The 57,671-nt window shown below is 59.4% G+C and carries 41 protein-coding genes and 1 pseudogene (1 of these 42 running past the window's edge); 26 read left to right on the forward strand and 16 right to left on the reverse strand.

Translation table 11 applies throughout. From position 1 onward, the window contains the following. Window positions 1-96: 96 nt before the first annotated feature. A pseudogene (locus M2447_RS11520) lies at window positions 97-900 on the forward strand (sulfatase-like hydrolase/transferase); the annotation flags it as partial. A gap of 46 nt (window positions 901-946) precedes the next feature. Here the strand turns inward: M2447_RS11520 and ispH are convergent. The 3 genes from ispH to M2447_RS11535 all read right to left on the reverse strand — a co-directional run bounded on the left by ispH (window position 947) and on the right by M2447_RS11535 (window position 9,661). Beyond that, on the reverse strand, window positions 947-2,674 hold the full coding sequence (gene ispH / locus M2447_RS11525; protein ID WP_277558722.1) for a 4-hydroxy-3-methylbut-2-enyl diphosphate reductase: 1,728 nt from the start codon (window positions 2,672-2,674) through the stop codon (window positions 947-949). Between the two features lie 59 nt (window positions 2,675-2,733). After that, entirely contained in the window at window positions 2,734-8,640 is a 5,907-nt protein-coding gene (locus tag M2447_RS11530; protein WP_277558723.1) for a translocation/assembly module TamB domain-containing protein, read from the reverse strand. A 121-nt stretch (window positions 8,641-8,761) separates the two neighbouring features. Further along, window positions 8,762-9,661: a LysR family transcriptional regulator gene (locus M2447_RS11535; protein WP_277558724.1), complete on the reverse strand. Its 900-nt coding sequence runs from the start codon at window positions 9,659-9,661 to the stop codon at window positions 8,762-8,764. 138 nt (window positions 9,662-9,799) lie between these two features. On the opposite strand from M2447_RS11535, the gene M2447_RS11540 reads away from it, so the two are divergent. From M2447_RS11540 to M2447_RS11590, 11 genes are all read left to right on the forward strand, one after another. Beyond that, window positions 9,800-9,988, forward strand: coding sequence for a hypothetical protein (locus tag M2447_RS11540; protein WP_108825402.1), 189 nt, complete (start codon window positions 9,800-9,802; stop codon window positions 9,986-9,988). A gap of 410 nt (window positions 9,989-10,398) precedes the next feature. Continuing rightward, complete coding sequence (locus M2447_RS11545; RefSeq protein ID WP_277558725.1) at window positions 10,399-11,400, forward strand: DUF6528 family protein; 1,002 nt, start codon at window positions 10,399-10,401, stop codon at window positions 11,398-11,400. Between the two features lie 420 nt (window positions 11,401-11,820). Next, complete coding sequence (locus tag M2447_RS11550; protein WP_277558726.1) at window positions 11,821-13,173, forward strand: hypothetical protein; 1,353 nt, start codon at window positions 11,821-11,823, stop codon at window positions 13,171-13,173. Continuing rightward, the gene (locus tag M2447_RS11555; RefSeq protein WP_277558727.1) at window positions 13,148-13,540 is read left to right on the forward strand and encodes a hypothetical protein; all 393 of its coding nucleotides are present in this window, start codon (window positions 13,148-13,150) and stop codon (window positions 13,538-13,540) included. Before M2447_RS11550 ends, M2447_RS11555 begins: the two co-directional genes overlap by 26 nt. Window positions 13,541-13,952: 412 nt before the next feature. Beyond that, window positions 13,953-14,819, forward strand: a complete 867-nt coding sequence (locus M2447_RS11560) for a hypothetical protein (RefSeq protein ID WP_277558728.1) — start codon at window positions 13,953-13,955, stop codon at window positions 14,817-14,819. A gap of 31 nt (window positions 14,820-14,850) precedes the next feature. Continuing rightward, the gene (locus tag M2447_RS11565) at window positions 14,851-15,231 is read left to right on the forward strand and encodes a hypothetical protein (RefSeq protein ID WP_277558729.1); all 381 of its coding nucleotides are present in this window, start codon (window positions 14,851-14,853) and stop codon (window positions 15,229-15,231) included. Window positions 15,232-15,430: 199 nt separating this feature from the next. Continuing rightward, window positions 15,431-15,805 carry a hypothetical protein gene (locus M2447_RS11570; protein ID WP_277558731.1) on the forward strand — a complete coding sequence of 125 codons (375 nt, stop codon included), beginning with the start codon at window positions 15,431-15,433 and terminating at the stop codon, window positions 15,803-15,805. A gap of 6 nt (window positions 15,806-15,811) precedes the next feature. Beyond that, entirely contained in the window at window positions 15,812-16,243 is a 432-nt protein-coding gene (locus M2447_RS11575) for a hypothetical protein (protein WP_277558732.1), read from the forward strand. Between the two features lie 293 nt (window positions 16,244-16,536). Then, a complete protein-coding gene (locus M2447_RS11580) occupies window positions 16,537-18,135 on the forward strand; it encodes a hypothetical protein (protein WP_277558733.1) in 1,599 nt (532 codons plus the stop codon). Further along, entirely contained in the window at window positions 18,132-18,851 is a 720-nt protein-coding gene (locus tag M2447_RS11585) for a hypothetical protein (protein WP_277558734.1), read from the forward strand. The genes M2447_RS11580 and M2447_RS11585 overlap by 4 nt, the downstream gene beginning before the upstream one ends. A gap of 383 nt (window positions 18,852-19,234) precedes the next feature. Continuing rightward, on the forward strand, window positions 19,235-20,080 hold the full coding sequence (locus tag M2447_RS11590; RefSeq protein ID WP_277558736.1) for a hypothetical protein: 846 nt from the start codon (window positions 19,235-19,237) through the stop codon (window positions 20,078-20,080). 454 nt (window positions 20,081-20,534) lie between these two features. Here M2447_RS11590 and M2447_RS11595 read toward each other — a convergent pair whose 3' ends face one another. The 5 genes from M2447_RS11595 to M2447_RS11615 all read right to left on the reverse strand — a co-directional run bounded on the left by M2447_RS11595 (window position 20,535) and on the right by M2447_RS11615 (window position 30,952). Continuing rightward, entirely contained in the window at window positions 20,535-21,563 is a 1,029-nt protein-coding gene (locus M2447_RS11595; RefSeq protein ID WP_277558737.1) for a uroporphyrinogen decarboxylase family protein, read from the reverse strand. A 145-nt stretch (window positions 21,564-21,708) separates the two neighbouring features. Then, window positions 21,709-25,806 carry a glycosyl hydrolase gene (locus M2447_RS11600; protein ID WP_277558738.1) on the reverse strand — a complete coding sequence of 1,366 codons (4,098 nt, stop codon included), beginning with the start codon at window positions 25,804-25,806 and terminating at the stop codon, window positions 21,709-21,711. A gap of 274 nt (window positions 25,807-26,080) precedes the next feature. Continuing rightward, window positions 26,081-29,170: a glycosyl hydrolase gene (locus M2447_RS11605; RefSeq protein ID WP_277558739.1), complete on the reverse strand. Its 3,090-nt coding sequence runs from the start codon at window positions 29,168-29,170 to the stop codon at window positions 26,081-26,083. Between the two features lie 54 nt (window positions 29,171-29,224). Then, entirely contained in the window at window positions 29,225-30,079 is an 855-nt protein-coding gene (hemC, locus tag M2447_RS11610; protein ID WP_277558740.1) for a hydroxymethylbilane synthase, read from the reverse strand. A 93-nt stretch (window positions 30,080-30,172) separates the two neighbouring features. Next, window positions 30,173-30,952, reverse strand: coding sequence for a superoxide dismutase (locus M2447_RS11615; RefSeq protein WP_277558741.1), 780 nt, complete (start codon window positions 30,950-30,952; stop codon window positions 30,173-30,175). A gap of 113 nt (window positions 30,953-31,065) precedes the next feature. Between M2447_RS11615 and M2447_RS11620 the strand changes: the two genes are divergently transcribed. Then, a complete protein-coding gene (locus M2447_RS11620; RefSeq protein ID WP_277558742.1) occupies window positions 31,066-31,755 on the forward strand; it encodes a GDSL-type esterase/lipase family protein in 690 nt (229 codons plus the stop codon). Between the two features lie 81 nt (window positions 31,756-31,836). On the opposite strand, the gene M2447_RS11625 is transcribed toward M2447_RS11620, so the two are convergent. From M2447_RS11625 to M2447_RS11640, 4 genes are all read right to left on the reverse strand, one after another. Beyond that, the gene (locus tag M2447_RS11625) at window positions 31,837-32,343 is read right to left on the reverse strand and encodes an STAS domain-containing protein (protein WP_277558743.1); all 507 of its coding nucleotides are present in this window, start codon (window positions 32,341-32,343) and stop codon (window positions 31,837-31,839) included. Between the two features lie 137 nt (window positions 32,344-32,480). After that, window positions 32,481-35,273 carry an aconitate hydratase AcnA gene (gene acnA, locus M2447_RS11630; protein WP_277558744.1) on the reverse strand — a complete coding sequence of 931 codons (2,793 nt, stop codon included), beginning with the start codon at window positions 35,271-35,273 and terminating at the stop codon, window positions 32,481-32,483. A 205-nt stretch (window positions 35,274-35,478) separates the two neighbouring features. Next, window positions 35,479-37,677: a hypothetical protein gene (locus tag M2447_RS11635; protein WP_277558746.1), complete on the reverse strand. Its 2,199-nt coding sequence runs from the start codon at window positions 37,675-37,677 to the stop codon at window positions 35,479-35,481. 834 nt (window positions 37,678-38,511) lie between these two features. Continuing rightward, window positions 38,512-38,988 carry a redoxin domain-containing protein gene (locus tag M2447_RS11640; protein ID WP_277558747.1) on the reverse strand — a complete coding sequence of 159 codons (477 nt, stop codon included), beginning with the start codon at window positions 38,986-38,988 and terminating at the stop codon, window positions 38,512-38,514. A 271-nt stretch (window positions 38,989-39,259) separates the two neighbouring features. Here M2447_RS11640 and M2447_RS11645 point away from each other — a divergent pair, with 271 nt between their 5' ends. After that, complete coding sequence (locus M2447_RS11645) at window positions 39,260-40,303, forward strand: hypothetical protein (RefSeq protein ID WP_277509751.1); 1,044 nt, start codon at window positions 39,260-39,262, stop codon at window positions 40,301-40,303. A 129-nt stretch (window positions 40,304-40,432) separates the two neighbouring features. After that, on the forward strand, window positions 40,433-41,446 hold the full coding sequence (locus M2447_RS11650; protein WP_277558748.1) for an adenosine deaminase: 1,014 nt from the start codon (window positions 40,433-40,435) through the stop codon (window positions 41,444-41,446). Between the two features lie 233 nt (window positions 41,447-41,679). Here the strand turns inward: M2447_RS11650 and sppA are convergent, their stop codons facing one another. Beyond that, a complete protein-coding gene (sppA, locus tag M2447_RS11655) occupies window positions 41,680-43,560 on the reverse strand; it encodes a signal peptide peptidase SppA (protein WP_277558749.1) in 1,881 nt (626 codons plus the stop codon). A gap of 256 nt (window positions 43,561-43,816) precedes the next feature. Continuing rightward, window positions 43,817-44,260, reverse strand: coding sequence for a MarR family transcriptional regulator (locus tag M2447_RS11660; protein ID WP_277509748.1), 444 nt, complete (start codon window positions 44,258-44,260; stop codon window positions 43,817-43,819). 221 nt (window positions 44,261-44,481) lie between these two features. On the opposite strand from M2447_RS11660, the gene M2447_RS11665 reads away from it, so the two are divergent. The 3 genes from M2447_RS11665 (at window position 44,482) to M2447_RS11675 (ending at window position 47,343) form a co-directional block, all read left to right on the forward strand. Next, window positions 44,482-45,165, forward strand: coding sequence for a porin family protein (locus M2447_RS11665; protein WP_277509747.1), 684 nt, complete (start codon window positions 44,482-44,484; stop codon window positions 45,163-45,165). A gap of 157 nt (window positions 45,166-45,322) precedes the next feature. Next, the gene (recA, locus tag M2447_RS11670; RefSeq protein WP_277558750.1) at window positions 45,323-46,417 is read left to right on the forward strand and encodes a recombinase RecA; all 1,095 of its coding nucleotides are present in this window, start codon (window positions 45,323-45,325) and stop codon (window positions 46,415-46,417) included. A 92-nt stretch (window positions 46,418-46,509) separates the two neighbouring features. Further along, window positions 46,510-47,343, forward strand: coding sequence for a tetratricopeptide repeat protein (locus tag M2447_RS11675; protein ID WP_277558751.1), 834 nt, complete (start codon window positions 46,510-46,512; stop codon window positions 47,341-47,343). A 199-nt stretch (window positions 47,344-47,542) separates the two neighbouring features. Here M2447_RS11675 and M2447_RS11680 read toward each other — a convergent pair whose 3' ends face one another. Both M2447_RS11680 and M2447_RS11685 read right to left on the reverse strand, forming a co-directional pair. Then, the gene (locus tag M2447_RS11680; protein ID WP_277558752.1) at window positions 47,543-49,042 is read right to left on the reverse strand and encodes a flotillin family protein; all 1,500 of its coding nucleotides are present in this window, start codon (window positions 49,040-49,042) and stop codon (window positions 47,543-47,545) included. Window positions 49,043-49,093: 51 nt separating this feature from the next. Further along, the gene (locus M2447_RS11685; RefSeq protein WP_277509742.1) at window positions 49,094-49,678 is read right to left on the reverse strand and encodes a hypothetical protein; all 585 of its coding nucleotides are present in this window, start codon (window positions 49,676-49,678) and stop codon (window positions 49,094-49,096) included. A gap of 530 nt (window positions 49,679-50,208) precedes the next feature. Here M2447_RS11685 and M2447_RS11690 point away from each other — a divergent pair. The 8 genes from M2447_RS11690 to pheS all read left to right on the forward strand — a co-directional run. Beyond that, window positions 50,209-52,119, forward strand: coding sequence for an amidophosphoribosyltransferase (locus M2447_RS11690; protein ID WP_277558753.1), 1,911 nt, complete (start codon window positions 50,209-50,211; stop codon window positions 52,117-52,119). A gap of 142 nt (window positions 52,120-52,261) precedes the next feature. Next, on the forward strand, window positions 52,262-53,368 hold the full coding sequence (locus M2447_RS11695) for an AIR synthase-related protein (protein ID WP_277558754.1): 1,107 nt from the start codon (window positions 52,262-52,264) through the stop codon (window positions 53,366-53,368). 24 nt (window positions 53,369-53,392) lie between these two features. Next, complete coding sequence (locus tag M2447_RS11700; RefSeq protein WP_277558756.1) at window positions 53,393-54,028, forward strand: Maf family protein; 636 nt, start codon at window positions 53,393-53,395, stop codon at window positions 54,026-54,028. A gap of 42 nt (window positions 54,029-54,070) precedes the next feature. Further along, complete coding sequence (locus M2447_RS11705; RefSeq protein WP_277558757.1) at window positions 54,071-55,261, forward strand: hypothetical protein; 1,191 nt, start codon at window positions 54,071-54,073, stop codon at window positions 55,259-55,261. After that, window positions 55,258-56,148 carry an RNA pseudouridine synthase gene (locus tag M2447_RS11710; RefSeq protein WP_277558758.1) on the forward strand — a complete coding sequence of 297 codons (891 nt, stop codon included), beginning with the start codon at window positions 55,258-55,260 and terminating at the stop codon, window positions 56,146-56,148. The genes M2447_RS11705 and M2447_RS11710 overlap by 4 nt, the downstream gene beginning before the upstream one ends. A gap of 100 nt (window positions 56,149-56,248) precedes the next feature. Then, the gene (gene rpmI / locus M2447_RS11715; RefSeq protein WP_108823718.1) at window positions 56,249-56,440 is read left to right on the forward strand and encodes a 50S ribosomal protein L35; all 192 of its coding nucleotides are present in this window, start codon (window positions 56,249-56,251) and stop codon (window positions 56,438-56,440) included. Window positions 56,441-56,542: 102 nt separating this feature from the next. After that, window positions 56,543-56,929, forward strand: a complete 387-nt coding sequence (gene rplT / locus M2447_RS11720; protein ID WP_108823719.1) for a 50S ribosomal protein L20 — start codon at window positions 56,543-56,545, stop codon at window positions 56,927-56,929. 266 nt (window positions 56,930-57,195) lie between these two features. Continuing rightward, window positions 57,196-57,671: the 5' portion of a phenylalanine--tRNA ligase subunit alpha gene (gene pheS / locus M2447_RS11725; protein ID WP_108823720.1), read on the forward strand. 568 nt of this gene lie beyond the right edge of the window; only the first 476 of its 1,044 coding nucleotides appear in the window; it begins with the start codon at window positions 57,196-57,198; its stop codon lies beyond the right edge, outside the window.

A 57,671-nucleotide genomic window follows, 5' to 3' on the forward strand; every position in this document is an offset into this window, starting at 1 on the left:
GGTCTGTGATCGTGTTTTTGGAGCTGTTATGATGTCAACCTATGGTCAACTACCCCCTGTTTTCATAAGGGGCGGGGTTGGTCTCCGAAGCCGTTCTTTCTTTATTACACACCCACCGAGCCGCACGTCAGCCTGATGCCCGAAAAGGAATACCTCGACCGCTATCCGGAAAACTGGGACGCCGACGCCTATCGCGGTGAAAACGGCTACACGCCGCAAACACGCCCGCGCGCCGCCTACGCCGCCATGATCACGGGGCTCGACGCCTACGTCGGCAAAATCATGGCGAAACTCGACGAGCTCGGCATCGCGGACAACACGCTCATCATTTTCACCAGCGACAACGGCACCACGCTGCCCGGGCGCAACTCGAAACGCTGGAACACCGGCGGCGTTGACGCCGACTTCTTCAACTCCACCGCCGGCCTGCGCGGTTTCAAGGGCTCCGTTTACGAAGGCGGCATTCGCATCCCCTGCGTCATGCGCTGGCCGGGGAAAATCCCCGCCGGTGCCACCACGGATTTTCCGACCTATTTCCCCGACTACGCCCCGACGCTTTGCGCCGCCGCCGACATCGAAAAGCCCGCCCGCGGCGACGGCGTCAACTTCCTCCCCGTCATGCTGGACAAGGGTGTCCGCCCCGAGCGAAACCCGATGGTCTGGGTGTTTCCCGAATACGGCGGACAAGCCGCCGTCCGCGTCGGCGAATACAAAGTGCTGCGCAGAAACCTGAACAAAAAACAACCCGGCGACTGGGAGGTTTACAACCTCGCCAACGACATCGGTGAAAAAGAAAACCTGGCCTCCACCCGCGCCAACCTGGTCAAAAAAGCCGTCGAGATTTTCAAAAAGGAAAAACGCCCCAACGCCATCTTTCCCGTAAACATCCCGGGAGTTTAACCGGCGCGGCGACAAAGACGTTTCTCACGGAAATCGCGCGCCATGATTACGCAGGTTTGTCATGGCGCTCCAAATCGCCAAGGACGGCATCAATGGGGCGGATGGTTTGGGCGGGGAGGAGTGAGTTTATTTTTGCAACGACTTGTTGGATGATGCCGTCGGGGCAGGAGGCTCCGCCGGTGATAAGAATGCGAAGCGGTTGCCCCGGCGCGGAGGGACGCGGGAGGGTTTTGATCTCGGTATTGTCGAAGGGGGCGACGGTGACGCGCGGGCCGTGGGCGGGGAAATGGTAATGCTCGATGGCGTCGAGCGAGCGGATGTTGCGCTCGCTTTGGATGAAAAAGGCGCGCGGGCCGAGCGTTTGCTCGCAGAGACGGTAAAGCTGGTAGGTGTTGGAGGAGTTTTTGCCGCCAATGACAATGGCGGCGTCGAGCGGCTCCGCGAGGGCGCGGCTGAGCGCGTCCTGATTGACTTGCGTGGCGTAGCAGAGGGTGTCGCGCTTGGCGTTGCCCCCGACGCGGGCGGCGGCTTCGACGGAGCCGTATTTGGCCGCGTAGGCGGAGCGGAGGTGCTCTATAATCGCAAGCGTTTCGTTCATCAGGAGCGTGGTTTGGTTGACCACGGCGACTCGCTGGAGGTCGCGGGTGATGTCGAAGCCCGGCGTGTGCTTGCCGTCAAAGGTGGCGGCAAATTTTTCGCGGGCGGCGGCGAGCACGGACGAATCGCCCGAGTCGCTTTGGATGATGTCGGTGAGGATGCGGGCCTCGGCGAGGTTGCGCACAATAAGCGCGGGGGCGTGGCGGCGGGCGTTGGAGAAAGTGGCCTTGGTTTCCTCGTGCTCGTGCTTGCCGTGGATGATGATGGTGAAACCCTCGCGTCCGAAGGCGCGCGCCGCCTTCCAGACTTTTTCCACGAGCATGCAAGTGGCGTCGTATTGGAGGACGGGGATGCCCTTGCGCACGAGTCGCCGCTTGTCGTCGTCGGTTGCGCCGAAGGCGGGAATGATGACGATGTCGTCAGGTGTTAAAACATCCCAAAGCTGGCGTCCGTCGCCGGTGCCGATCGGCTGGCCTTTGTCGGTTTGGAGATAGCGGAGGCCGCGGCGGCGGAGGTCTTCGTTGACGTAGGGATTGTGGATAAGCTCGGAAAGCATGAAGACGCGGCGGCCGGGATTTTCGGCGAGCGTTTCGTAAGCGCGCTCGATGGCGTTTTTCACGCCGAGACAAAATCCGAAGTGACTGGGAATGAGGTAGCGGACGGCGCCAAAGTCGAGGGGGACGGGAGCGGAGGCGGTGCGTTCGTTGGCGCGCGAGAGGGCCTTGATGGCGGAGCAGAGTTGCGATTGGTAGAGAGCGCGGGCGTTGTCGTCCAATTGATAGATGCGACTGTTGCGCTCCTTGTCGGGGCGGAATTTGTAGATAAAATCATTCTCGCCGAGGTGCAGGTAGGGGATGGCGATGAGGTGCGGGTCGAGTTGCGCAAGGACACCGGCGAGGACTGGGTCGGGGGCGTCGGGCGCGGATTGCAACGAGTCGATGGAGGCAAAATGGATATCACGATCGACGGGTTCGCCTGTGACTTGCGCGAGGTGAACGTGCAGGCCGTCGCCGGTGGTGAATGCGGCGCGGGGGCCGGTGTGCGCTTGGAAAACGGCCTCAAGGCGGGCGAGGGTTTCGGGAAGATCGCCGCCGGTGAAGGCGAGTTGCGCGGAGGCGCCCGCGCGCCGGATGGCGAGCTGGTTGTTGGTGTTGAATGCGAGGATTGCGGTTGGCACGGGAGGGAGGGAAAGGCTGAAGGACTGAAGGGCTGAAGGACTGAAAAGGATGCAAGAGGTTAGAACGGGATGCCTATTGAGAAGTGGAGGGTGCCGCCGGGGTCGTCGGTGCGCGGGTTCAGGTTGCGGCCGTATTCGAGACGGAGGGGGCCGAGAATTGTGTGATAACGGAATCCCACGCCCGCGCTGTTCAACCATTCGTTGCCGGGATAGTCGGCAAGGTTCGCGCTGGCTCCGAGCAGGTCGTAGAAGATCACAAAGTTCAGGTTGCCGATCAGCGCCTGTTCGAGCTCCAGATTGATTATCGTGTAAACTTTCGCGCCGAGAAAAGCGCCGTTGGCATCGCGCGGGGCGGCTTCGCCATCCTGGTAACCGCGGATGGTGTTTTCGCCGCCGGGATAAAAAAGTTTGTTGATGGGCAGCGGCGTGTCGCGATTGCCGAAGGGCGAGATGAGGCCCTGCGAAATGCCGGCGTGAATCCAGCGGGTTCGCCCCCAGGAAGTGTGATAATTGAAACCCGCGCGATAACGGTGATAGTCGGTGCGCCCGCCGAGGTAGTGGCTGGCAAACTCGCCCTGCAGATACCAATTGTATCCTCTTTTTGGAGACAGGGGATTGTCGCGCCGGTCGCGCGCGATGCTGAGGTTGATGGTGGCGGCAATGGTGCGGGCGGTTTTTCCGGCCTCGGGCGAAAGGGAGTCGCGGGTGTTGTTGAGCGACTCATAGGTGTAACCGCTGCTCACCTCGTAACCGCGCCTGGGCCAGGCGCGGCGGAGCGTGACGGTGCCGCCGTATTCGATGCGCTTGAATGCGGCCTCCTCGCGGCGCAGGCCGAAGGCGCTCACGGAGCCGTTGACGTTGCGGGCGAAGAGGTCCGGCACGCTGAAGGTGAGATCGCCGTTGGTGCTTTTGGATGACTGGATGACCTGAAGGCGCGTCTGGTCGGCGATGCCGAGCGTGTTGAGGCGGCGTATTTCAAAACCGCCGCGCAACTGCTCGTAACTGCCCCAGCCGAGGAGGAGCGAGAGATTGGTGCCCGGGCTTTCGGTGAGGGTGAAAGTGAGGTCGCGTTCGGCGGAACCATCGTGCGCATAACCGGCCTCGATGCCGCGGAAGGCGCCAAGGCGGCTGATGCGGAAGCGCGCGGCTTCGATGGCGAGCGGGTTGAGGAGATCGCCGGGGAGGAGGCGAATGCGGCGGCTGATGAGCGAGGGGCGCGTGTGGCGGTTGCCCTCGATTTTGACAATGCCGAGCCGCACCTGCGGGCCGGGTGTGATGTCAACACGAACGGCGACAGGCGTGACGGTCCGCGCATCGTCGGCCCGGGGCGCCGTTGAATCGGGCGCAGCGGGTGTGGCGATTGCAATTTGCGCGATGATATCGGGGTAGCCTTTGCGATAAAAATACTGGCGGATTTGCTCGGCGATGTCCTGCTGCGTCCATTGCGACCAGGGTTTTGAAACAAAATCGCGGCGAAGCTTGGCGAGCAGGGTTTCGAGCGCGATATCGTTGGTTTCAACCGCGGTGACTTGGACGGTTTCGGGGAAACGGGCGTCGAGCGAATTGATTTCCCACAAGGGGCCTTCGTTGATGTTGATTTGCGCGGCGACACGGCCGGTGTCGTCGTCGATGCGCAGGTCGGCGACGGTGACAAGCGCGCCGGCATATCCCCGTTGCTTCAGGGTTTCCTCCAGGGCGGCGGCGGCGCTGCTGATTGCGGCGGGCGCATAAGGGATGGTTTTGTCGCCGAAGAGGCTTGTGTCGGGAAGGAAGAACTGGCGCGCGTCGTCGTCGGCGATGGTGGACGGGCCTGTGTGCGTGAAGATGACCTCGTTGAGCTTGTAGCGTTTGCCGGTTTCGATTTTGAAGCGGGCCGAGATTGCGGAAAGTTCGCGGGGCAGGTCGAGTTCGAGGGTTTCGTTTGTGGTAAAGGTGAGCGGCGCGCCGGGCGGCGCCGGAATGGCCGTGATCGTAAGCTTGGGGTGCATGTAACCCTTTTCGACAAGTTGCGAGATGAGAAGGAACGCGGCGTCCTCGACCTCGTTGGCGGTGAGCGCGGGGCCGTGGGTTTTGTCGAGCGAAAGCGTTCGCTGGAGCATGCGTTTGCTGGTGAGGTTTGCCCAGAAACCGCGCCCGCGAACTTTGATTTTTGGAGGGGAACTTTTTTCGGCTTCCGCGTTTTTTTCACTTGGCTTGGGCGGGGCGGCGGGGCCGCGGATTTTGCTGCGGTAGGCGAGCCAGCGCATGCCGAGGTTATAGGCGTCGAACTCGTCGTATTCGCCAACGGCGGTCCAGCGCTCGTCGAGCTTGTATTCGACGGTGTAGGTTTCGCGGCCCTGGCGTGTGAGTTTTTCGCCGCTGATGAGCGTGAGGCGGCTTTCGTCGGGCGAGAGGCCGAAGATGTCGTTGATGAGTCCCTGCCCGAGATAGGTGCCAAAGCTGAGCGCGCGCTGCTGGTCGCTGTAATTGATTTCGTTGTTCGGAGCCTCGCCGGCCATGACCATGAGGAGGATTTGCTCGGAGGTGAGCGCGGGGCTGGAGGTGAAGGTGAGGCGCGGGTTTTCGGCTGTGCCGCGGACTTCCATGCGCAAGTCGTAGCCGAGGGTGCGCGAGGCGGCGGTGAACTCGATGCGCGGCATGTGCGGGGCCGCCTGGGTGAGGCGAACGCGCCCGGATTGCGCGGTGAAGGTGGCGAAGGGCAGGAGCACTTTGCCGCTGTCGATGGTGGCGTCGCCGACGAGCCGCGGGTCGCCGAGCGTGCCGTCGAGCTTGAACGCGGCGGAGAGCCGCCCGGCGAACACGGTGGTGTTGATGCGCAAAAAACCGGGGCCGCGCACGTCGACGTCGAGACGCCACTTGTCGAGCGGGGGCGTTTCGATGGCGAAGAACGGAGGACGGCTTTCCGGCCCGCTGGCGGGGCGGGTTGACCAGAAGGCGCGCATGTCGGCGAGGAAGAGGCTTTCGCGAAGCCGAAGCGAGCCTTGTATGACCGGAACGGAGCCGGCGGGTGTGTCCGAATTCTTGATACGCAGGTCGATGTCGCCGCGAACGAGCAGCCCGGGTTCGCGGGCGAAGGGAACATTGGACGCCTTGAGCACGAGGTCGGGCTGGATGGCGGCCACGGTGTTGTCGGGGAAAACAACGCTGCCCGTGAGCGTGGCGGGCTGGTTGCCGATGAGGGCGGTGGCGGTGGCGATTTCGAAACGGCGGCCCGTGAGTCGCGCGTCCGCGTTGATGGCATTGACAACGCCGAGCGGCGCAAGCGGCCGAAGCGCGGCGTCGTGAAGCTGGAGACGGCCTTCGAGCGGTTTGCCGGGGGCGAGGTTGAGCGAAAGTTCGAGGCGTCCGCGGGGGGCGAGGATGGAATTGCTGTATTCGGCAAAAGCGGAAAGGTCGGCGTTGGTGTCCAGGCGCAGGGTCTCGACTTCCGGCGAGAGATTTTTATCGAGGGTAAAACGCGCGGCGGCGGTGACGGGTTGCCCGGCGAGGAGCAGGGAAAATTGCTCAAGGTTGATCGTGGAGCCGTCGGTGTTGAGTTTTGTGGCGAGGCCGGTGATTTCCGGAAGCGGCGGGAGAGCGGGAAGCTTGGCGAAGCGCTTGGGCCAGCGGGTTTGGTCGAAGCTGAGGCGCGCGATGGTGATGTCGGCATGGGCGTCGGGTTTCCTCAGCGTGCCCTCGACGCGGGCGCTGATGCGCGGTGATTCGAGCGTGATGCCGGTGGCCTCGGCGAGATTATGCCAGAAAGGGCTGTCGGGCTGGGTGTGGGCGCTGAGCGCGAGCGGGGCGCTTTTGTCCATGCGAAACAGGGTTTCGCCGACGGGACTAACGGTGATCGGGATGGTGCCTGAAACGTGGGCGACAAGGGAACGACTCGCGGTTTCGCTGACGGTGAGGCGGTCGATGCCCAGGCCTTTGGGGGTAAGACTGGCGGCGACATTGATGAGCGCGGAGTCTGGCAGTCCGGGCGTTTCACGCGCGGCGGCGGGAAGCGTTTGCGCGTAGTCGAAACGGGCGTCGAGCGTGACGGACGCGGAGAGCGCGGCATCGGGATCGGGCAGCGAGGCGTTGATTTCGGCGGAGGCAACATGCCAGGGAAGCGGCCCGGTGTCGACGAGGTCGGAAAAGAGCGCGGAGTCGATGTTGGCGGCGGTGAAGGAAAGCGAGATGGCGCGCGCGACGGCGGCCTGCAGCGATAACTTGGACACACCATCGGGCGAGGCGAACGAAAGGGGCTCGAGCGTGAAGGAGCCGTCGTCCGCGCGGCTGAAGGTGGCGGGGGCGAGAAGCGAGAGGAGGCTGGTGTTGTTTTTGCGGATGGAGGCCGAGGCGAGCGTGACGCTTTGCGCGGAGACGCCGGTGGCGGCGAGGATGAGCTCGGTCCCGGCGGCATTGAGAGTGAGGTTGATCGCGTCGGCGGCGAGGTCCCGCCCTCGCCAACTGGCGGTGATGTTGACGGGATTCTCGAGCACGGAAGCGCGCGCGTTTTGGATTTCGATGGAGCCGCGATGCTCGGGCGCGGTTGCGGGTCCCTCGGCGGAAACGGTGAGCGTGATGCCATCAAAAGCGACTCCGGCGGGCAGGAAACGGGCGACGGCCGCAGGCAGAACGCGGGCGGAGAGCGTGGTTTTGGAAAGCGTGCGCGCAGTGATGTCGTATTGGCCGGAGGCGTTGAGTTGCGAGCCGTCGGGAAGCGCGAGGTCGAGGGCGTTCAGGCGGGTGAGGTGATCGTCCTGGGTGAGGTTGATCGCGAGTCGGTCGACGGCGATTCCGGCGAGCTGGATGTTTTCCGCCTGGAGGCGGGCGTCGGCGTGGAGTTTGTCGAAGCGCGTGGAATCGAGCGCGACTTCGCCGGTGACGCGACCTTGCGCGGCAAACCAGGGTTGTTGCGCGAGATCGGCGTCGAGCGTGAAACGGGATTGCGGCGAGAGGAGGCGAAGATCGCGCGTGATGGAAACGGGCGCGGAGAGTTTTGCGGCGATGCCGGGGATCGCAATGTCGAGCACGGTGATGTCGATTTGTTCGGGCGTGCCTTGGGCGTGGAAGGCGATGTCGAGGGGCGGGGCGGATTCCTCTGGCGCGGCTTCGGCATGAGCGGCGATGTCGGCGGTGAGGCGGGTGTCGCGATATTCGATGCGCGCCGAGCCGGTCGCGGTTGTGTAGGGCGCGGGAAAATTGACGCGGGCGAGCTGCCCGGCGGTGAGCGAAAGTGACGGGGCGTCGAGCAACGCCTCGGAGGGAAGCCAGCCGGCGGGATCGAAACGGGCGGTGAGCGCGGCGGTTTGGTCGAGGAGCTTGATGGTTGCGGCGAGGTTCTCGCCGGCAAGCGTGGCGTCGATGGTATTGGCGTGCTTGCCGGGGTCGGTGTGCGCGAGGTGCAGCGCAAGCATGCCGGTCGCGTTTTCCAATGTGATGGATGCGGCGGCGGTGTGATTGCGGTAGCGCGCGGAGACGATTTCGAGGAGTGATTTATTTTTGTCCGAACGCCAGTTGATTGAATCGATTTCGAGAGGCGCGCCGGCGATCTCGATCCGACCTTGGTTGAGCCGCAACTCGGGCAGCCACGGGGTGAGTTGCGACAGGATGGAATCAACCGTGCCTAACACGGGCCGGAGACCTCGTGGCGATGATGCGGGCGCGGCATCATCGGCGCGGGCGGGCGTGTTTTTTATTGTGACACGGCAGTCGTCGATTGTGACGGGGCCGGGTTGCGAAAAAGCGCGGTGCCAAAGAAGCAGCCAGGGCGTGTCGAGTTCGACACGGGTGGCGGAAATGTCGGCGGCCGGCGTGGCGACCATCAAATCGGAAAGCACGAGGCGCGAGTAGCCGTTGGTATCGGCGGCGGCGAAGGTGACGCCGTTTCGCTTGAGCAGCGGGCGTGACACCGGCGCAATCCACCACGGCGATGCGAGCACACCGATGATCAGTGCGGCAAGGAGGACGAGAAATATGCGGCGTAGGCGGCGCATGGATTGCTATACATTGGATGAAGGCGCGCAGGCGCGCGGGCAATATCAAGTTGAGCGCGACCCCGCATGCGTCCGGCGCGCGCATGCCGGACACCGCCCGCGTTTCACCGCGAACAAAAACTCACGCGCCATCGGTGGCGAGTGGCTTGATGCTCTCACGGAGGGTTTCGATAAAGAGCGAGGCGCCGCGGCTTTGGTAGCGTTGAGGGTGGCGGATAAGGGCAATTTCACGGGTCGGGGCGCGTCCGCTGAGATCGCGGTAAACGATGCGTGAGTCGTCCCCGGAAACACGCGAAAGCTGCGGAAGGATGGAAATGCCCAGCCCCATGGCGACAAAGGATTTCACCGTGGCGATTTGCGAGCAGCGATAGCCGATCATGGGTTCGAAATCGTGCGCGCCGCAGAAGCCCTGAATCTTGGCGGCAAGGGCGCTCGAATGTCCGAGAAGCGCGAAGGTTTCGTTGCGAAGGTCGTCGCCCGAGACGGTCGGTTGCGTCGCGAGGGGATGCGTTTTCGAGACGGCGAGGAGGAGTGGCTCGGTGAAAAGCGCCTCGACGGCGATTCGGGTGTCGGTGACGGGCATGGAGACAAGCGCCATGTCGAGATCGCCTTCGAGCACGGATTTGACAAGAGCGGGGCGAAAATCCTCGCGGGCGTGGATGATGAGATCGGGGTGCTTTTGGAGCGCCTGCCCGATGATGGCAGTCATGAGATGAGGCATGACGGTGGGAATCGCGCCGACAGTTATGCGCCGTTCGAGCGTGGGGGCGTCCTTAATTTCGCGCGTGGCAGCCTCGACCTCGTGCAGGACACGCCGGGCGCGTCCGATAAAAAGCTCGCCGCTTTCAGTGAGCACGGCCTTGCGCCCGAGACGGTGAAAGAGTTTATGACCAAGCTCCGACTCAAGATTTATAATTTGCTGACTCAATGAAGGTTGAGAAACATTGCAGCGCTCGGCCGCACGGGTAAAATTGCCCGTTTCAGCGACCGCGACGAAATAGCGTAGTTGGTGGATTTCCATAAAGTTACGTCAAATTGATAGTTTTAAACTATCGTTGCAATAAAATCTAAATATTTCCCCTATTGCACCCTTATGGTAATTTAATGGCATCTCCATTCCGTCTCGGAGTGGACTAACACTAAACAGAAAGTAACCAACATGAAAAACAACCGCTCAATCTTCGCAGCTCTCATAGTTGCCGTATTGATCGCCCTGGCGATCCTTGTGGCTCCGGTGAGCGCCACCGTGAAGTTAACCGGCATCTTGGGTTACGGGGTCGTTTTGTCGCTCATCACCATGGGCTTCATCGAATACGGCCACGGAACCAGGCACAATGCCTCCCGTTAAGCGTTTGTTTTCTTAGATAGAACCCATGAGGCTCGGATGAAAAGTCCGGGCCTCTTTAATTTTAATCACGCCAAACACGAAATCGTGCGAACATGGCGTTTAAAAGCTCCCCACCCCGCCGGCACCGATCCGTAAATTGCAGGAAGCGCATGGAGCGCATGCGGTTTGCCTCGCGTTCGCACACCGAGTTCATTGTATGCATTTTCATGCCGCAAGCTTTCACAAAAACGTCACGCCGCGCCCCTTCCTCAAAACCATTCCGTGCCGCGCGCCGGGGCGCCTGTTGCGCGGCGACTTTGATTCTCCCCGCGCTTTTAATTTGCGCCATTTCCGCAGCCCCCTCCCCCGCCCCAACATCCGCAACCAACAAGCCGAATGCCGCGCGCGACCATCAGAAAATAACATCCGGCATGGATTGCATCGCCATCAGCAACACCGCCGAAAAATCAGTGGAGATCCATAATTACAACGACACGACATGGGACGCGTCCACCCGGCTGTGGCAGTTCAAACCCGTGCCCGAACTGGGCTTTTCCCCCGACGCCATCAAGGCGATGGGAGCCGGCGTGGGCGACCTGAAACTTCGCAACACAACGGGATTCCCCGGCAAGGCGGCGTCGGCCTGCGCCGTGCAGGGCGGACGCTGGCTCGCCGTGGTGGCACATGAGCCCGCGGGCAATCACGTAAAAGGGCAGAAACTATGGGAGAAAATTTATCCGCCGGCGGAAGACCCCAACAATCACGCCGTGGAACTCCTCCCCAACGGCAACCTCGCCGTCGCGGGAACGGGGCAACGCCGCCCCGGCAAGGGCAACTGGGTGCGAATATACAACACCTCCAACCCCGCCGTGACGGATGATTATGCCGAGGCGCCGCTTTACGCCGCGCACGCCCTTCTTTGGGATCCGGCTTACAACATCCTGTGGGCGGGCGGCACGATTCATATCGAGGGCAAGGAATGGCACGGCATCTTTGCCTATATTATTGGCGGAACGAGGGAGCGTCCGACAATCACCGAGGATGTGTCCAAAAGAAGCATCAGGCCGCGCGGAGCGTCTCCAAACGGACTCAAATGGCCGCACGACCTCTCCCCGGATTTTGATGATATTAATAAACTATGGTATGCTGATCATTCCGGAGTATATGTTTATAACAAAACAGAAAAAACATTCACGCCGGCCCCCGGGGACGCGCGACGATTCGACGGGGTTAATATTAAATCGGCCGGGAAGCTGCCGGGGAAGAACGGAAAAATTATTGTCACCGAGTCATCCAACAAACCGGGCCCGTGCCGTTACACAACAAACACGGTTTCCTTCTACGACCCGGCCACGGGCGATTTGTCATTCACACGCACCACCCCCGCCTGCACAATATACAGGGCGAGAATATGGTCCCCACGCTACCAGTAAACGCGACTCGCGCGATGTAAGGTGAACCATCCAAGCCAACAACCATGGCAAACAACGTCCCAGCTTCGGCTAAAACGCGATGAGCAGCTTTTGTTCGCTCCGCTCGGGGCTGTTTCGCCGCGACGCACGACGCCATCTCCGCACTGCCCCGCTCCGCTCCCCCAGGGCAAACACTCCTTCCGTTCACGGCCTAGTTCATCCAAAATGCCCCGATCAGACTTGCGATAGGGATGCAACTGCCCATGCTATGCAAAAAAAACTCGCACACCAACCCATCGCGCGCGCACCTCGACAACCCCACATCGCGGTCAATTTTGCTTTTCCTATGTCTACAACGGCACCCAACCCGTCGCCGAAATTGACGCGACCACGCGCCGGCTGCTGCGCACCTTCGCTTGGGGCGCTACCGGCGAACTGCTCATGATCCACGACCGCACAATCCCCGCCAGCACGCAAACTTACCTGCCCGTGCGCGACGCCTCAGGCAGCGTCACGGCCTTGGTGCGCGACGATGGCAACAGCACTACAATCGTCGCCGTTTACGAATACGACCCCAACGGCAACCTTCTGCGCGCGCAGGGCGAGTATGCGAAGAAAAACCCCTTTACCTTTGGCGGCGGTTGGATGGATTGGGAGACGGGCCTGGTTGGCGCCGGCTCGGTGTATTATTCCGCGCGGCTGGGACGCTATATAAATTCCGGACCTTCCGGTGCCGGCGATGGCATCAGCGCCTGCTTTGGCGTCGATCCATCCATCAGTTATCACCACACGCGCCAATACGCCCGCCCGTCCTCGCGACGCAACACCTCCACGCCGAGCTGGCAGTCGGTCAATCCCGCCGAGCTGGCGGCCTACGAGGCGGCGTGGACCGCCTATGAAACAGCGCGGGTAGCCTATGAGCAAGCCGCGGAGGCGGAGAGCATGGCACTGGACGGTGAACGAAGCCATAATCCCGATTGCGAGTCGCCCGAGGATAATACGGCCGATGAGTTCATCGCGGATGAGCATGACTATCATCAAAATGCCGTTTTTGACTCCAGGGACCACGGCTTGAGCGATGCCTATTTGATAGGCACGGACCACCGCGAAGGCGGCGCTTATATTGAATATTACAGCGACGGAAGCATGCTGGTGACAAACACCCTTGGCAGCACCCTCTTGATCGAAAATGACGGCACTGCCACACTAAATTTTAGCGATGCCCAACTGGAGATTATGCAAGCCCCAATCAGCGCACCGGATGTTTGCTTTAGAGAAGATGGAGGCATTGAGGGTGGTGGTGCATTACTTGCTGGGCCGCTTGTTCCGGGAGCGCTTTCTAGTAGCAGCACAGCAAAGTCTAAATCAGGAACTGCAGAAGTTTATATATGGGATTATAGAGGAAAAAAAGTAGCTTATGGTCATGCATCAATGAAGCTTGACGATGGGACTTATATTAGTTTCTGGCCGCAAGCTACAGGACGAGACCGGTCCAAAATATCGAGCCGCCTTTATACAGTGGCAGAAATTCAAAATCAAACATATGCTGATGACGTTAGACTAAAAGACGGACGTGCCCCTGACCATATTATAAATGTAACCAATCTCGACACTGATAATATTCGTAATTTTTGGATCACATGGCAGGACGATAAAAATTGGTCTACAATTCGCTATAATTGCGCAGCTACAATTTATAATTGTCTTCATGCAGGCGGAAAACCCCGGGAATTTGAATTCATTTGGCCCCCCGCAGATGTTAAAAATTATGCAAACAAATACAAAGACAAATAAGATTGCCATGTCGCTTGGCATAACAATCATGCTAAGCATATGCGTTGTTAACGCAAAACCTGACTGTAAAAATTATCCTATGAACAACAGGCCGCAATACTCTGAATCCGAAATTAAATCCTTAATCAAGTTGGGTGATAATATCGGTTATGTTATGAGTAAACTTGGAAAACCAGATCAAGATAACTTAATGGCCAGAAAGGAAGGTAAATCAGTGGGAGGACGGAGGCTTATGTATATTTACAATCAGGTGAATAATAAAATATTTAACGAAAATAAAGACACATACTTGCGTTTATGGTTCAATACAGATGGTATACTTGAAGAGATTAATTATCATCACGAGCCGAAGAAGGGGGCAGGTTGAGTTTTGTTGATTTTTGAATACGCCTCCTTACGCAACGCGAACGAACGCCATTGGTCGGCAAGCTCACGCGAAACGCAAGTCGCACGATTACCTGTTACGAACTTTTTTGGCGTCGTAAAGAGTGAACCCACGAGACAACCATTAGCAGTCGATGTGCCAGAATTCTTCCAGCCTTATGCCAATTATAGAAAACGCGATGGACAGCTTCGCGGCTACAACCCCTTTTACTTGGAAACTTCAAAGTCAAAACTCGCCTACTCAAACTAAACATTCCAGCAACTTGCCCGCCTCGTGCTGCTTGTCCCTGCTAACCATTCATACTCCCATCAACGGTCTGTTTCACCCGGATTGGTTTCGATCAAAATCGGTAGGAATGCGACTGCCCATGCTATGTGACTAACCCAGCCAGATCTTGTCGAAAGCATCCATCCGTCAACCGCTGATCATCAGCTTCACCTACGATTACGCCAACCGCCGCGTCGGCAAACGCGTGCAGGAAAAGACTGGCGGCCAGTGGCGGGAACGCTACCATCATCTCTATGTCTACAACGGCTCCCAACCCGTCGCCGAAATTGACGCCAGCACGCGCCGGGTGCTGCGCACCTTCGCTTGGGGCGCTACCGGCGAACTGCTCATGATCCACGACCGCACCAACACCGCCAGCCCGCAAACTTACCTGCCCGTGCGCGACGCCTCGGGCAGCGTCACGGCCTTGGTGCGCGACGATGGCAACAGCACTACAATCGTCGCCGTTTACGAATACGACCCCAACGGCAACCTTCTGCGCGCGCAGGGCGAGTATGCGAAAAACAATCCCTTCACCTTTGGCGGTGGCTGGATGGATTGGGAGACGGGCCTGATAAATGGCGGCCCGGTGTATTACGCACCGCGCCTGGGGCGCATGATAAACACAGCCCCCTCCGGCTCCGGCGACGGCATGGTGGCCTGCTACGGAGTCGCCCCCACTTACGACAGGCGGCCCGAGCGCCAGTATGCGCGGGCTCCCGCGAGGCGCATAAGCGCGGAATACCTTGTCGCGGCGGCGGAATACAAGCTCGCCCTGGCCGCGCAGCAGAAGGCGCTCGCCGAGCACGAGGCCGCCACCATCGCGCGTGACGGATACCTCAGCCTTTATCCCGACGACGAGCCGCCCGAGGAGAACTTGGCCAGCGAATTTATCGCGAATGACGACTTTTCCTATGGAAACCTCTATATTGAGGATCCGGAGTTGGATTATTGGAACTACTACTTCAACGGGGACAATAGCGACAAATCTTGATACTCTTATGCACACTTTTCTCAAAGTTTTAATGTCTTACACCCTGTTCATGTTAGTTTTCACCGGTTGCGTTTCTTGTGAGACAACGTCGAATCATGGCATTATGATACATGCAAAAATAGAAATATTGACCATTAAAAAACAACATTGGGTTGACAACCTTGGACCCAAAATTCTCGCGCGCGGTGACTATCTTGTCCAAGTGCGTTTCTTGGGACCGGAACGCTATCAAGGAGAGGTTGCTGATATTCCACTTGTGAATCTTTCGGATATGGTTTCGGCCGATAATATTCAGCTTCAAGCTGGTGATATCGTGGAGTTCGACACATCTGAAAAAATGCTCACAGGTGCCGCAAAGCCCTATGTCTTTACTAATTTTAAAAATGTAAAAAAAGTAACTAAGAAGAGGTAACGATCGGCATGATCCGGAGAGTTAGGTGGCAGATAATTCGGGGTAATAGGTTACACTTTTTGCTCCAATCAGTGGAGCGGATCTATTCTCCACATCAGGAACATTAGACAATTCCGCACTCGATGGGAAACTTGCTCAAACTGATTTTAAGGACACACTAGAATTAATAAAGAAGACAGCGCCAAAATTTTATGAATATATGAAGACAAAATATAAACTTGAAGCTTACGGAAACCAAACTGACCCAAAAATGAAAAATATTTCTGCTCATACCGACGACAAAACAATATATTTCAACATGAATTTCACGGTGGCATACCTTAATTCTGCCGGAACCCTCGTGCAATTTTTAGCACTCACGATACTTCATGAGGCCACCCATATCGGATACGTATCACTTGACCAGCCATCGGGTTACATGAATGAGGAATCCGTGCCTTACTGGGTAGCAGATTGGGCGATCAGAAATAATATCCCAGAAACCGACTCTGGGTATCGAGATATTAGTGGCTCAAGGCCCGACTTTAAGCAGATATATAATGATGTTATTCGAAATGGTTCTTATAAATTTTAAAATGATATGCGTGTGTATTTTTTAAATCATTTTTTTGCCATCACTCTGATTATTTTGGCGTCGACAGTGACCGCTTGTGTTAACGCATCAAAAGCAGTAAAATATACGCGAATTAACGCGACCGTTGAATCTATTTCGAAAGAAGTATGGTTAACTACGTTGCCGGGCGATAATGGTGGCTACGATATGAGTATCGAAGTTAATAGTCCTATGCAGCTTCGAGGAGTAAAATTTAACGTGTTTGTTCCCAGAAAATATGAACGTAGGTTTGAGAAAAAAAAGATTAATTCAGGGGACACGATCAGTTTCGATGTTCCGGATTGGATATTTAACAATTACGGTATGCCACTTTGGTTTTACGAAATGCGTAATATAAAAAGCGAACCATCCAAGCCAACCATAGCAAACGACGTGCCAGCTTCGGCTAAAACGCAATGAGCAGCTTTTGTTCACTCCGCCCACCCGCTCGCTCCGTTCGAAGCTGTTTCACCACGCTGCACGACGCCAGCTTCGCACTTCGTGCTCCGTCGGCTACAAGCCCTCATACTTGGAAACTTCAAAGTCAAAACTCGCCTACTCAAACTAAACATTCCAGCAACTTGCCCGCCTCGTGCTGCTTGTCCCTGCTAACCATTCATACTCCCATCAACGGTCTGTTTCACCCGGATTGGTTTCGATCAAAATCGGTAGGAATGCAACTGCCCATGCTATGTGACTAACCCAGCCAGATCTTGTCGAAAGCATCCATCCGTCAACCCCTGATCATCACCTTCACCTACGATTACGCCAACCGCCGCGTCGGCAAACGCGTGCAGGAAAAGGCTGGCGGCCAGTGGCTGGAACGCTACCATCACCTCTATGTCTACAACGGCACCCAACCCGTCGCCGAAATTGACGCCAGCACGCGCCGGGTGCTGCGCACCTTCGCTTGGGGCGCTACCGGCGAACTGCTCATGATCCACGACCGCACAATCCCCGCCAGCCCGCAAACCTACTTGCCCGTGCGCGACGCCTCGGGCAGCGTCACGGCCTTGGTGCGCGACGATGGCAACAGCACTGCAATCGTCGCCGTTTACGAATACGACCCCAACGGCAACCTTCTGCGCGCGCAGGGCGAGTATGCGAAGAAAAACCCCTTCACCTTTGGCGGCGGCTGGATGGACTGGGAAACGGGCCTGGTTAGCGCCGGCTCGGTGTATTATTCCGCGCGGCTGGGACGCTATATAAATTCCGGACCTTCCGGTGCCGGCGATGGCATCAGCGCCTGCTTTGGCGTCGATCCATCCATCAGTTATCACCACACGCGCCAATACGCCCGCCCGTCCTCGCGACGCAGCATCTCCACGCCGAGCTGGCAGTCGGTCAATCCCGCCGAACTGGCGGCCTACGAGGCGGCGTGGACCGCCTATGAAACGGCACGGGTGGCCTATGAGCAGGCCGCTGAGGCGGAGAGCATGGCTCTGGACGGTGAACGAAGCCATAATCCCGATTGCGAGTCGCCCGAGGATAATACGGCCGATGAGTTCATCGCGGATGAGCATGACTATCATCAAAATGCCGTTTTTGACTCCAGGGACCACGGCTTGAGCGATGCCTATTTGATAGGCACGGACCACCGCGAAGGCGGCGCTTATATTGAATATTACAGCGACGGAAGCATGCTAGTGACAAACACCCTTGGCAGCACCCTCTTGATCGAAAATGACGGCACTGCCACACTAAACTTCAGCGCTGCCCAACTGGAGATTATGCAAGCCCCAGTCAGTGGATACTTGGGTGGATCAACGGAAGCTCCGAACACAACAACAGCTTCTCAATCCACTGTCCACAAAACACGAAGTTTTAAAAATGACATATTTGAGCGTTATGAAAAAGGAAAACACAAAGGACAGTTGAAATTTGTGCATACAGCCAATGGGTCTGAGCGCACTCAAGATGGAAAAAAAATTGAATACCAAGTAGGGTATTTGACGACTATGGATGGCGTTCAAGTAACAGCATATAAAAATAAAAATGGGGGTGTTGCCTGGGAGACCAATTGCCATGGTTATTCCGTAGCCGACGGCATGTTTTGGATTGCGCCTGCAGACATGACGCACTTGCTCAATAATACCAATTTGTTGGCAAAAGTCACAGGAGATCCCTCAGCAGGCGACATTGCTGTTTATTTGCGTAATAACGAAGCTATCCATTCTGCAAGATATGTCGGTGACAAGGGAATCTCTTACGCGGACGGAAATAGGATTTTCGAAAATAAAACGAGAATTAATGTCTCTAAAAACATGCTCTATCATGGTATTACACCAGTATACTACAGGAGGAAACAATGAAAGTGCAAATATGCAAATCTGTTTGTTTTATATTTTTTATATTATTACTATCAAGCTCAATGTATTCTAATGACGTATCCATCACAATAGAGGTTGCCTCAGATCCGTTGCGTTATCGAATTAAGATTAAATCTAACGCAAAGAAACCTATTGAGTTTGATGAATCCGCATTTAATCCGCCCAGATGGGGTATAGCTCCATATGGAACGACGATAGTAATTCGGGACGGCAGCGACAAATACATTTATTTGGGGGAGAACGGAGAGTATTCATCCATTAGCGTAGGCTATGAACTGTTTGGAAAGCCGTCTGATGAGTGGCGTTTATTAAATCCTAATCAAATATGGGAGAGTGAATGGCTTTCTATCTTGGATGTTACATATGATATTAAAAGTGTCGTGACCGAAAAAGATCCAAAAAAATGGAAAGATTTTAAAATCCTCTTCAGAATTAGGATAAATAAAAAAAGTCCAATGCTAGTAAGGGGAGATTCCGATTGGATATCAACTGATAAGATCAGCCTAGAGGAAGTTATGAACCCCGAATCAAAAACGATATTCCAGCTTCGAGAAGAGCGGAAAAAGCAGGAGCCAAAAAAAAGTGAGCCATCCAAACCAACCATAGCAAACGACGTAAGTGAACCAACGAGCCAACCAAAAGCATTAGATGTGCCAACTGGATCGTCAGCGCATGCTATTTCTAAAAAAACGCGATAGGCAGCTTTTGTTCACTCCGCCCACCCGCTCGCTCCGTTCGAAGCTGTTTCACCACGCTGCACGACGCCATCTCCGCACTTCGTGCTCCGTCGGCTACAACCCCTCATACTTGCCCCCTGAGACCAAACTCGCCTACATCAAACTGAACACCCCAATGACTTGCCCGCACGTGCCACTTGTCCCGGGCAAACACTACTTCCATTCACGGCCTATTTCACCCAAAAGGTCCCGATCAGACTTGCGATAGGGATGCAACTGCCCATGCTATGTAAAGAACACTCGCGCACCAACCCATCGCGCTCATCCCAGCAATCCCATGCCACAACGAAATGAGAATATCAATGTTCAGATTTCTTTGTTCTTTGTTTTTTCTATTATTAAGCATGAACTCAGTGCATTCCAAAGGTGTGATTATCTCAATAGACGTAACTCCTGATCCACTGTATTATCGAATTAAACTTGAATCCAACTCAGAGAAACCTATCGAGTTCAATGAATCAACATTTAGTCCGCCCAGATGGGGAATAGCCCCATATGGAGCACGAATAATAATTCGAGATAGAAATGATAAATATGTCTATTTGGGAAAAGGCGGAGACTTTTCATCCAATGATTCGGGATTTGAGCTTTTTGGGCGACCACCTGACAAATGGCGTTTATTGAAGCCCAAGCAAACTTGGATAAGCGAATGGTTTTCTCTGTTAGATGTCACATATGGCTTTGCTGCATCCGCAGCCGAGAAAGACCCGAATAAATGGAAGGACTTTAAGATATTATTTTGGATTGAGATAAACAAAAACAACCCAGAGGTATTGGTGGGAGATTCCGGCTGGGTAACAACCAATAAGTGCAGTTTGGTGGAAGTTATGCGAGACGAGAAGAAGTCGAGATTCCAAATACGTGTCGAAAGGGGGTTGGCAGGTTATGACTGGGATGATAGGCTTCGCGCGCGGGAGGAAGCCGAGCAAAAGCAAGCTAATCAAGAAGCGGCATGCTCATGCGGTCTGATTGCAAAATTAAATAGAGAGATGGTGGGCGTCCACATTGTGGCAGATGGTTGTCTTTGTGAAAAAGAAGGCAACCATTGTCCTTGCTTAGAAGAAGAAAAGGAGATGCAGAAAAAGACCGAGCAAACCGAAGTGAGCAGCCGGGGAGAAGGAAAAGCAAAAAAGCATTGCCCTTGTGGCCCAAAGGTTGAACCACCTAAGCAAGAGACACGGTGGCCGTGAAAGAGAGGCCTAAAAAGTGAACCAACGAGCCAACCAAAAGCATTAGATGTGCCAACTGGATCGTCAGCGCATGCTTTTTTCTAAAAAAATGCGATCGACAGCTTTTGTTCATTCCGTTCATCCGCTCGCTCCGCTCGGAGCTGTTTCGCTGCGCTGCACGACGCCAGCTTCGCACTTCGTGCTTCGTCGGCCCCCCCTCATACTTGTCCCCTGAGACCAAACTCGCCTACATCAAACTAAAGTGAGCCTCGCCGCCCAAGGGCACCCGCCGCGACCGCCACTCCCCTGCCCTGTCAACCCCGCGTGCGTGCCCGTCTTTGTGCTTATCCACAGATGCCACAGATATGCGCAGATAAATCCCTAGATCCGGCGGTTTGCGCATCTGTGTTCATCTGTGTCATCTGTGGATAAATAGCTCTGAGAATTCAATGCGCACACGCTTCAGCGAATATCTTCACCCGCCCGCCACGCCGGGCTGCGTGTATTCTTGTAGCAGGCGCAGGTATAGATGGTATTCTTGCAGGGAAACTCCGGGCGGAGTCTGGTGGTCCACACTCGGAATGAAACCGCCTCGGCGCATGAGGGGCAGCAGGCGCTCGAATTCGCGCCTCATCGCCGCCTCGCCCTGGTTCATGACGAGTTTGTTGTAATGACCAATCATCAATAAATCGGGATAAGCCTCGCGCAGCGCCAACCCATCGACGCCGGCCTGGTATTCCAACGGCAACACGCCGTCCACGCCAACCGATTGCAGCCACGGGACGAGTTTTGTGACATCGCCGTCGGTGTCCACAATGGCGAATGCGTCGAGTTCCTTCACGCGCTCCATCAGCCGGCGATAATAGGGGGCCATGAACTCGTCGAATATCGCGCGCGAAATCATGGGACCGTTGTTATAGGACATGTCCTCGGCGATGGTCAGGAACACGGGCACGCAAACGCGCGAGATTCGTTCGAGCAGGTCGAGATTGTATGCAAGCAAATCCTCGCTGATTTTGTGCACCAGTTCCGGCTGGTCGATGTAGGCATACATGAACTGCTCGAATCCCATGAGCGTGCGCGTGAACCAGAAAAATCCCTCGAGCGTGATCCACACCACCAGTTTTCCGTCCTTCTGCCGCAACGCCCACGGGGTCATGCCGGCGATGGCCTCCTCATGCCTCGGATAAATCTTCGGGCGCAGCGCAAGATAATCGTCCATTCCGGCAACGACTCCCTCCACATGGTGCTGCACCGCCTCGATTGTGGACTCGGTCGTGCTGAACCAAAATTGCTTATAGGGATCGAGTCCGAAATGGCATGAGATATCGAACACATCATTCAGGGCGGCGGGCAAACCCTCGCCATGCCAGCGCGCGATGGTTTTGTCCCACCACATCGCCCATTCCCAACGGGGCATGCGATCCACGGGCTGGAAACGCATGACCGCGCGAAAACGCTCAACATGGTTCATCGCGGGTTTTGTCGGGGACGTTTGGTTCATGGGAATATTGGAGCTTTTGCCGTTTTTGGTAGGGCGGTTTCGCCGAAACCGCCGTGTTTGTCATTCGAAAATTCTCGGCGCGCTCGGCGAGCGCGCCCTACCCAGTGCGATTACAGTTTCATTTAATAATTTTGAATAACAATCCCTACTCGCACTTGAGCTTCACAACCGGGCGGATGGCGACGGGGCCGAGCAGGCCGGAGGGCGGGAGCGGGGAATTTTTGTCGTAGTGCCGCCATGTCGTGAAGGCGATGCGTCCCGTCGGGCTGGACTCGCCGCGCAGGAACCAATCGGGATACGCCTTCAATCCGTAGCCGCGCCGGCGCGGCACGCGCACCCATTCGCGGTCGGCGGGCAGTTGCTCGTCGCCGATCAGGCGGTTCACCCAGGTGTTGGTGACCGCGATTTCGAGCGTGTTGTCGCCGTCGCGCAACGCATCGGTGATATCCACGCGGAAGGGCGGCTTCCAGAGCGTGCCGAGGTCGCGTCCGTTGAGCTTCACTTGCGCAATCGCCTGCACGTCGCCCAGGTCCAGCCAGAGGCGGCGGCCCTCGGCGCGCATTCCGGCGGCGAGGGTGAAGGTTTTTGCGTAGGCGGCCGTGCCCGAGAAATATTTCACGCCGGGCGTTTTGTGCTCGCTCAACGACATGAGCGCGGGCAACTCCACCGAGTGCGGCGCGCCCAATCCTTCAGGGAAGCGCAACTGCCACGGGCCGGCGATTTCCTGCGGCGCCGGCATCGGTCCGGTTTCGACCTCGATGGCGCGGCCTTTCGCGCGCTTTATTTTGTAGCGCCCCGGCTCACTGGTCCACACGACGGGGCCGTCCGCTTCCATCGAAACGCTCAACAGCGGCGCGGGTTCGTTTGCGCATGTTGTTTTTTGGGCGGACTTCGCCACGGTTGCGACGGCGGGTTCCTTCGGCGTCGAGCGCATCAGCTCGCGAATCTCCGCCTCGCCCAGCGCGCGATCGAATAACTGCAGCGGCGAGTGCTCCCCGCGAAACGTCGCGGCGCGCGCGTCCGAGGGCACGTCCGTCGCGCCGCGCGGCGTGAACAGCGAGCGCAGGCCCGTGTGCGCGTGGCTGCCGTTTATATACAAGTTGGGACGTCCGTCCTTGTAGACAACCGCCACATGCGTCCAGTTGTTCAGCGAGATTTCATAGACGAGCGTCGCCACAAAATGGAACGAACTGTGCTCAATCACGCAGACGACGTTTTTGCCGATGGCCAGGCCGGTGCCCGCGGCGGCCGGGTCCTGGTAAAACTCCACGCCCTGCGGCGCGTAGAGAATGTCGTTGCGCGCGATGTTCAGCGACGAGGTGCCCGCGAAATCCTCGACCGGCACGGTCATGTTGGCGGCGGGCTTCACCCAAACGGCGTAGCTGAAATCGCCGCCGACTCCCTTCGGCGCGGCGTCGGCGGATGCGCAGGAATCCTTCCGCGCGTCGGTGCCGATCAAGACATCCTGCCCGCGCGACACCTCGGTGATTCGCCTCGGGTTCGCCTGCTGGTTTTTTGGGAAAACAACAAACACCGACTCGCGCGCCTCCAGCCTGAGCGGCACGCTCGTGCGCGCGCCGGCGGTTTCATAAACGGGCGCGTCCGCGATCACGCCCTGCTCGGGCCGCCAGAGCTGGGGCTTGCGATTCTTCATGCGAAACACCGCGCGGATGTCGGCGGGCGCGGCCTCCAGGTTTGCCACGAAATAGATGTCCTCCGCCGCCGTCTCGCGGTGAATAAAATGCACGCGCGGTTCGTTTTGCGCCGCCGTTTTTTCGGCGGTGACACAAGCGGATTGGTAAGCGAAATCCGGCGCGTCGCCCGCCTTTGCCAGCACCTCCGCGAGCGGACGTCCGCGAACGATGCGGCCCTTGCCGAACGAGCGCTCCTTGACGCGCACGCCGTCGCAATTTCCCCACAACTCGGCGGCGAGTTTGCGCACCTCGTCGTCGCACGCCGGGTAGTTGGCGAGACTCGGCGAGCGCAGCGGCGGTTCGCCGAGCACCGTCGCGCCTGCGCGCACGAGGTCGCGAATCTTGCGCAGAAGCTCGGGCGACATCAGGCGTTGTTGCGGCATCACGAGCACGCGGTAGCTCACGCCGTCGGGCAGCACGAGGCGCCCGTCCTTCACCGACATGCGCGTGAGCACGACCTCGCCCGAGCACAGATCGTAATCGTAACCCTTCGGCGGCGCCGGTTGCACCTCCTTGCGAAGCGGCGGATTTTTGATGCCCTCCTCGTCCTGCAAATAACAAATGTCCGCGACAAACCTTCCCTGCCGCAACATGTGCTGGCAGCGCGCCAGGTATTCGTGCCACGGGCGGCTCTGCTCCCACCACGTCGCCGTGCGCTCGTATTCCCAGCCCCACGGCCCCATCGTCATGCCGGGCTTGGCGCGCGCGTCCGTCCACGGCTGCAACGAATAACGGTGCACGATAAAATGATTGATGCCCGCGCAAAACGCCGCGTCGCCGACCGCCTTCGCCACATAGGGATGCACGCGATGCTTGCTCTGCAAATCCGTCGCCGTGAACGCCTCCGCCGCGATGATGTTTCGCCCGTAAATGTGACCGGCGGACGCCATCGTCTTCACACTCGGATGCAGGTTTTCGGGGTCGGGATTGATCCAGAATTCGCCGATCGGCAAATCCGCGCGGCCGGTGTAAGTCAGCGGGTCGAAAGGCCCGTTGCGATAACCCTCGAGCGAAAAAATCCGCCCGTGCTTGCGCGCGAGGGCGGTCATGCGCCCCGCGTAGTTTTCGTTCAGCATGTCCGAAATCGTGCGGCGCACATCCCACAAAAACCGCTCGCTCACGCCCGCGTCGCCGATCACGCGTCCCGTGAGGACGGGCATCCACGGCAGCGGATCGTAACCGCGCAGCCGCTTGAACTCGTCGCGAAAACGCCCCGTCCAGTTCTGGTAGCCGACCTCCCAGCTATCGACATGAAAGCCGGTGAACGTGCCCGCGTTCACACCCGCCGCCTCGGACTCCTTGATGAGCCTGCCCAAAAAACCGTCGAAATGCCGGTCGAGCGCGTCGGCGCTGAGCTTGTCAACCTCCAGCCCGCGCGCGTCGGAGGGCGCGGGATAATTCTTCTTGCCCGTCGATGTGTGGCCGAAGCGCATGACCGTCCACTCGCCCGCGGGCGCGTCCCACTGCAAGCGCCCGTCGCGCATCTTTTCCGTGAGATCGAGTATTTGGTTTTTGGATACAGTCATGCCGGCGCTCGCGTTCGCGGCGACCTCCGGCGACGCGGCGAGCCCGAGGCCGGACTTGCGCGCGTAATCCTCGATGCGGAAAACCGACGCCAGCGTGATCTCATTCACGCGCAAGCCGTCCAGCGAAGCGTCGTTGCCGCCCAGCACCACGCGGAAAAACTTCGCCCTCACCGGCGCGAACGCCTTCGTGGAATTGGCCTGCATGCGCGCGATCTCGCGAAACACGCGCCCGTCGTCGGACGCCTGCAACTCGCACAAAACGCGCCCCTTCGACCCGGCGCGCTCCCCAAAAGTAACCGCGACATCAAGCAGGCACGCCTCGTAAGGCTCGGCGAACTCGAACTGCACGCTCGGCGATTCGCTCCGGTTTTGCGGACGCGCCAGAAGCGCGCTCGTGCCCTGGTCGCCGTCGATGAGCAGGGAAAGATTTTCGGCGGCGGACGTTGTCGCGTTTGTTGTGATCGTCGGCTTGGCGTCGCGCAGCGAGCGCATTTCCGCCTCCGGCGTGGGAAACGCCAGCACGGCGATGTCGCGATAAAAACCCTCGTTGGTTTGCGGCTGTTTCAGCACGGCGTCGAACTTGGCCGGCCCCGACACGCGGCGCTCCGTCCACACGACCTTTTGCATGGAGTCCTCCGGCTTGTTCCAGGGGCCGCCCGAGCCGGTCCAGCCGGGATCGTTGTTCATGATGAGCTTCAGGCCGAGCCGCTGCATTTCGCTTGTGGCGAAGACAAACATCTCGCGCCACTCCGCCGTCACGATCCGCACAGGCCCCTTGGGCACGCCCTGATCAACCTCCATGATGATCACGCCGCCGACACCCGCGCGTTTCATCGCCTCAAGGTCGGCGGTGATGCCCTCGCGCGTGATGTTTCCGTCCGACCAAAACCAATAGACCCAGGGCCGAGCGTCGTCGGGCGGCGCGACAAAATCGCGCTCAAGCGTTGAAGTCGCGGGAACCGCGGCGCGAATCAAAGTCGCGGCAAACACACAAAGGGCAAGTATGATGGTGGCTGGTTTCATGGCATGGAAGACGGTGCTTGGTTTCGTTGCATGGATATCCGGGCGTGGCGGAAGAACGGGGAATTTGGTTTATGGAAAAGCCTCGCGAGTCTATCGCAACGCAGCTCGCAAGGGAATCCTTCCTATGATGTTTTACATACAAAAAATGCCCAATGTTGTGGGCAGGCAAGATGTCATTCCAGCCGTTTTGATTTCACGTAAAATAGATGCGAGGAATACAGGATATGCCCAACGGCGACGCGCGCAAACGCGCGAGTGCCTTGCAAATGTTGTGTCAGGTTCCGAGCACCAGCTTCACCGGGCCCAGCAGGCCGGACGGGAGCAGCGGCATTTTTTTCGGATCAACGGGGATGTTGGTGTAGGTGATGCGTTTTTCCTCGGGCAGCATCGCGTCGCCGACGAGGCGGTTGCGCCATTGGTTGACCACTTCGATCTCCAGCGTGTTCGCGCCGTCCTTGATCACGTCGGTCACATCAACACGCCACGGCGATGTCCACACGGTGCCGAAATCATGGCCGTTGAGTTTCACGCCGGCGATGTCGCGAACCGTGCCGAGGTCGATGAAAACGCGCGCGTCCTTGTCGAGGGAGCCTTTTTTATAATCGAAGCGTTTTGTATAAAACGCGGAGCCGGAATAATACTTGATGCCCGGCTCGGAGCGCTTCGTCCAATCCTCGAGCGCGGCAAACTCCACCTTCGCGGGGCCGCCCCACGCGGGGTCGAACGTCACCGTCCACGCGCCGGTCAGCTCGGCGGCGTCGGCGTATTGCAGGGAGTTTTTCGCGCGGGCTTTTTTGGCGAGGCGGGAGGGCGACGCGGGGAACACGACGAAGAACGATTGGAAGGGCGCGAAGTCGAGCGACACAATCGTGCGCCCGCGCTCCTCGCGGTGCGCAGCGGCGCGCATGGCGCCGTCAACCGCGTTCCAGATTTCCGGCGCGCGTCCGGTCACGCGGAAGCCGCATTCCTGCGTTTGCGCGAGGGGCGAGAGGTTTGCGACGAGGTAGATTTCCGCGCCGTTTTTGCCGGGGACGCTGCGGTGGATGAAGTCCATTCCCGTGCGGCTCGCGTGCGCGACGCCGGTGGATTTGTCGGCGGCGGCGATGTTTTCGGAGCAGGAAAAATCGGGGCCGATGCCGTCCTTCGCAAGAATCTCGCGCAGCGTCACGCCCTGGAAAACGCGGCCGCGGCCGTATTTGTTCGAGGTGCGGGTTTTTCCGTCGCAATCGCCCCAGACTTCGCGCGCGAGTTTTTTCACGGCGTCGTCGCACTTGGGATAATTTTTCATGCCCGGATCTTTTTCCGGACGCGGCCCGGTGATCGTCGCGCCCGCCTTCACGAGCGCCTTTATTTTTTCCATCACCTCGACGGGCATGCGGTCGGTTTCGGGAAGCGCGAGCACGCGGTAGCTCATGCCGTCGGGCAGCGTGAGGCGTCCGTCCCTCGCCACCGAGAGGCGCGTGAGCAGCACCTCGGCGTTGCACACGTCGTAGTCGAAACCAAAGCCGAGCGAAGGATCGATGCGCTTGGGCGGAACGATGTTCGGCGCCCAGTCGCCGTTGTAATACAGCACGTCGGCGACAAACAATCCCTGGCGCAGCAGGTGCTGGCTTCGCCCGATGTATTTCAGGAACGCGCCGGCGTGGTGCCACCAGGTCACGTTTGGGTTGAAGTGCGTGCCCGCGTAGTATTCGTAGCCCGGTTTTCCGAGCGTGGACTTGGTGGCGGTCGTTGTGTGAATCGAGAAATGGTTGATGCCCTCGCAGAACGCGCGGTCGGCCTGCTGCTTGAGGTTGCCCGGATAATCCTGCCAGTGGCGCATCGTCGTGAACGATTCCGCCGACGCCGTTTTTTTGCCGTAAATGTGCGCGGCGGACGCGACCATTTTGGTGACCTTGTTCTGGCCTTCCTCAAGGCGCGAGGTTCCGTAGCGGAGCTTGGGATCGAGGCCGCCGGGCTCGTCGTGACGCGTGCCCATCCAGAACTCGCCCATCGGGCGATCCGCGCGGCCAAGGTTCTTGAGAGTGTCCATGCACATCGTGCCGGAGCGGCTCGGCCCCGCCGACTCGTGCTGCGCCTCCATGCCAAGCTCGTGACACTTTTTGCCGAAGTAGGCGTAATGCCTGTCGGCCATGCAATCGGCGACGGTCTTCCGGTAGTCGTGCAGGAAGCGGTCGGAGATTTCCGCGCTGCCGACAATGAATCCGTTCATCACCGGCGTATAGGGACGCGGATCGTAACCGCGCCGCGCCTCGAACTCTTTCAAAATATCCTCGGTCCAGTTCGGAAAACCGTCCTCGAAACTGTCGCTGCAAAAATATTTCAGCGTGTTGCGTCCGTTGACTTTTCCACCCTCCAAAAACTTCTTGCCGATGTTCTCAAACTGAATGTCCACCGGCTTGCTCGAGAGCCAGTCAACCGAAAGGCCGTCGGCCTCGGGCGGCGCGATCATGAGCCGCGAGCCGGTCATGCGATGCCCCGTGCGCACGATCACCCAGCGACCGGCGGGAACGTCCCACCGCAGGCGTCCGTCGGCGGAAACCTTTGATGTCAAATCAACGACATTCTCCGGCGCGACCGGCTTGTCCGAGGGAAGCGACGGCCACGCACCGAGCGTCGGGCCGACCACGTCGCGCGCGGGCGCGTGGTTGCTCGCGTCGCGGCGGTTTGTTTTTGCGGGGAGAAACTCAAGCCGTTCCTTGTCGCTGAAACGCGCCGCGTCGCCCGCGTCGTCGCGAAACGCCACCACGCACGTGTCACGGTAATCGAGCTTTTCGAGCGGCAGGTCGATGTAGGCCTTGTAGCCGGGCGGATTAAAAACCTTGTCGTAACCGTCGCGGCCGCCCGGAAGCGGGAGCGCGCCGTCGAACTTCAACGGACCCTCGACAACATGCCGCGATTGCAAAAACCAGCGGCCCGAATAACGCGGCTCGATCCACGGCCCGCCCATGCACCAGCCGCCGCTCATGTTCACGCCGAACTCGATGCCGAGCCGGTCGGCCTCGCGCACGGCGTGCTTGTATAATTCCATCCACTCGCCGGACAAAAATGCCGCGCCCTTGAGCCGTCGGTTTGCCGGGCCGAGGTTGGTGGAGTTCACGAACAGCACCGTGCCGATTCCCTTCGCGGCGAACTCCTCGAGGTCGTGCGTGATGCCCGCCTTGTCCACCTGCCCGTCGATCCACCACCAGTAGCCGCCCGGGCGCGACGAGTCGGGGATGTTCACAAATTCCTCCGCGAGTGATCCGGCGCCGGACGCGCGCGCGCCCTTGCGGTCTGCCACTTTCGCGAGCAAGCCTGAATGGGGCGCGACCAGCGCGACCCCGGCCAGTGAACTGAGTTTAATAAAGTCTCTGCGTTTCATAATGGTATCGTGTTTGAGGGTTATGTTTTGGGATTTGGTTTTGTTTGAGTTCGACTAAAGATTAAGTCCCAAGCGTGCCAGCACGCGGCGGGCGGTTTCGTCGGGATTGTTGAAGTCCACAGGCGCAAGAGGAAAATTGTGCGAGCCGGTCTGCTCGTCGAAAAACCACAGCGTGTCGCGCGCGGCATGGGCGCCGAGCGCGGTGTGACACCCGCCGCCAAGCGCGGATTGGAAGGCGCGCTCGAGGGCGATGTGTCGCGCGGTTTCCGCGTCAAAATGCGGGGCGTATTTCGCGGCGTCGGCGGCGCGGCATTGCACGCCAATCGCGGCCTGGCCGACGGCGGGAACCATTGTCTCAAAACCAAGCGCGTGAAACTCCACGCCGGGCCAGTTGCCGATGCGCAGGCGCGCGAGCCCGGCGGCGGCAAGGATGGTCGCGTCGGCCTCGCCATCGGCGATTTTGCGCAGGCGCGTGTCCACGTTGCCGCGAATCTGGGTGAATTGCGCGTCGGGAAAAAGTTTCGCGATTTGCAGTCGCCGGCGCGGGCTGCCGGTGGCGATTGTTTTCGGCGTGGTGACGCCGGCGCGGAGCACAAGCACATCGCCCGGATCGGCACGCGGGAGATACCCCGCGATGGCCAGCCCCTCGGGCATGTCACCGGGAAGGTCCTTTGTGGAATGCACCGCGATATCGGCGTCGCCATTAAAAAGCGCGTGCTCGAGCTCCTTTGTGAAGAGGCCCTTGCCGCCGCGTTCCTCGAGCGACCATTCGACACGCTGATCGCCGGTCGTCACAACCTTGAGAAGCCCGACCTCCACGCCAAGACAGGCGCGCAAACGAGCCGCGACCAATTCGGCTTGGGCAAGCGCAAGGGGACTTTTTCGGGTGGCGAGGGTGAGTTTTTTCAAAACAACGGCCTCTTAAATGGATCGCGACGCAAACTGCCAAGTCTGCTTTTTGTAAAACAGGCGATTTGGGGCGGGCAATCTTGAGGCCGTCACCTACGGGCGGCCCGCGGCATAAAATTCGCCGCAGCGCGACCAGTTGACGACATTCCAAAATGCGGCGATGTAGTCGGCGCGGCGGTTCTGGTATTTCAAATAATACGCGTGCTCCCACACATCGAGGCCGAGCACGGGAACATCCCCGGAAAGAAGCGGCGAGTCCTGATTCGCGGATGTGGTGATCGCGAGCCTGCCCGCCTCGCGCGACACGACGAGCCACGCCCAGCCGCTGCCGAAACGCTTCATGGCGGCGTCGGCAAATTGCGCTTTGAATGCGTCGAGGCTGCCAAAGGTGCTTTCAATGGCGGAGCGCAGCGCGGTTTCGCCGGACGCCGGCGCGGAGTCTTTTGTCCGCGGCGCAAGTATCCGCCAGAAAAATGCGTGGTTGGCGTGACCGCCGACATTGTTGCGCAACGCGGTGCGAAGCGGTTCGTCGATGGCATTGCCGTTGATACGCGAAAGCAGCTCCGCGATGTCGAGCTTTTGAAGCGCGGGGTGCGAGGCGAGCGCGTTGTTGGCGTTGGTGACGTAGGCCTGATGGTGTTTGCCGTGATGAATCTCCATCGTGCGCGCGTCGATGTGCGGCTCGAGCGCCGCGCAATCAAAACCGAGCGGCGGAAGCGCGAAAGGATAAGTGACGCCGGATTTGGGGGCGGACGACCCCGAGGGCGTTGCGCCAAGTTCGGGCGAGAAAAGATTGAGGCCGAGCAGCGAGGCGGACACACCGAGTGTCTTAATCGCGGAGCGACGGGTGATTTGAGAGGGTTTTGTGTTCATGAATTCAAAGTCCGCCCTGTCATGCGCGCGCGCAACCCTTCCGCGTCGAAAGTTCGTCGAAATTGGGTATTTTCAAAGGCGATTAACAACAATAATGACTTTCCCCGAATCTTATGAAAACACTCCCAAAAAAATCATTCCTGATTGTCGCCCTGTTTTTAACTCTCGCCCATGCGATCTCGCCGGCCGCCGTCAACCCAAGGCACGAACGCTGGAAAAAGGACATCGCCGCATTCGAGAAACAAGACCGCGAAAACCCGCCCGTGCAAGGCGGCGTGCTGTTCCTCGGCAGCTCGAGCATCCGGTTATGGAAAACGCTCGCCGAGGATTTTCCCGGCGTGCCCGTGCGCAACCGCGGATTCGGCGGCTCGCGAGTCGCAAACTGCACGTATTATTTTGACAAGCTCGTGATGCCGGCGAAGCCGCGCTTGATTGTCTTTTTCAGCGGCGGCAACGACATCAACGCCTGGGAAACGGCGGAGGAGGTGGCATCGGACTTCCGCGCGTTTTGCGCGGAGCTGCACAAGAAGCTGCCCGAAACCAAGTTGATTTACATTTCGATCCCCATCACCGAGAGCCGCGTGATGCAGCGTTCCACAATCGCGCTGGCAAACACCTACCTCTCCGTGTTCTGCCACTCTGATCCGAGACTGACGTTTCTCAACATGAACGACCACATCCTCACGCCCGAGGGCAACGTGCGCCCGGAATATTACCTCGCCGACAAGCTTCACATGAACGAGGCCGGCTACGCCCTTTGGGCCAGGGTGCTGCGCCCGATGGTGACCGCCGCGCTCAAGTAAATATCCGGAGTCAAGACACGCCCAAGGGCGTGCCGTATTTTCAGCGCCGGGGAAAACACACACCGGCGCGTTTTTGCGCGCCTATTTTTGCTCGACGCGGTTTTTCAGGAACGCGACCACATCCTGAAACTTCGAGCGGTTGCCCTCGTCGGCGGCGAGAAGGTTTTCGTGCGCTTCGAGCGCGAGCCTGGCGTGATCGAGTTCCGTCATCGCCCTGGCCGAAAGCGGTGTGTTTGGCGCGCCGAAGTTCATCGGAAAATCGCCGCACTCCACCGTGGCCAAATGCTGCAAACCGAGGTTGCGCGCGAGTTCGAGATTGCGCTTGCCCATGCGCGCCAGCACCAGCGAGCCGGAATCGCACTTGCGCAACTTTAACGCCGCGCCCGCGAGCACGCCCAGAAAGGTGCTGTCCATGCTCTCACAGTCTTGGAAATCGATCACGAAACGGGTTTTTCCCTGCCTCATGCACTCCGAAATAAAATCGTTTATTGTCGCGCTGTTTTGAAACGAGGCGCGTCCGGTGATGCGTATCACGACCGGATCGGAATAGGCGTCGACAAGATAAACTGGTTTTGCGGTTTCCGGCATTGGATTTGGTTTTTCCTTCGCAAGAGGTCGCGAATCGTCAGGCAAATTTTCGGACAGAATTAACAGGCTGGAGAGAATGAATTCTTCGCTTGGTTTGCATTCTGTCCATTCTGTTAATTCCGCCCCTAAAAACAGGCTTAGTTTTGGCCCACGATCTGCCGCAGCACATACGGGAGGATGCCGCCGTGCTGGTAGTATTCGATCTCGATGGGCGTGTCGATGCGGCAGCGGACGGGGACGTTTTCAACCGCGCCGTCCTTGCGCGTGATGCGGAGCGTCAGGTCTTGCTGCGGCTTGATGCCGCCGTCGAGGCCGAGCACGTCGTAGGTTTCGGTGCCGTCGAGCTTGAGCGTTTGCGCGGTCACGCCTTCCTTGAATTGCAACGGGAGCACGCCCATGCCGACGAGGTTGCTGCGGTGAATGCGCTCGAAGCTTTGCGCGACGACCACTTTCACTCCGAGGAGGTTCGTGCCTTTCGCGGCCCAGTCGCGCGAGCTGCCGGTGCCGTATTCCTGGCCGGCGATCACGATGAGCGGCGTTTTGTCCGCGGCGTATTTCATCGCGGCGTCGTGGATCGACATTTTTTCGGGCGCGGAGGCCGGCGTTTTCGAGTAGAGCGTGTTGCCGCCTTCCTCGCCGCCGAGCATCAGGTTTTTGATGCGGACGTTGGCGAAGGTGCCGCGCGTCATGATGCGGTCGTTGCCGCGGCGCGAGCCGTAGCTGTTGAAATCCTCCCAGGCGACGCCGTGGTCGAGGAGGTATTTTCCGGCGGGCGAGGTTTTCTTGATGGCGCCGGCGGGCGAGATGTGGTCGGTCGTCACGGAGTCGCCGAAGATGCCGAGCGGGCGCGCGCCGTGGATTTCGGCGATCGTGCCGGGCGTGAGCGAGAAGCCGGCGAAGAAGGGCGGCTCCTGGATGTAGGTCGAGCTTTCGTCGAACGTGTAGGCGTCGCCGGCGGTCGCGGGGATTTCGTTCCACTTGGGATTTTGCGCGGCGAAGTCGGTGTAGAGGTTGCGGAAGACTTCGGGCTTGAGCGCGGTCTGCATCTGGTCGCGGATTTCTTGCAGCGTGGGCCAGAGGTCGCGCAGGTAGACGGGTTTGCCGTCGGCGTCGGTCGCGATGGGTTCGCCGCTCATGTCGATGTCAACGCGGCCGGCGAGCGCGAAGGCGACGACGAGCGGCGGCGACATGAGGAAGTTGGCCTTGATGTTTTGGTGCACGCGCGCCTCGAAGTTGCGGTTGCCGGAGAGGACGGAGGCGGCGACGAGGTCGTTTTTCACAACGGCGTCCTCGATGTGCGCGTCGAGCGGGCCGGAGTTGCCGATGCAGGTGGTGCAGCCGTAGCCGACGAGGTCGAAGCCGAGCTGGTCGAGGTAGGTTTGCAGTCCGGCCTTGGCGAGGTAATCGCTGACGACGCGCGAGCCGGGCGCGAGCGAGGCCTTGACGGCGGGGTGCGGCTTGAGTCCGCGCTCGACGGCTTTTTTCGCGAGCAGGCCGGCGGCGAGCATAACGCTCGGGTTGGAGGTGTTTGTGCAGCTCGTGATCGCGGCGATGAGCACGGAGCCGTGGCGGAGAGAAGAGGAGTCAGGAGACGAGCCCTCCGGCTTCGCGGAATCAGTCTGGCGCGGAAGCGCTCCTCCGACTCCTGACTCCTGACTCCTGACTCCTGTATTCTTTTCATTCTCTTTCAATTCTTCCGCGCTTTTGCCGAAGCCGCCCTCGGCGACGGGTTTTGAAAACACGGCGGCGAACTCCTCCTTGAGTTTCGGAAGCTCGATGCGGTCTTGCGGGCGTTTCGGGCCGGCAACGCTCGGGACGACGCTGGCGAGGTCGAGCTCGAGGTCGGTCGAGTAGTCGATGTCGCCGCGCTGCGGGATGCCCCAGAGGTTTTGCGCGCGGTAGTAGGCTTCGTAGAGCGCGATTTGTTTTTCGTCGCGACCGGTGGCGCGGAGATAGTTTGCGCACTCGGCGTCGATCGGGAAGAAGCCCATCGTCGCGCCGTATTCGGGCGCCATGTTGGCGATTGTCGCGCGGTCAACAACGGGCAGCGCGGCGGCGCCGGGGCCGTAGAACTCGACGAACTTGCCGACGACCTTGGCCTTGCGGAGCATTTGCGTGATGGTGAGCGCGAGGTCGGTGGCGGTGACGCCTTCGCGGAGCGCGCCGGTGAGGTGCACACCGACGACATCGGGCGTGAGAAAATAAACGGGCTGGCCGAGCATCCCCGCCTCGGCCTCGATGCCGCCGACGCCCCAGCCGACGATGCCGAGTCCGTTGATCATCGTGGTGTGCGAGTCGGTGCCGACGAGCGTGTCGGGATAATAAATATCGTTCGCGGAATCGGCGAGCACGCCCTTGGCGAGGTATTCAAGGTTCACCTGGTGCACGATGCCGATGCCGGGCGGGACGACCTTGAACGTGTCGAACGCCTGCATGCCCCACTTGAGGAATTGGTAGCGCTCGCGGTTGCGCTTGAACTCCATGTCAAGGTTGCGCGCGTAGGCCTCGGGCGTGCCGGCGTAATCGACTTGCACGGAGTGATCGACCACGAGATCGACGGGCACGAGCGGCTCGATGATTTTCGGGTCCTTGCCGAGGCGCGCGACAGCGGCGCGCATGGCGGCGAGATCGACGAGGAGCGGCACGCCGGTGAAATCCTGCAACACGATTCGCGCGACGACGAAGGGGATCTCCTCCGTGCGCGGCGCCTTCGCGCCCCATCCCGCGAGTTCGCGGATGGCCTGCTCGGTGACGCGCTTGCCGTCGCAGTTGCGCAGGAGCGACTCGAGCACGAGGCGGATCGAAACCGGCAGTCGCGAGACGCGCCCCGCGCCGGCGGCCTCAAGCGCGGGCAGCGAGTAGAAGCGGTGCGATGCGCCGTTGGCGGCGAAAGTTTGCAGTGTGTCGAAGGGATTTGCTGGCGTGGTCATGTGTCGAAAAATTGGATATGAAAAATAAACCCATCTGTCTGATCCGACAGATGGGTTTGGGCAACATTCAATGAAGATTTTTTATTCCCCCCGAGTTTGCAGGGGCGCACCTGGCGTGCGCCCTCGTATGCGAAAAACTGTTTGCGTGCGCAGCCCCAAAGCGGGCTGACGCGAGGGCGCACGCCAGGTGCGCCCCTACGGCGTTTCACGGCACTTTTGAAATTCCCTCAAATTTGACCGACCAGGAACCGTCCTTCGGAAAGCCCGGCGCGGCTCCCTCGGAGCCTTCCCATCCGGCGCTCATCAGCGCCACCGCCCAGAGCAGGCCTCCGTTGCCGGGAAGATACCAACCGGCGTTGTAGCCCGCGGGTGTGTAGGCGTTCAAGGGGGCGTCGAAGAGCAGCCAGTCCACCGCCTCCTTGTCGCGGCCCAGGCGCGCGGCGGTCATCGCAAGCATGGGGTAGTCGCAGCCCCAAAGGTTGCCCTTCCAGTCGCCGCTTCGCAGGCCGGCGGAGATTTTGTCATAGGTGCGCTCCATGATTTTCGGGTCTATCAACGGCCCTCTCACGCAGCCGTAAACCTCCAGCCAGGCGGGGCGCAGGAATCGTCCGTTCGGCATTCTGTCCCATGTCTCCGGATGCGATTCCGCGTCGATGTAAACGCCGTCAACGACGGGCGGCTTGGAAATGTGCTTCAACACATGGGCGATTTTTTCGTCCTCGGGCATGCCGAGGCGCGCGCGCCATTTTTGCGCGATTTGCAGGGCGATCGCCCAGTAATTCAACTCACTCGTCGAGTTCCAGCAATCAAAGCCGCGCGTGCCTTCCGCCCCGCTCATCAAGGGCGGCCCCAGCACGTATCGTTGCGAGGCGTCGTCCCAATAAAGAAAATCGAGCATCATTTCCGTGGTTTCAAAAATGATGTCCTTCCACTTGCGCAACGTCTCCGCCGACGGATCGGCTCCGTAGGAAAGCTCCGCCAAGTAGAACGGATGCACGTTTTGGGTAATTCGGTTCGGCCCGTGATCCCAGCTTTCCCAACGCCCGAAAGGGTCCGGCGTCTTCAACCACTTCGCGCCCTTGAGCCCCTCGGCCGCGGCCTCCGCCCGAGCGGATTTCAGGCCGATTTTGTTAAACCATTCCACCCAGCCCTTCAAAAGCTCCCCCCTGCCCCAGAAGAAATACGGCGCGCCGTGCCAGGCGGTCATTTCAAGGTGGAATTTGCCGCACCAGTGATCCGTCGCGAGCAAGCCCGCCTCGGAAGGCGGCATGGAGCCCGCCGAATTGGCCGCCATCAGGAATTGCGACAACACCACCCTGCGCTCAAGTTCCTTCCAACGCGGGTCGGCGCTTGCCGAAAAATCCGCGATCCCGCCGTTGTTCCAAAAGGCGTTCCAGTGTTTTTGGGCGGCGGCCTTCATCCTGCCAAACTCCGCCCCGGCCTTCGTCAGACGGAATTTTTTCACCCTGTCCAAGCCGTAGTCCGAGGCGTTTTCGGTGTTTTGCAAATTTTCAAATATCGCGGTGAACTCCGCGGATTCCGAATTTCCGGAACGCATAAACACCGTGTGCTCCCTCGTGATGTCCCCAAAATTCTCCCCGCCCTTGGAAACGGAAAAGCCCTTTGTCCCGCAAAGGCGAACCATGTATTTCCCGCCGTCGTCCATTTCCCTGATTACGCGGAACTCGCCCCGCCCGTGATTTTCCAAAACCGTTTTGTGGCCCTCGACGCGGTCAAAGACGCTGGAGAAATTTGGATCGGGCCGCGCCTTGCGCCGCAGCGACAATTGCGTGCGCAACGGGTAGCCGAAAGTCAAAACCACGCCGAGCCTGCCATCCCTCAACAGCGCGGAATCGACACGCACGCCCACCGCGTCGGCATCCGGATGCACGGTGCTGACCACACTCACGCGCTCCCCGAGATATTCAAAGACGCTCTCCACCCTCCCGTTCCAAAGGTCGAGTTTCCGTGAAACTATTTTGACGTCATCGGGCTTGATTTGAGCGCCGTCCATTCCCCTGAAGGCGATGCGGCAAAGGTTCATCATGTGCGGGTTGTCATAATACCACCTGATAGCCGCGGTCTCCTGTTTTGTGCGGGCAACCTTCGCGCCGGAACCACGCGCAAGATAGTTAAACACGCGCCCGTGGGAATCCACGGGATACCGTGTTTGATTGCCCGCCTCAAAACCCTCGGGTTGCGGAAAACTGTGCCAGGCCCAGTGCGCCATCGTGTTCCCCGCGAAAGTCTGCAACCCCGTGGCGTCGCAGTTAAACGCAAACTCCCCGTTGCCAAGCGTCATGACGCCCAGCGTCTCGTTCCAAACAGGCGAGTTCCTTTCGACAACCGCTTTCCTGTCTATCTTTCCGCCCCCCGCCTCCAAATTTTCAAAAAGAGAAGGCATCCCTGTTTTCTCTTCGTTATCAGAAGTGACTTCCTTAGCAGGCAGGGAGACTTCTGCCCTGTTGGACGCGACACTATTTTCTCCCACTCCATATTTTGCTTTCAGCCTCTGCATGAATGCCTCCAAACGCTCCATTCTATATGTCCGGGATTGAATAGGCACGATCATACTTCTTATCTTAATATCTCTAGCCTCCGCGCTGAGGTTCGTATCATTGCTATTAATATAATCTTGATATTCTTTTTTAGAGATCGTTACAAATTTCCCAAGTTTTGAATATAACTTTTCTGCCACTGCGTAGGCACCTGCCGGATCTGCATCACCCGTTATATCAAGCACGATGCTCATGTCACCCCTACCTTCGTTGTAGGCACGGAAATTATGCTCATTATCCAAATCCTTTAACAAATAATCATGGGCATACGGAGCGTTTTCCTTGAGGTATACTCGCATTCCCCTCAGATATTCCAGCTCCTCTTTTCCTAATTTTTCGCCATAAGCCTCGTTCGCCAAAATATAACCAGTAACGCTGTCAACGACTTGCCCAAGGGAACGGTTGCCATAGGGTGGCACTTGCCCATACGCCAAACCCAGAATCGAAAAATAAAATATTAGTATGTTTATTATTTTCATATATTAAATACTCGTTCACATGCTGCTAGCCAACATGGGACTGAATGGATCCCATTTGAAAGGGGCGGTTTGATATTTGTTGCTTTTAATGGGCGTTGGTCGATTTTTGCTTATGCGGCGTGCTGTGTTGAAAAGTGGACAAAAACAATCAAACCGATTTGTGTGATCGCACAAATCGGCCTGGGCAACATTCAATGAAAATTATTTCGCGAGCGCGGCCTTGATCGCGGGGAAACAGGGCAGCTCTTTCGGCGTGGCAGTCTGCTCGGCGTATTTCACGATGCCGTCCCTGCCGATCACGAACGCCGCGCGCGCGGCCGTGCTTCCGATGCCGTTCAGGTCATCGAGCAGCACGTCGTAGGCGGCGGCGACCGTCTTGTTGAGGTCGGAGGCGAGCTTGAGCTTGATGCCGTTGGCCCGGGCCCACGCGTCCTGCGCGAACGGACTGTCCACGCTGATCGCGATCACATCGGCGCCGAGGTTCTCGTATTCGGCGAGACCGCCGGAAGTGTCGCACATCTCGCGCGTGCACACGCTCGTGAACGCGAACGGGAAAAAGAGCAGAACCGTCGGCCTCCTGCCAAAGTTGTCGCTGAGTTTGACGTCAACGACGATGCCCTCGGCATTTTTCGATTTGAGTGAGAAATCAGGCGCTTTTGAACCAACTTGTATGGGCATGATGTGTGTGGATTTTGTTGCGATATATTGTTGATTTGGACCGCGCGACCGCGCGTGCGGCGGCGCAATTTTTCAAGACCCTCACGATGCGTCCGTTTCACCCGAACACAAACCGTTTTTGCCCGATAGAAGGCGTGGTTCTAGCGCAGGCGCGTTCTTTATTAATTTTTCCCACTTTTCTCGCAAATGTGGAAAAACAAACCGCGTTTCCATTTTCTTTACGGATTCTTGACACATTTCGCCGGGCGACGGAACGTCTGAGCCTCAAATTATGCAAAACACACGCAAATTCCTCCCCCTGCTGCTCGCGTCGTTGTGCGGCTTGCTCGTGCTCTCGGCCTGCGGCAAAAAATCCTCCTCCTCCGGCAGCTCCAGCTCCGGCTCCGGCGACAAGGCCGGCAACGAAGCCATCGGCTTTCACAACAAGCTCGTCGATTTCAACAAACTCGCCCGCGAACCCCTGAAGAAAATCATGCAAACCACCGGGGACTCCGCCTCGTGGGTCTCCCGCGACGGCGTGACCGCCGAAAAACCGCGCTGGAACATGGTGCTGATCGGCGTCAATCCCTACGACAAGCTCGCCAAGAACAACCTCGCCGCGCCCGGCTCCTTCTCCAAGGAGGACCGCGAGTTTTTCGACAGCCGCATCAAGCTCGCCAAGGACAGCGCCGCCGAGCTCAACAAGGCCGTCGGCACGCTCACCAACTACTACAAGGCCGGGGACTACAAGGACGACAAACACAAGAAATTCCTCGACCTCAAGCCACGCATCGAGGAGCTCGTCCAGCAAATCGCGCGCGCCACCGGCGAAATGGGCGAACGCTCCGAAGTGATCGCCTCCGCCGCCGAGCGCGAAGCCCTCAAGAAAAACCCCATCGGCATCTACATCCTCAACATGCGCGACATCATGGCCAAATGCGAACAGCAGATGGACATCCTCATGGACCAGCGCCTCGTCCAAGTCGGCTCCGGCACCGGAAGCAAAACCGACGAGCAAAAAGCCGAGGCCGTTGCCAAGGTGAAGGATCTGCTCGACCCCGCCGAGGCCCTCTCGAAGGAAATCGCCGACATGGCGGAGAAGTTCAAGGCCGTTGACATGGGCGCGCTCAAAAACCGCCAGACCCTCGCCAAGGACTACGAAAACTTCTTCAAGATTCTCGACGAGCAGCAAGGCACCGTCCGCAAAAACATCCGCTTCGCCAAGGAGTGGGGATACATCGGAACCGAAAGCAGCATGAAGCTCCTCGGCGGCACCGTGCGCAAAGTCACCGGCGCGCACAACACCTTCATCGGTGATGTGAACAAAGGCCGCTAAGCCACCACCCGTAGGGGCGCACCTTGCGTGCGCCCTCATGCCCAAAACCGGCAGCCGCGCGCTCACCCCGCGCCTGCCGGTTTTGTATTTTCAAAATCGCCACGCCCCGCTATGCACATTGGAAAAACAATGAAGCCCGCATCCCAAAAACCCAAACTCGCGCCCTCGCTCAAAAAATTCATCCAGGCCCTCCCCAAAACCGAAACGCATCTCCACGTCGAGGGCGCCCTGCCCTACCAGGTGCTGCGCAAATGGAAACCGCGCGAATACCCCGCGAACCCGTTTTTCCACGCGCCGCGCCACCGCATCCGCCAGTTCGAGCGCTTCGACGAAATCCTGCTCGGCCACGCGCTCCCGTGGTTCACGAGCACCGAGCGTTATTACGAGGGCGCGAAGGCGATCTTCGCAAAACACACCGCGCAAAACGTCCGCTACGTCGAGACGAGCTTCCACCTCGCCGCGACGCATTTCCTGAAAATCCCGCCCTCCGAAATCGCCGCCGCGATCCTCTCCGCCGCGCCGCGCGGGCTCGAAGTGCGCGTGTTCGTCGGCATGCTTCGCAACGACTATCGCGGCCCGATGCGCGCCGTGATCGACGGCATCGCCGACTGCGACAACATCACCGGCGTCGACCTGCACGGACTCGAAACCCTGCCCACCGAGGCATGGACCTCGCGCGTGTGGAAACGCATGCGCGCCGCCGGAAAAATCACCAAGGCCCACGCGGGCGAGTTCGACGGCGCGGCCCGCGTGCGCGAGGCGATCGTGAAGCTCGGCGTCACGCGCATCCAGCACGGCACGCGAGCCATCGAGGACCCCGAAGTCGTCGCCCTCGCGCGCGACCGCGGAGTCACTTTTGACATGTGCCCAATCAGCAACGTGCGCCTCGGCGTGGTGCCCTCGATCCGCAAGCACCCCATCCGCGCCTGCATGAAAGCCGGCATCCGCTGCACCCTGAGCACCGACGACCCGCTCGTGTTCAACAACACGCTCACCGACGAATACGCGGCGCTGGCGTCCGAGGCCAAATTCACAAAACCCGAGCTCGCCCAGCTCGCCCGCAACGGCTTCGAAGTCGCGCAAATCAGCGAGACGAAACGGCGGCGCCACCTTGCCGAAATCGACGCGCTGGCCAAATCGTAACGCGGACTGCCAAGCCCGTCAGTTTGGAGCCATGGGGTAATTGCCCCGCCGCTTCCGTCTTTTCGCGCTTCCGCGATTAACCGAATGGAATAGCCGCCAAGCGGCGCAAAAAGATTTAATCGCGGAAGCTCGAAAGACCGGAAAGGCAGAACCAGGGAAAAAGCCCCGCCGCACACGCCCATCCCGCCTTCTTGCGTTCGCTGACCACACCTCGAATGGCGCCCGCCGATCCCTCACTTCACGATCAAGTCGAGGGGCAGGCGCGCGTAGATGCCCTTGGGATCGTTGAACTCATTGAGGATATGCGCCTCGTCCTGAATGCGCGACACCAGCTCGTTGACCGCGCCCTTGTTTCCCGCGCGCACACGCGCATCGGATTGTTCCGGCGAGAATCGGCCTCCCAGCATTTCGTTCAACACCTCGGCCATCTCCTTTTTGCGCGGAAACTCCTGCACGCGGTAGTTTGGGCCGAGTCCCGCCTTTTCCACCGCATAAAGAATTGCGTCGTCCAGGCCGCCGATTTCATCGACGAGCCCGAGTTTCAACGCCTCCGCGCCCGACCACACGCGGCCTTGCGCGATTTCGTGCACGCGTTCCTTGGGAATGTTGCGCGATTCGGCGACCTTGCCGACAAACTCCTCGTAAATCCAATCAACCATGCGCTGGTAAAGCGCCATTTCGTCGGGCGTCTTCGGGCGCGCGATTGTCCTCGTGTCGGCATATTTTCCCGTCTTCACGCTGTCGAATGTCACGCCCACGTTGTTCGCCAGTTTTTGCATGTCGAGCTGCATGCCGAACACGCCGATCGAGCCTGTGATCGTGCCCGGCTCCGCAAAAATCCGGTCGCCATAAGTCGCGATCCAGTAGCCGCCCGACGCCGCATACGCGCCCATCGAAACGATCACCGGTTTCTCTTTTCTCGCCAGGCGGATTTCCCGCTGGATGTGCTCCGAGGCCGTGGCGGAGCCGCCCGGGCTGTTCACGCGCAGCACGATCGCCTTCACCTTGTCGTCCTGGCGCAGGCGGCGGATTTGCCTCGCGAAACGCTCGCCGCCGACATCCTTCGCGCTGCCCCTGCCGTCAACAATCGCGCCCTCGGCATACACAATCGCGACCGCGCCCTTTCCGCCGCCGCGCTTGCCCGCGGTTTCCGTTTTCGGGGGAATCGCCGGCCCCGTCGTGCGCGGCAGGGTGAATATGTAGTCTTGCAGTCCGATCTGCTTGAACGGCTCCGCCGAGCCCTCGCGGCCCGTGCGTGTTTTCAAGTCGTCGATCACCTCGTCGCGATACGCGAGGCGCGTCACGAGTTTGCGTTGCAACGCGACCTCGGGCTGGATGAAACCCTCGCGATCCACGAGCACCTGCAAATCCTGCGCGCGCAAACCGCGCCCGGCGGCGATATCGTTGCGCAAGTCGCCCCACAAATCGTCGAGCAGCTTTTGCATTTGCTCGCGACTTTCGGGGCTCATGCCGGTGCGAGTGAAGGGCTCGATGGCCGACTTGTATTTTCCGACGCGCGTCACCTGCACGCCCACTCCGAACTTTTCAAACGCGCCCGCATAATACATCGGCTGGCTCGCCAGCCCCGGCATCAAAACCAGCCCGTAGGGATCGAGCACAAGCTCGTCGGCCAGCGACGCCACATACATCTCGCGCACCGTCGCCTGCTCAAGATACGCGATCACCGGTTTCTTGGCGGCGCGCACTTGCTCGAGCGCCTCGCGCACCTCGCGCAACGCCGCGTAACCCGTGCCGTAGCCGTCCGGCTCGAAGCCGCCGCACAGAAACACGCCCGCGATCCGGCTGTCCTCGGCGGCGGCCTTGAGCGCGTTCGTGACCTGGCGCAGTTGCAACCGGTCGGGTTCGTTTCGCCCGCCCGCCAGCGCGCCCATCAACGCGCTCGAGTCCATCTGCGCCGGCGCGTCGGTGATGTTCACCGACATGTCGAAAACCAGATACGCGCCCTTCTCCACCGTCACCTGCCTGCTGTCGCCGCCTCCGCCGACCATGGAGCCGATCACTGCGAAAAACATGAACCCGCATATCACCGACCCGATCGAAAAGATGGCCAGCGCGGTCAATGAACCCAAAAGCGATGTGAAAAAATTTTTCATAAAAATGAACTGCGCAGGTTAACTCATTTGCGAAACTCGACCAGAGAAAATGCGCGGCGCCGGCGCCGCCCTCACAGCAGCCAAAATCCCAGCAATCCCAGGACAATCAACAGCGCGATCACAGCCAGGGCCTTTTTCTCAAGTGATGTGAGTTTGAAAAGCATCTCTGCCCGCCGATGCAAACAACATGGCGGTGATCCCGCCACGATAATATTGCGCCGGGGGAAAAATCTTTCCTCCCAAAAAAGCGCCGCGGTTATGAAACGATCGCTTTCTGGCGGCAAAACTCACTTATCATCACAATCAACCCCGTCAGCTCCTTGAGCAAATCCGGGGGAACTCCGGCCTCGTCCAGCATGGCGTCGAATTGCGCCAGCTCGTTTGCGTAATCCGCATACGACGCCTCCCAAAGCCTCCGCCCCTTTGCCGAAAGGCGCGCCACATGCATGCGCGCATCCCCGGGGGAGCGCCTGGTCACCAGCAACCCGTCGCGCTTCATGCGCCCCACCAGCCCGGTGACGTTCGACGGATCGACAACGAGCTCTTCCGCAAGCACGCCGGCGCTAAGGCCGTCGGGCTGGTCGGAAAGCAAATTGAGCACATTGAACTGCGCCGGGGAAAGCCCGTGCCTGCGAAAAACGCGCGTCGCCGCCTTCCGAATATCCCCCGCCGCGCCAAGAATGTGAGTGGTGATGTGCATGAGGGCGCACAATCGCCCAAATACTTTACATGTCAAGTAATTTATTTGATACATCAATCAAATTGCGTGGAATTGCGTCCCGGATGTCCTTTGCCCTCCTTGATTTGGCGTGAATCCCCTAAATCGTTCCAACCTCATGTCTTGACGCACACAAAAAATATCGGCATATCAGGTGCCAAGCGCCGCCTCGTTGTGAAGGGACGCGTAACTCCAAAAACACCATGAAACACGCTACCACCAGCAAAACGATTTGTGCATTAATCACGGGCTTGCTCATCGCAAGCGCGTCCGCCCTCGCCCAAGTTGCCCCGCCCACACCCGCCTCCGTGGCGCCAAATTATTCATCGGGACGCGACTCATCGTATGCCATGCCCAAGGCAACTGGCCCCAATCTCTACCTCGAAGGCGGGCTTGCTTACATGAATGCCAAGCCGGGCAATTCAAGTGGCGCCGATTTCTGGGGTATCAACACCGCCTTTGGCTGGCGCATCAATAAAAACAACAAAATTCAAGCCGAGCTCGGCGTTCTCATGTCAAGCGAGGATCATGGTCGAGGTATCAAAGAAGAGGACACCGCGCTGATGTTGCTGGCCTCATACAGCTATTGCATACCGCTTAATTCCGATGGAAATTGGGAACTGCGACTTACCCCCGCAGCCGGCTTCACATCCATAAATCTCAAACTCAAACGCAGAGGTTACGGTTCGGACGATGACACTGATACCGCATTCGCCTTTGGCGGCGGCATGGGAATCACCTACCACATTAGTGATCGTTTTTATATGGATTTCGGATATCGTTACCTGCGTGTTGGATCCACTGAATACAGAGTATTCAATATTGAAGACGAACTCGACGACATGAACACTCATACAGCCAGCGTCAGCTTCGGCTGGAAGTTCTAATTCCTTCACAAACAACCCAAAACATAAACTCCGGTCCCACGACCGGAGTTTTTTGTCGAAACATCATTTCTTCATTTGCCACCACCCAAACCCTCGCACACCGTTCCATTCATCTCTTTTTAACCAAACCAGCACACACATAAACCACCCGCCTCACATGTCCAAAGCATCACCCGCCAAAACCGCCGCAGCAACTCCCGCAACCGCGGACGCCATCGACGCCGCCACGCGCAAAAACCTCGACCTCGCCGTCTCCGCCATCACCAAGCAATTCGGCGAAGGCTCCATCATGCGCCTCGGCGACGCGCAAAAGATGAAAGTCGAAACCCTCTCGACCGGCTCCATCGCCATCGACCTCGCCCTCGGCGTCGGCGGCCTGCCCCGCGGCCGCATCATCGAAATCTACGGCCCCGAATCCTCCGGCAAAACCACCTTCTGCTTGAGCGCCATCGCCGAGGCCCAGAAACGCGGCGGCCTCGCCGCCTTCATCGACGTCGAGCACGCGCTCGACCCGAAATACGCCAAGGTCGTCGGCGTGAACCTCGACGACCTCCTCGTCTCCCAACCCGACTCCGGCGAGGACGCGCTCAACATCATGGAGACGCTCATCCGCTCCAACGCCATCGACATCATCGTGCTCGACTCCGTCGCCGCGCTCACCACCCGCGCCGAGCTCGACGGCCAGATGGGCGACGCCACCGTCGGCGCGCAAGCCCGCCTCATGAGCCAGGCCATGCGCCGCCTCACCGCCGTCGTCAGCAAGACCAACTGCGTGTGCGTCTTCACCAACCAGATCCGCGAAAAAATCGGCGTCATGTTCGGCAACCCCGAGACGACCTCCGGCGGACGCGCGCTGAAATTCTTCTCGTCCGTCCGCATCGACATCCGCCGCAAGGAGCAAATCAAGACACCCGACGGCAAAATCATCGGCAACCGCACCAAGATCAAAGTCGTCAAAAACAAAGTCGCCCCGCCCTTCACCGAATGCGAATTCGACATCATGTATGACGAGGGCATCTCGCGCACCGCGTCGATCCTCGACCTCGGCATCGAGCACAAGATTCTTGAGAAAAAAGGCGCGTGGATATCCTACCAGGGCGAGCTCATCGGCCAGGGACGCGACGCCGCCAAGGCCACGCTCCGCGAGCGCCCCGATGTCGCCGAAAAAGTCATCGCCGCGGTCCTGGAAAAAGTGACCGTCAAGGGCGGCACCGCTCTCGGCGAAGGCGACACCGGCAACGACAAGGACTAAACGCCCGGCCCCAATCACCAAGCGCGCCGTCCGCCACGGCGCGCTTTTTTGTGGCGCGGACCGACAAGTCTGCTTCCCTTTCAACATCAAACATGCCGCCGATTACCCGCATCCTCCTCATCGCAAGTCTCGCGCTCCTCGCCCCCGCGCTCATGTCGGCGCAAACCCCCGACGCCAAGCCCGCGGCCAAAAAAGCGCGCTCAAAAAAATCATCCGGCGTCAAAGTCGGAACCGCCACCGTCGTCTCCGACGACTCGGGGCCGAAGCTCATTTCCACAACCGGAGGCGGCGGCGCGGACAATAAATGGCCCAGCTTTGAGGCCCTGCAAAAAGCCGCTGAAACCCAAAACCCCGACGCACTCTACGAACTCGGCCAGATGTATCTCGACGGCACGCCCGACACACCGAAAAACATCACGCGCGCAATGCTCTACCTCGACGACGCCGCGCAACTCGGGCACACCGCCGCCAACTTCCGCCTCGGAAAACTTTACGCCGACGGCACGGAAACGCCGCGGGATTACGCCAAGGGCCTCAAATACTACAAAACCGCGGCCCTCGCCGGGGACGCCACCGCGCAGCACAACATCGGCGCAATGCTCTCCAGCGGCCGCGGCGTGAAACGCGACTACGTCGAAGGCCTGGCGTGGCTCATCGTCGCCGCGGAAAAAAACATCGAGGCGGCGCAAAGCGAAAAAAAGCTCCGCGAATTTCTGGCCAAGTATCCCAAGACCATCGCCGCCGGCGAAGCCCGCGCGGAAGCGCTCGCGAAAGAACTCGCCGCCGCCAAAACCGCCCGCGAGCCAACAGCCGCTCCCGCCCCATCCAAACCCGCCCCCATGAAAATCGACATCGCGCCCATTGCGCCAACAGTTGAGCCCATGCCAATCACCCCAATGCCCGCGCCCTTCACAAACACCAATTAGGACAGTTTTTAAACAAAACGGCATTTGCTCCGGGTGGGGCGCGCTCGCCGAGCGCGCCGGCAACGCGAGGCCCGCACACGACCGTTTTGGGCGTTGGCGACAGTCTGCCAACCGCCCCGCCAAAAACAGGAATAATTAAAAAGCACCCAACCAGAATACCCGTAGGGATTGCATTCTTGTTGGGATACTTGGCGATCAATCAGGCTTTGTTTTTCGGCGGTGTCGCCGGTGCGACGGGTGCCGCGGGCGCTTGTTGCTTCGGCGCGGCGGCTCCGGCTTCCGTGCCGAGGAAGCCCGGCAGGACGACGCCGGCGGCCTTCGCCACTTCATGAAGCGGGAGCACGTTTTTGTAGAGGTCCTGGACAAAACCGCCCGCGCTCGCGCCGTCCTTGCCGCCGCCCATGACGACGACTTTGTCGAACTTGAGCTTTTGAATCGCGTCGGATTGCACGCGGGCGACTTCGACGACTTGCTGCGCGAGGATGAGGTTGATCGCGGCGGTGGCGTCGCGTCCGCCTTGGGTGAATTTTGCAAGGCCGTCGGCTTGCGCGTCGAGGAGCGCCTGGCGGCCTTTCGCCTCGGCCTCAAGAATGGCTTGTTTGCCTTTCGCCTCGGCGGTGAGTTTCAGCTCAATCGCGGCGGCATCGGCTTCGGCACGGGTTTTCACGGACGCGGCGTCACCCTCGGCGGCTATGCGCACGGCGGCGGCCTGGCCCTCGGCGGTCACTTTGGCGCGGATCGCGGTGGCCTCGGCGTCAACGCGAACTTTTTCCTTGGCGGCGTTGGCTTGGGCGACTTGGTCGGCCACGGCGCTGGCTTCGTCGCGCATGGCGCGGGCGTCCTCGGTGGCTTTTTGCGCCTCATAGGCGGCTTGCTCGGCTTTCGCCTTGGCGGTTTTTTGCGCAACCTCGGCGCGACGATCGGCCTCGGCTTTCTTCTCGGCGAGTTCGGCTTGCGAGGCGACGATGTCCTGCTCGGCCTTGTTGCGTCCGATCGCGGCCGAGGCCTCGGCTTCGGCAACGCGGATGGCTTGCAGTTTTTCCGCCTCGGCCTTGCCGATGGCGCCGCGCTGGTTTTCCTGCGCGACTTTGATTTGCGCGTCGTTGATCGCCTTGGCGGCGGCTTCCTTGCCGAGCGCGTCGATGTAGCCGGATTCGTCGGTGATGTCGGTGATGTTACAGTTGATGAGGTGGAGGCCGATTTTGCGGAGTTCCACTTCGACGCCCTTGGTGATGAGCGAGATGAGTTTTTCGCGGTCGGCGTTGATTTCCTCGATGGTCATCGAGGCGATGACGACGCGCATCTGGCCGGTGATGATTTCGCGGGCGAGCTCGGCGATTTCCGGCGGCGCCTTGCCGAGGAGGCGCGTGGCGGCGTTGCCCATGACGGCGGGGTCGTTCGAGATGGCGACGGCGAAGTTCGCGGGGGCGTTGACGCGGATGTTCTGACTGGAGAGGGCGCTGCGCAGCGGAATCTCGATCGTGATCGGCGTGAGGTTCAGGTAGGCGTAGCTTTGGAAAATCGGCATGACGAAGGTCGAGCCGCCGTTGTAGCAGCGCGCCGCGCCGGCTCCCACCTTGCCGTAAACGACGAGGATGCGGTCGGGCGGGCACATGCGGTAACGGCGCGCCACGCCGATGCCGATCATGACGATGAAGATTACAAAAACTGCGAGTAGCGGGACGGTGATGTCGTTCATAAATATTGAGTTTGAAGTTTATGGTTTGGAATTTGCGGGCGTTTCGAAAAATCAGATCGGCTCGACGAGCGCCGTGTGCGAATCAATGAGCGCGGCGACTTTAACCTTGGCGTCCGAGGGAATCGGCGCGGAGCCTTTTTGCAGGGCTCCGAGTGTGATCGTGCGTCCGTCGAGCGGCACGATGATCTGGCCGCCGCTCTGGCTGTCGGGAGGGATCGTCACGTAAACGGTGGCGACTTTGCCGATGGCGTCCTCTTTTTTGAGCGTGCCGTCAACCTTGAGGCGCTGGGTCGCGCGCAGTATCCAGACGATGCCGAGCATCACCGCGCCGCCTGCAGCAAGCGCAATCACGCTCGCCACCAAAACGCTCAATCCGCTGCTCAGCGAGGCGCCGCCCGCCCAGCCGAATGCGAACAAGAAGCCGATGATCGGCTTGACGGAGAATAGACTGCCGCCGCCGTCGGCCGCGTCGGCGTCGAGCTCGGCGTCGTCGCCGATGCCAAACATCGAGACGATCGCCATGACGATGACGAGGAACGCGGCAAAAATCGCGATACCGTAGAAAATCTGTTTGGCGAGCGACAGCGCGCCCCACCAATCAGTGAGGAAGCTGGCGAGTATTGTCGGGTATGCCATGGCGTGAAGGGATGGATGTTTTTTGGGTTGCTGGCCGCGCGCAACACAAACGCTGTGCGGGCTTCGCAGATGTGAATTCGTCCCCGATGGGGCTGCAAGCCAGATATGCGCGCCTTGGAAAAATCCCCCGGTTTTCCATGAATGTTATTAATTGGCCGCCCGATTCGTAAAACTTCCGCTCGTGATTGCGCGAAAATCAGCAAAAACCCTTGACCGGCTTGCGATTCAAGGCGTCATCTTTTCGCTTTTAACGGCCTGTGAAGACCAACGACCAGACAATACGGGATCATCCGCTGGACGTCACTCAAAGTGACGGCGGGCAAGGCTGCGAAAACACAGGCGCCGCGCGCGCGATGTCCTGTCCCGCGCATGGAGCCGGACGTCGATGAGCGGGCGACATCCAGCCATAATGCGCCTCCACCCCCACGCCCGGAATGTCCGGGAAAATCACCCCGCCACCATCGCAAGCGAACGCATCCGCGCCCGCGCGCCGCGCAATTTCCACGCATCAATTTTAACTCACATCCATCATGTCCGATAAACTCACGCACGAGTGCGGCATCGCGCTCATCCGACTCAAGAAACCGCTCTCGTATTACCAAAACAAATACGGCACGCCGCTCTGGGGCTTCACAAAACTGTTTCTCCTCATGGAAAAGCAGCACAACCGCGGCCAGGACGGCGCGGGCGTCGCCGCCGTGAAACTCGACATGCCCCCGGGCGAGCAATACATGTTCCGCGACCGCTGCGTGGAATCCAACCCCCTCGACCGCGTCTTCAAGCGCATCTGGAGCGACTACAACCAGAAAGTCACCGAAGGCACCATCCACCCCGAGTTCGCCGACACCGTCAAAAAGAACTTCGACTTCGGCGCCGAGCTCTACATGGGCCACCTGCGCTACGGCACCAGCGGCGGCTACAGCCTCAGCTCCTGCCACCCCTTCTACCGCCGCAGCCCCTGGCAAACCCGCAACCTCGCCCTCTGCGGAAACTTCAACATGACCAACACCGCGGAGCTGAACCAAAGCCTCATCGCCATGGGCCAGCACCCGATCTTCGCCACCGACACCCAGGCCATCCTCGAGCGCATCGGCTTCTTCCTCGACGAGGAACACGAGGACATCTACCGCTACCTGCGCACCCGCGGCCTCTCCGGCGAGGAAATGTCGCACCGCATCAGCGAGGACCTCGACCTCGCCCGCGTCATCACCAAGGCCGCCCAGCAATGGGACGGCGCCTACTCCCTCTGCGGACTCATCGGCAACGGCGACGCCTTTGTCGCGCGCGACCCCTCCGGCATCCGCCCCTGCTTCTGGTATCAGGACGACGAAGTCGTCGCCTTCGCATCCGAGCGCGCCCCGCTCATGACCGTGTTCGACGCCGCCATCGACCAAGTCCAGGAAGTCGCCCCCGGCCACGTCATCGTCATCAAGCGCCGCGGCGCCATCACCGACACGCAAATCACCACTCCCCTCCCCCGCGCCGCGTGCTCCTTCGAGCGCATCTACTTCTCGCGCGGCAACGACCAGGACATCTACACCGAGCGCAAGGCCCTCGGCGGCCAGCTCGCCGACCAAGTCCTCGACGCCACCAACCACGAATGGGGCAACACCATCATCAGCTTCATCCCCAACACCTCCGAAATCGCCTACTTCGGACTCCTCCACTCCCTGCGCGAACGCCGCCGCGACGAAGTCAAAAAAATCCTCCTCGAGGCGCAAAATGAAAACCGCCTCACCGAAACGCTCCTCGACGAAGTGATCCTGCGCAACTGGCCGCGCGGCGAAAAAATCGTCAGCAAGGACATCAAGCTGCGCACCTTCATCGGGCAGGAATCCGCGCGCAACCAGCTCGCCAGCCACGTCTACGACATCACCTACGGCACCATCCGCCCCGGCATCGACAACCTCGTGTGCGTTGACGACTCCATCGTGCGCGGCACCACGCTCCGCAAATCGATCCTGCGCATGCTCGCCCGCCTCCAGCCCAAGCGCATCGTGATCGCCTCCACCGCGCCGCAAATCCGCTACCCCGACTGCTACGGCATCGACATGTCCGAGCTCGGCAAACTCATCGCCTTCGAAGCCGCCATCTCGCTCATCAAGGAACGCGGCCAGACCCCGCTCCTGCAGGAAGTCTACCAACTCTGCCGCGACGAAGTCGCCCGCAACGGCGCCGTCAACCACGTCTCCAAAATCTACGACGGCTTCACGCCGGAGGAAATCTCCGCGCGCATCGCCGAACTCGTCCGCCCCCGCAAGCTCGAATGGAAGGGCGAGCTGAGCGTGATCTTCCAGACGATCGAAAACCTGCACAAGGCGGTTCCCAACCACACCGGCGACTGGTATTTCTCGGGCAACTACCCCACCCCCGGCGGCTACCGCATCGTCAACCAAGCCTACGTGAACTACTACGAAAAACACGAGGGCAGGAGCTATTGAACGAGCAGTTCACCCAATCCCCCCGACCTAAATCGACTTAACTCGAATTAAGTCGATTTTTAGTCGATTCCCGCTTCGATAATCCCACGCTTCATTAATCCTTCCAGCCTTCAGCCTTTCAGTCCTTCAGACCTTCCCACACATGTCCCTCAGCTACGAATCCTCCGGTGTAAACTACGACCAGCTCGACGCCTTCAAGCGCGCCTGCCAGAAAGCCGCGCGCGCCACCGCCGGGCTCCTCGCGCCGCACGGCTATGCCGAACCCGCCGCCACACGCGGCGAAAGCGCCTACCTCATTGAGGCGTCCGACCATTACCTTGCTCACGTCGAGGAGGGCCTAGGCACCAAAAACCTCGTCGCCGACGCATATCAAGCCGCCACCGGCAAGACCTTCTACCGCGAAATCGCCATCGACACCGTCGCCACCATCGTCAACGACCTCATCACCTGTGGCGCGCTTCCGATTTCCGTCGCCATGCACGCCGCCGTCGGCGATTCCGCATGGTTCACCGACGAGGCTCGCATGAACGCCCTCGTTGACGGCTGGGCCGAGGGCTGCCGCCAGTCCGGCGCCGTCTGGGGCGGCGGCGAAACGCCCACCCTCCGCGGCATCGTCAATTCCGACGCAATCGTCCTCGCCGGCTCCGCCATCGGAAAAATTTCCCCGAAAAACCTCCGCATCACCGGCGACGTTCACGACGGCGACTCGATCATCTTCCTCGCCTCCTCCGGCGTGCAAACCAACGGCCTCACCCTCTGCCGGAAAATCGCCGACTCGCTCCCGCAGGGCTACCTCACGCCCATCGGCCACGGCGACCCGCGCAACTACGGCGAGGCGCTCCTCGCCCCGTCGGTGATCTACGTCGCGTTCGTGCGCGAATGCCAGCGCCGCAACATCAAGCTCAACTACGTCGCGCACGTCACCGGACACGGCTGGCGCAAACTCATGCGCCTCGACGAACCCTTCGTTTACGAAATCACCGACCCGCGCCCGGCCCCCGCGCTCTTCAAGTTTCTTCAGGAGGCCGGCCCCATTTCCCAGCGCGAAATGTATGCCACCTTCAACCAGGGCATCGGTTTCGCCGCCTACGTCTCGCCCGAAAACGCCGAGGCCACCCTCGCCGCCGCCAAAGCCACCGGCTACGATGCCTGGCTCGCCGGTCGCGTCCGCAAGGACGGCCAGCGCAAAGCCGTCACCATCCCCTCGCTCGGCCTCGAATACGACGGCGAAACACTCGCGCTGCGCTGAGTGCGCGCTGTCGCCACCCGCGCAATGCACGATCAGTCGCATCAGCCAGATCTGGCCGTTTCATCCGATTCGCCACCCGCGCGCCCGCGCCTCATCCTAGCCTCCGCTTCGCCGCGCCGCCGCGAACTCCTTGCGCAAACCGGCCTTGCCTTTGACGTGATCGTCGCCGATGTCACCGAGCACGAAGATCCCGCCACGCATCCGCGCACGATGGTCGCGCACAATGCCGCGCTCAAGGCCGACCATGTCGCCTTACTCCACCCCAACGCGTTCGTGCTCGGGGCCGACACCACCGTTTTTATTGACGACACCGTGCTCAACAAACCCGCCGATCTCGACGAGGCGCGCGCCATGCTCAAGCGCCTTGCCGGGCGCACCCACACCGTTTTTACCGGCGTCGCACTCAGAAATATTTCCCGCCAAATCCGCATCGACGAGGGCGTCACCAGCCAAGTCACATTCAAGCCCCTCGACGATGCCGTGATCGACGCCTATTTCCGCATCGTCAACCCGCTCGACAAAGCCGGCGCCTACGGAATCCAGGAAGGCCGCGACCTCATCATCGACCACTGGGACGGCTCCTTCTCAAACATCATGGGCCTGCCCATGGAAGCCACGAAACAAATTTTGACCCGCTGCGGTCTCATCGGCACATTTTGAACATTCCAGCGTCTGTTGTTGTATAACAACAAACAACCACACATGCCGCCGCCGCTCAAAGAACGTCCCTCCAGCCTGCTCGAAGCAGCGCCGCCATCGCGCCGCAAATCGCGCTACGCGCTGCTCGAAACCGGGGACCCGGCGGATCGCCGCCGCACCATCGGCCTCGGCATTGTGCTCACCATCGGAGTCTGGCTCCTCTGCCTTTTCCTTTTCAACCTCCTCATCACCCACCTCGACCACCAGCACACCAGCAACACCGGCGACATCTCCACCCCGAAACCCTCCTTCGACATAGAGCTCCAGCCCGAGGAGTTTCTCCTCCCCAAGCCGCCTCCCCCGCCCCCGCAAAACTTCGTCGAGACCAATCCCGACGCCCCCGAAAACATTCCCGACAAAACCGACAACTTCGGCGCGCACAACCAGCAGGCCGCGCAGGAAACGCCCACCCCCGGAGGCAAAAGCGACCGCCCCGCAATCGAGGGTCAGGATGAGATCGACTCCACCCAAATCGTCAGCGGCGATCTCCGACAGCAGCCAATCATTGAAACACCACCACCACCGCCACCCACGCCCGAACTCAAGGAATCGAGCAGCGTCACCGATGTCACCCCCGCCCAGCGCGAGCAAAACCCGCTCTCCGGCGAGCAGAAAATTCAGGGCGACAGCGAAACCGGCTACGGAATGAATGAATACAAACTTCCCGAAGTGCTGAAAGACATCACACCCGACGCCACCGAGCGCACCGAAGGCCTCCCCGACGCCCCGCTCATCACCGGTGTCCCCCAAACCACTCAACCCCAAATCGACCCCAAGCGCCCGCAACCCCGCATCACGCTCAACCGGCAAAAAGTTCGTCCCGCAATTTTTAAGGAAAACAAATTCGGCACCCAAAACATCGGCGCCATGGCCTACGACGCCAAATGGAGCAACTACGGCCAGTATCTCCAAAAGCTGATCGACACCGTCCAAATCCAATTTGAGGACCTCAATGAAAAAAGCCGCTTCTGGCCGCCCACCGGCACGAAGGTCACCGTCCGCTTCATTCTCGATTCCGAAGGCAAGATCGCCGAAATCGTCGAGGCCGACGGCAACGGTGGCAGCCAGGCCACGAACATCTGCATGAGCGCAATCACCGACCGCGCGCCCTATGGCAAATGGACCGACGACATGATCGCCATCCTCGGCGAGAAGCAGGAAATGACCTTCACCTTCTACTACGGCAGACCGTGAGCGAAATCCCGGGCCCAATCGACGACTACTGGCAAACACTCCCCCTCGGGCGCGGCGTAGCCGTCATCACCCGCGATCCCAACGGTCTCGTCGCCCTCAATAAACCCGCGGGCACCCTCTCCCACCCCAACGAACCCCGCGACCAGCCCCGTTCGCTCCTCAACGCCCCCTATGAACCCGACGGCGAATATTATATGTGGAATGCGGAATGCGGAATGCGGATTTCGGAATTGCAAACCGACAAAACTGCTCATGCCACTCGTCCGCCGCTAGGGTCCGATCATTCCGCATTCCAAAATCCGCATTCCACATTCAAAGAGGAATCCCGCCGCCTCTGGCTGCTCAACCGCCTTGATTCCGCCACCTCCGGAGTGATCCTTGCCGCGACCACGGAAGAACTCGCGCGCGAAATCCGCGCGCTCTTTCGCGAACGCCACATCAGCAAAACCTACGCCGCGCTCGTCTTCGGCACCCCCTCCGAAAAAACGCAACTCTGGCGCGACCGGCTCGCCGTGCAAAAACGCGGCGGCCAAATCCGCGCCGCCGCCCGGGCCGGAAACATCCCCACCGAGGCGCGCATGAGCCTGCTGCGCACCAGCCGCAACACCCCCGCCGCCGCGGGCGCGCCCATCTCGCTCATCCAGCTCGAACCGAAAACAGGACGCAGCCACCAGCTCCGGGTGCAATGCGCCAGGCGCCATCTTCCAATCATCGGCGACGCCACTTACGGCGATTTTCGAGCCAACCGCGACTTCGCCAAACGCACACGCGAAAAACGCCTCTTTCTCCATTCGCTCGAAACCCGTTTCGACTACACCCACGCCGGACGCGCGTTCACCTTCGCCGCCAAGGCCGACCTCCCCGGGGCGTTCACCGCGCATCTTTGACGGATTTTGCGCCGGCAATGGGCGGCGTTTTTTTCATTCGGGAAGTTTTCCCTTTACACGCGCTCGAGCAGCCTATCTTTTGAACGGCTCTACTGTAATCATGCAAAAGACAAAAAAGTCCGTTGCCAAACGATTCAAGGTGTCCGCCAAGGGCAAATTGATCTATCGTTCGCCAGGCACTCGCCACATCGCGAGCACCAAGTCCTCCAAGCAGAAACGCCGCTTGGGCAAGGCCAAGGCTCTCTCCGAGACCCACACGCCTCCGCTCCTGCGTTGCCTGCCCCACGCCTAAACCGCCGAGGGACCGCGCGAACGATCAAACCATAACCACGCCAACCGGGTGAATCCCAACGAGACGACCCGGCGGCGACTAAAAAAATACACATAATATAACATGGCTCGTGTCAAAAACTCCCCCGCGTCGCGCAAGCGCCGCAAGAACATGCTGAAGCATGCCAAAGGCTACTTCGGCAACAAATCGAAGCTCTATCGCTACGCGAAAGAAGCCGTCCATCACGCCTGGCAATACGCCTACCGTGACCGCCGCAAGAAGAAGGCCGAGTTCCGCGCCCTCTGGATCGTGCGCATCAGCGCCGCCTGCCGCGAGGCCGGCATCAGCTACAACCGCTTCATCGAGGGTCTCAACGCCGCCGGCGTCGCCCTCGATCGCAAGGTCCTCTCCGACCTCGCAATCCGCGACGAAGCGGCCTTTACCGCCCTGGTCAAACAAGCCCAGGACGCGTTGAAGAAAAAAGCCGAGGCCAAAAAGGCCGCGGCCTAAAAGCTTAAACGCGAGCCCGGACGCGGCTCGCCTCTCATTTTCAGAAATCATCAGAGGACGGGCCTCGTTCGAGCGAGGTGCCGTCCTCTTTGTTTTTTAACATCCACCGACCGATCAACCTGTCCCGTTCTTCCAGCCCGTCGCCGACAATCAGACAAATTTTCGATTTTGAATTTTCGATTGCGCGCCACCGCGCGTGACCGAAGGCGAAACCGGAGCGGAAGCTCCCAATCCAAAATCGAGAATCCAAAATCGAAAATTCCCACATGCAAGACCAACTCAAAGCCCTGCTCGACAAAGCCCGCACCGAACTCTCCGCGACAAAAATCCGCGCCGACTTCGAGGCCGCGAAAGCCCGTTACGTCGGCCCCAACGGCTCGCTCACCGCGTTCATGAAACAAATGGGCAGCCTGCCCAAGGAGCAAAAACCCATCGTCGGCAAGCTCATCAACGAGGCCAAGACCACCCTCACCGGCCTCCTCGAAAACGCGCTCCGCGCCATCGAGTCCAACGAGCTCGCCGCGCAACTCGGCCCCGAAATCGACCCCACCCTTCCCTCGCCCGACGCCCTCGCCGGCACCTATCATCCCCTCACGCTCGTGCGCGAGGAAATGTGCCGCATCCTCGCAAAAGCCGGGTTCAACGTCGTCGAGGGTCCCGAGGTCGAAACCGAATTCTACTGCTTCGACGCGCTCAACACACCCGCCGACCATCCGGCCCGCAACGAGCAGGACACGTTCTA

Origin of the sequence: Ereboglobus sp. PH5-10 (assembly GCF_029504735.1) — a bacterium.
Taxonomy (GTDB): Bacteria; Verrucomicrobiota; Verrucomicrobiia; order Opitutales; family Opitutaceae; genus Ereboglobus.

Coding starts and splice junctions, on each gene's coding strand:
- M2447_RS11640 (WP_277558747.1), bottom strand. CDS start 38,988: ATGCCCATACAAGTTGGTTCAAAAGCGCCTGATTTCTCACTCAAATCG.
- M2447_RS11585 (WP_277558734.1), top strand. CDS start 18,132: ATGAAAGTGCAAATATGCAAATCTGTTTGTTTTATATTTTTTATATTA.
- M2447_RS11665 (WP_277509747.1), top strand. CDS start 44,482: ATGAAACACGCTACCACCAGCAAAACGATTTGTGCATTAATCACGGGC.
- M2447_RS11535 (WP_277558724.1), bottom strand. CDS start 9,661: ATGGAAATCCACCAACTACGCTATTTCGTCGCGGTCGCTGAAACGGGC.
- M2447_RS11530 (WP_277558723.1), bottom strand. CDS start 8,640: ATGCGCCGCCTACGCCGCATATTTCTCGTCCTCCTTGCCGCACTGATC.
- M2447_RS11550 (WP_277558726.1), top strand. CDS start 11,821: ATGATCCACGACCGCACAATCCCCGCCAGCACGCAAACTTACCTGCCC.
- M2447_RS11595 (WP_277558737.1), bottom strand. CDS start 21,563: ATGAACCAAACGTCCCCGACAAAACCCGCGATGAACCATGTTGAGCGT.
- M2447_RS11690 (WP_277558753.1), top strand. CDS start 50,209: ATGTCCGATAAACTCACGCACGAGTGCGGCATCGCGCTCATCCGACTC.
- M2447_RS11660 (WP_277509748.1), bottom strand. CDS start 44,260: ATGCACATCACCACTCACATTCTTGGCGCGGCGGGGGATATTCGGAAG.
- sppA (WP_277558749.1), bottom strand. CDS start 43,560: ATGAAAAATTTTTTCACATCGCTTTTGGGTTCATTGACCGCGCTGGCC.
- M2447_RS11545 (WP_277558725.1), top strand. CDS start 10,399: ATGGATTGCATCGCCATCAGCAACACCGCCGAAAAATCAGTGGAGATC.
- M2447_RS11555 (WP_277558727.1), top strand. CDS start 13,148: ATGCAAACAAATACAAAGACAAATAAGATTGCCATGTCGCTTGGCATA.
- rpmI (WP_108823718.1), top strand. CDS start 56,249: ATGCAAAAGACAAAAAAGTCCGTTGCCAAACGATTCAAGGTGTCCGCC.
- M2447_RS11700 (WP_277558756.1), top strand. CDS start 53,393: ATGCACGATCAGTCGCATCAGCCAGATCTGGCCGTTTCATCCGATTCG.
- M2447_RS11650 (WP_277558748.1), top strand. CDS start 40,433: ATGAAGCCCGCATCCCAAAAACCCAAACTCGCGCCCTCGCTCAAAAAA.
- M2447_RS11685 (WP_277509742.1), bottom strand. CDS start 49,678: ATGGCATACCCGACAATACTCGCCAGCTTCCTCACTGATTGGTGGGGC.
- M2447_RS11705 (WP_277558757.1), top strand. CDS start 54,071: ATGCCGCCGCCGCTCAAAGAACGTCCCTCCAGCCTGCTCGAAGCAGCG.
- rplT (WP_108823719.1), top strand. CDS start 56,543: ATGGCTCGTGTCAAAAACTCCCCCGCGTCGCGCAAGCGCCGCAAGAAC.
- recA (WP_277558750.1), top strand. CDS start 45,323: ATGTCCAAAGCATCACCCGCCAAAACCGCCGCAGCAACTCCCGCAACC.
- M2447_RS11570 (WP_277558731.1), top strand. CDS start 15,431: ATGAAGACAAAATATAAACTTGAAGCTTACGGAAACCAAACTGACCCA.
- M2447_RS11645 (WP_277509751.1), top strand. CDS start 39,260: ATGCAAAACACACGCAAATTCCTCCCCCTGCTGCTCGCGTCGTTGTGC.
- M2447_RS11540 (WP_108825402.1), top strand. CDS start 9,800: ATGAAAAACAACCGCTCAATCTTCGCAGCTCTCATAGTTGCCGTATTG.
- M2447_RS11635 (WP_277558746.1), bottom strand. CDS start 37,677: ATGCCTTCTCTTTTTGAAAATTTGGAGGCGGGGGGCGGAAAGATAGAC.
- M2447_RS11680 (WP_277558752.1), bottom strand. CDS start 49,042: ATGAACGACATCACCGTCCCGCTACTCGCAGTTTTTGTAATCTTCATC.
- M2447_RS11620 (WP_277558742.1), top strand. CDS start 31,066: ATGAAAACACTCCCAAAAAAATCATTCCTGATTGTCGCCCTGTTTTTA.
- M2447_RS11605 (WP_277558739.1), bottom strand. CDS start 29,170: ATGAAACGCAGAGACTTTATTAAACTCAGTTCACTGGCCGGGGTCGCG.
- M2447_RS11695 (WP_277558754.1), top strand. CDS start 52,262: ATGTCCCTCAGCTACGAATCCTCCGGTGTAAACTACGACCAGCTCGAC.
- M2447_RS11600 (WP_277558738.1), bottom strand. CDS start 25,806: ATGAAACCAGCCACCATCATACTTGCCCTTTGTGTGTTTGCCGCGACT.
- M2447_RS11625 (WP_277558743.1), bottom strand. CDS start 32,343: ATGCCGGAAACCGCAAAACCAGTTTATCTTGTCGACGCCTATTCCGAT.
- M2447_RS11615 (WP_277558741.1), bottom strand. CDS start 30,952: ATGAACACAAAACCCTCTCAAATCACCCGTCGCTCCGCGATTAAGACA.
- M2447_RS11565 (WP_277558729.1), top strand. CDS start 14,851: ATGTCTTACACCCTGTTCATGTTAGTTTTCACCGGTTGCGTTTCTTGT.
- M2447_RS11590 (WP_277558736.1), top strand. CDS start 19,235: ATGAACTCAGTGCATTCCAAAGGTGTGATTATCTCAATAGACGTAACT.
- M2447_RS11675 (WP_277558751.1), top strand. CDS start 46,510: ATGCCGCCGATTACCCGCATCCTCCTCATCGCAAGTCTCGCGCTCCTC.
- acnA (WP_277558744.1), bottom strand. CDS start 35,273: ATGACCACGCCAGCAAATCCCTTCGACACACTGCAAACTTTCGCCGCC.
- M2447_RS11575 (WP_277558732.1), top strand. CDS start 15,812: ATGCGTGTGTATTTTTTAAATCATTTTTTTGCCATCACTCTGATTATT.